Raw genomic sequence first — 57,671 nt, 5'->3', positions numbered from 1 at the left:
GTGCGTGCGGCACCCGTCGAGCTCCTCTTGCACGCTGGTCGGGACAATGGGTAGGGCGATCAGCTGAGAATGGCTGTGGTCCAATGTGGCCCCGGCCGACGCGCCATGGTTCTTGAAGATGAGGATGTAGCGGAACCGAAGGTCCTTTCTGAGATCAATCATACGGTCTCGATAGGCCCACAACATGTCCTCAATCTTCTTGGCCGGGAGGTCGGCAAGGCCTTCGACATGGTTGGGAGTTTCGATGATGACTTCATGGGCGCCCACGCCATTCATGCGATCATAGAGGCCGATGCCCTCGCGGCCCATGTCCCCTTCGACTTGCAGCGCGGGAAACTTATTCGGGACGACACGTACCGTCCAGTTTGGAGAGTTGGCGGCTCCTGGCTGCGGTCGATAGGCCATGATTTCTTTGGGCGTCAACCGTTCCTGTCCCGGGCAAAACGGACACAGCGCCGTCGAAACCGGTCGAGCCGGTTGGAGTGTAATAAAGTCATGCGGGCGGCCTCTCCGTTCGGTGGAGATGATCACCCAGCGACCCACAATGGGATCGCGACGTAAGTCAGGCATTCTTCCCTCCTGAAGTTCACGGATCTGTCGGGCTGTTGATCCGACGCGTGAAGAAACAATTTCCGTTTTCCGGTCAACGGATCATGATCAACAGATATGTTTCACACTCTCCATAATTCGGCCTCAAAAGTCGGCCCTGGTACGGTGAGGACGGCAGGATGATGGCCGGGATAGCGAGCCACTTCGAGGCCGTGTTCACGCACTATGACCGACATCTGGACGGTCTGTCCTTGTTCCAGGTGCAGGTCTTTCCAAGGGACGGCCAACTCTAGAACGGTCTGAGAACCGATCGACCGATAGGTCCCGATCTCGTGCCAACCGTCCTGGCTCTGGCGAGACAGGAGAAATGCCTTCGGTCCTGGCGTGGAAAATGGAAACGTCAGCCGAAACGTGCCGCCAGGCCCTTGCAAGGTCACATCGACCTCAAGCGCTTGCCGTGCGGCGCTTGCGTCGTCGGGATCGAATCTCAGCACGAGTTGCTCAAGGTTCCAGCCGAATCGAATCGCGGTGAAGAGTCCGTCGGCTTTCCACATGGCACCGAGCGGAGGGCGGGTCGTGATGTTCCCCGCGCCGCGCCATTCGAAAAAGTCGGTGACCAGGCCGTCGATCGTGGGCTGCAACAGGACGAGCGGCTGTTGGACCGATTCGGATTCAGAGACGGTTGCCTTGGTGCAGATGGGGTAGTTCAGCTGATCGGGAGGAGGGACGCCCATATGCATCCACACATTGCGCAGATGCGTCCGAAAGAGCCGGTCGAATTCCGGTTTGAAATCGGTGTCGAAATCATCGCCGTACCACCAGAACCAATCACTGCCTTCCGCGGCGTACAGTTCTTGCCAGGCTGCTCTCGCGCAGTCGGATGGAAGGCTCGGCGAAAGGTCCGTCAGCCGGGTCCGGGTATGACCAAGGAGATCCCACCCGCGATTGTCTTCTTGGTGTCCGATCCAGATTTTATAGTCGGAATTGATCCAGGAGCCTGAATGGAGACAGGGCAGCTGCTGTGCGGGAGGCGCGACGGAGAGCACCTCGGAAACAGTCGACGCTCGGACGAGTATCTGGCCTGTTTGATCCAGATCGTGGTTCGTCAACGCTTCATACAAAAGGGAGAGGAATCGTTCGCCGCCGTCGTGATAGTGTTCCCAGGGATTTTCACCGTCCAGAATGATGGGGAGGACGATCGTATCCTGCGGCGCATCGTGGATGATCCCCCGCACCCGCCGGAGGACATCCTCGGCGGCGGCTTCGGGCGTCGTCTTGTGGTAGACGAATCCGAATGCATCGGAGATCTCACGGTCGCGGAACAGGACGGTCAACGAACGCTCGGGGTCACCGATGCGATAGGGTTGATAGAGCGCGGATTGTCGATGCCATGGGCGGCCGCACATTCCCAGAGAGCGTGAGAGGATGCCTTCGTCCGTGGCAAACCAGCGAAGGCCCGCCTGATAGACAAGGGGAAGCATCTCGGGGCATACCGATCCCTCCGATGGCCACAATCCGGTCGGAGGCCGGCCGAATGTCCGCGCATGATACTCGACGGCCTGCTCCAGTTGGACCGCGGCGTCATCCGGAGCATGAAAGCGGGCGGGTAATGGAAGGTCGGGCCTGGCCCGCCGGTTGATCTCGGTGTCGATGACCAGCGGCAGAATCGGATGATAGAACGGCGTCGTGGTTAATTCGATGTGCCCCCGTTCCATGAGCCGTCGGTACAAGGGGATAATCTCTCCCATGACTATCCGTTGCAGGTCCAATACTTCCCGTTTGTCCTCCTCGGAGAAGCCCCGATTTTTCTGGCGCAGTGCGGCCAGGCGAGGATATTGTTGGACGGGGCCGTATCCGAACCACGCGAGATTGTGCCACACTTGCAGATCCAGCAGCTCCTGTGTGGAAAATTGACGGGCTATCCGGTGGAGATCATGCTCCGCGATATCCAATCCCCGTTTGACGAGCAACTCATGGTATCGTGGATAGGGCCGTACCATCGTGGCCCAGTTGGCGGAAAAGAAATGACGGACCAGAAAAGCTTTTTCCTCAAGGGTGAGGGTGGCTGCCGGGCGTTGGGCATGTTCGAAAAACAGATCGAGGACCTTGCCGGAGAGGATCTCCTGTAACTGCAACAGGAGAGACGGCGTAAAATTGAAGGTGGCGCGAACGTCAGGAAATTTTTCCAGCAGAGAGGCCATGTCATAATAGGCCTTGGTCGCATGCAGGCGCACCCATGGCATGCTGGCCGATCCAACCACGGGATCGGTGTAATAGGGCTGGTGCATGTGCCATAGGAAACACAGGTGGACGGACTTCATCGATGCCGGATTCCCTTTCTGTCGGCGAGTATGTCATAGGGGGTATGGGCATGCAATCAGCGGTCGGATTTATGATGGAACGTCGAATGAGGAGTTGAAATGATGACATTTCTTCGGTACTGGGGGCCGGTGTGGGGATATGCCGGACTCATTTTCTATGTATCCTCGCAACCTCATCCTGAAACCCATTTACCGTTCGTCACTCATTTCAGCGATAAGGTCTTGCATGCCGTCGAATATGCCGTGTTGGGCGCGCTCTGCTATCGAGCGCTTCGGGGAGGCCGAAGTGATGTGTGGAGGCAGTACGCAGTTCCCGCCGCGATTCTCCTGACCTCGTTGTACGGCATGAGCGACGAGGTACATCAGGCGTTCGTTCCTTTTCGAGACTCGAGTTGGCTCGATTGGGTGGCGGACACGGTCGGTGCGACCGTCGGTGTGGTCGGGGTCAGGCGGTTTTTACCGTGGGGTCCTCAAGAAAACAGCGAAAGGGCCATCATGCGAGTGAGCTGAAGATCATAATGATGTCTTCGGCGGGAGCGCCAAACGAATGAGAGTATCACGGGACGACAACGAGGGTATTATGTCAGCGGGAGCCATGAAGTCACGGCCTATGCTCAGACCATCGGATACCAAGAATACGACGGCCTCGGTTGGTATGGGGTCATTGTGAGAAAGCTTCGGTAACCGGGAAGCTTCCGTAAGAGGTATGGGGGTCCAGCAGGGAGCCTTTTCTTCTCCAGCCCAGCAGTCAGGCCTGGCATGGTTGGCCGACTCTCCAATCCTGCCCAACCAGGTGAGCAGACAGCGGGCCGTGCAGGGCCTGGAACAATATGAAGCGCATCCGGGCCCATTCGTCTTATGCTGTTTTCCAGAATTCATACGCAGTTACCGGACTGCAGGGTTGCGGCGATTCTGTCAGCCAGTGATCCTTGGTTTGCGAGCAAAGCAGCGAAGTAACTCTCGGTAGAAGATCAGCGGTCTTCGTGACAAGTCATGAGGGGCTCGCTATAATTTGCCGGGTATGGTCCAGGCCAACACGACTCCTTCGAAGGCTCCACTGTCTCCTCCCGATCAAACACTCATCGCGCAGACCGTCGAGACTCGTCTACCGCCGGGCCTGGTCCTGAAAACACTGACGCCACTGGCGGGAGATGCCTCCAATCGGCGCTATTATCGAGCGGCCTTGGCCGGCGGGCCACCCGATTCCGTCATCGTCATGCAGTTGGCTGAACCGGAAGGCTTCAAACAATCGGAAGAGGCGGTGAGCGGAGGACTTCATCAAGTTTCTGAGCTGCCGTTCGTGAACGTCATGTCGCACCTCGTCAACGTGAACGTGCCGGTGCCCCGACTCCACTACCATGATCAATCGGCCGGCCTGCTGTATCTGGAAGATTTCGGAGATGTGACCTTGGCCGATGCCGTCCGCCAAGCGGATGCGCCGAGCATAGAGGTGCGCTACAAGCAAGCCATCGATGTGTTGGTACAGATGCAAGTCGGCGCCACGACGCCCGCGGACCCCGGATGCGTGGCATTTCACCGGAGTTTCGATGTGCCGTTGCTGATGTGGGAGTTCGATCACTTCGTGGAGTATGGAATCGTGGCCCGCCGGGGCACACCATTGCCCGACGAGGATGCCGCGGCGATCACGCGCGAGTTCGAATGGATCGCGGAGTTGCTGGCGGGACAGCCGCGTGTCTTCACGCATCGTGATTACCATTCGCGCAATCTGATGGTCGACGGGCTGCGGCTCGGCGTGATCGACTTTCAGGATGCCTTGATGGGACCGGCGACCTACGATCTTGCCTCACTCCTGCGGGATGCCTACATTCGCCTCGATGAAGCGCTCGTGGATGATTTGTTGGAGTACTTTCTCGACCAGTTGGCCCAACGGCGCTTTGTCTGGACCAATCGAGCCGCATTCCGGCGGCTGTTCGATTTGACGAGCATTCAACGCAATCTGAAGGCGGCCGGCCGATTCGTCTACATCGATCGGGTCAAAGGCAACCCAAAATTCCTGGCCGATATCCCCCGCGTCTTGAGCTATGTCAGACGCAATCTCGAAAAATATCCGGAACTCGAGACGCTCCGGACGCACCTCGTCCGGCATGTGCCGGAATTGCAATAGCCGGGTACGAATTCTGAGTTGTAAACTGTGAGTGTTGAGTCGAATACCGTGGTTCGTTTCTCGCTTCCAACTCAAAACTCAGCGCTCAACGCTTCATTATGAAGGCCATGATTCTTGCGGCCGGTCTTGGTACCCGCCTGAGGCCGCTGACAAACACCATTCCGAAACCGCTGTTGCCGGTCGGGGGAACGCCGCTCATCGTCTGGAATCTTTTGCTGTTGAAACGGCATGGATTTCACCACGTGATCATCAACCTGCATCATCTGGGGCCGATGATCGAACAGGCGTTGGGTAACGGCTCGAAGTTCGGGCTGCGGATCATCTACTCGCATGAGCCGGTCATCCTGGGAACCGGAGGCGGGATCAAGCAGGCCGAGCCGCACTTCTCAGGAGAGCCGGTTCTGATTCTCAACGGGGATACGCTGGTGGAATTGGACCTTGAGGCGCTCCGCGATTTTCACCGCACGCGGAACGCGGCCGCCACCTTGGTGCTTCGCGAAGATCCGGACGCGGCCCGTTGGGGGTTGGTCGAGGTCGGAGACGGAGGGCAAATCCTGCGCATCAACGGAAAAGGGCTTGTGGAATCCGTTCCAACGACGCCGCGCATGTTCGCCGGGATTCACATCCTCCACCCTCGGTTGCTTCGGCAGGTGCCGAAAGGAGTGGCTTCCTCGATCATCGAGCCCTATGTGAACGCGATCGAGCGCGGAGAACCGGTTCTCGGGTACGACGTACGGGGCTATTGGTCGGACATCGGCACGGCCGAGCGTTATGCGGAGACCGAACGGGATGTCCGAGCGGGATTGATCCGTTTGCAAGACCGGCGGCCGAAGAAGCCGCCTGTTCCCCTCACGTAAGAAAAGAAACGGTCGATCGGGGTTGCGATGCTTCACCAATTGCCGCCATCCGTATCATCCCTATTCTTTTTGCTGTTTGAGTAACCGAGCCAGATAGGTTCGCTGGAGCTTGAGCGAGTCGGCCGCCTTCGTCTGATTGCCTTCGGCCCGCTCCATCGCGCGCGCGATGATGTAACGGCTGTGTTGTTCCATCGATTCATGGTAGGGGAGGTTCAGATACGGCAGAGCAGCGTCCCCGCTTTGGCGGAGCGTGGAGTCTTCCGCTCGGAGTGCCAACGTCTCCGGTTCGATGGTGTCCTTCAGGCTCAAGACGACGGCGCGCGCGATCACATTATCCAATTCCCGAATATTGCCCGGCCACGGATAGTGGGTCAAGGCGTCGATCGCAGGAGGACTCAACACCATGCCCGGTCGTTTGGCGTCTCTCGTATGGCGATCCAAAAAGAATTGGGCGAGGGCCGGAATGTCTCCCGATCGTTCGCGAAGCGGCGGCAGGGTGAGCGTCACGACGTTGAGCCGGAAATAGAGGTCTTCGCGAAACTGACCGGCTCTCACGGCTTGCCGAAGGTCCTTGTTCGTGGCCGCGATGATGCGAATGTTCACCGAGACGGTCTTGGACCCGCCCACGCGGTGAAATTCCCGGTCCTGCAAGACACGTAACAACTTCGCTTGCAACGGAAGGGACATATCTCCGATCTCGTCGAGGAAGACCGTCCCACCGTCGGCCATTTCCAGCTTGCCTTTCTGCTGTCGGTCCGCTCCGGTGAACGCGCCTCGCTCGTGTCCGAACAATTCATTCTCCAGCAACGTTTCCGTCAACGCGACGCAGTTGATGACGATGAGCGGCATCGCGCAACGATGGCTCCACTGATGGATGGAGCGGGCGAACAGTTCCTTGCCGGTTCCGCTTTCGCCCAGGAGCAACACGCTCGCGTCGGATTTGGCGGCCCGTTGTGCCGCTTCCACGACGGACCTCACGGAGGGGCTGTTGCCGACGATGGAGGCGTAGCGGCCGTCGACTTCGGAACGCAGATACGCGACTTGCCGTCGCAGCGCATCCCGCTCCAGGGCTTTGCGGATCACGATCAAGAGATGGTCCTTGTCGAGCGGTTTGGTGAGGAAGTCGTACGCGCCTTCCTTCATGGCCTCCACCGCGGCTTCAATGGACGCATGCGCGGTCATGACAATGACGGGAGGACTTTCCGACGGCTTCATCTGGGATAGACGCTTGAGGACATCGAGCCCCGATACTTTGGGGAGCGTGAGGTCCAAGAGGATCAGCTGAGGCGATTCGAGAACGATTTGGTCCAGTGCTTGTTGTCCCTCGGTGGCCACGACGGTTTCGTATCCGGACGCGTGTAGCCGGTCCTCGAGCATCATGACGATGTCGGGGTCATCATCGACGATCAGAATTTTGGCGTTCATCGGAATAGCTTTCTGTCTCCGGCCATCGGCAGTCCGTTATGGGCGAATCGGCCGGAGGGGTCGGTGCGCCATGTGGCGAGCGGCGATAGGCTGGACATCTCCGCCTCAATCGTGCATCACGTTGATGACAAGCCCCGTCAACGGCTTCGGATAAAAATACGTTGACTTGTGCGGCATCCGCTCGCCCGCGGCCGCCACGGCTTGCACTTCGCTGACCTTCGTGGCGTTGAGCAGGAATGCGCCCGTCCCGGTCCCATTAGCTGCCCAGTCCAGGGCTTCATGGTCATCCTTGGTATACACGATGGCCTCTTGTTCCTGCTGCGTGGGGCAAAGCTTCGTCACGATCAGCTGTTGCAGCAGGGAGACGTCGAGTCTGGCCCGAGGAGAGGCCTGAGAAGAAGGTCGATGGGCCGGCTTCAGCGTGAGGGTGACGTAGCGGTCGTCGCCTTGTCGGGTCAGCCCGAATACCGGGGCATTCTTTCCCTCAGTCCGCAAGCTGGTCAGGAACTGTGCGCGCGCTTGGCGTTCGGTGGATGCGTTGAATGGGAATTCTCGAAACTCGAACAGGTCGCTCAGCGCGGTCTTGATCTGGTTCCAAGGAGGCAAGGGGGTCGTTGTCACTCGATGCGTCGGCAACACCGTCAACCCCGGATCTTCAAGCGGTGCCAGCAGCATCAAGACCGAGTCGTAGGGTTGCAGCCCGGTCCGAGGACCTGTCTGCTGTCTTCGGAGTTTTTGATAGTTCAAGGCGGTTTCATAGCGATGGTGGCCGTCCGCGATGAACAGCGGTTTGCTCTGCATCGCATCGGTGATTTGTTTCAGCACGGCCTCCTCCGTCACGGCCCAGAGGCGTTCGCGACAGCCGGCATCGTCTTGGAAATCGTAGCGCGCGGGCGTGCCTTTGACCGCCGTTTCCAGAAATTGAATGACGGCACCGAGCGGGTCCGAATAGAGGGACCAGATCGGGCTGAAGTTGGAACGACAGGCTTCGATCAGATTCAGGCGATCCGTCTTTGCCGCGGCGCGCGTATTCTCATGGGGATAGATATGTCCGGAGTCGAGCGCTTCCAACTTTGCCAGGGCCAAGAATCCCCGGAGTATTTTCTTCGGGGCATCGGGCGGCGAGTAGGGAGGCGTGTATTCAATCGTGTGGTAGTAGACGGCAGGCCGCGTGTCCCGCTTGAGGATTCCGTCGTTGAGCCAGGTTTGCAGCGTCGCGGCTGCACGGGTGTACCGATTGTGGGCCCGATCGTCCCCGGGCTGATCGAGTCCTAATTCCATTCGGATAATATTGTGGGGATGACGGTCGTGCAGCTGTTTCTGCCCATGTGCGTCGATGATGTCGTACGGGGGGGCGACCACATTCTCAATGGCGCCCACGAGCGTCTGGTCGTACAGTATGCCCTGAAACGGAAAAATCTGTGACATGAGCAACCTCTTGGCAATGTCGTGACAGCGACGACGGTTTGATGGTTACAGGAGAGAGCGGAATTCTTTAGTCCTACGCCGTGCCGCTCCGAGGGCCCGGCGTCCTTCCTGCTGGCGGGACGACGGCTACCGGTCGCGGGTAATCATATAATCAGCGGCGACCAACAGCGCGCGCCGTGCGGTACTATCCTCGAATCGTTCGAGCTCATGCTTGGCGGCGGTAATATACGCGCTCGCGCGGTCCATGGCATACGCGATCGAGCCGAAATCGGCCATCAACAGTAAGATTCGTTCAAGATCGGCCGTGCTCAGAGTTCGGGTTTCCATCCGATCCTTAATCATCTGGCGGTCTTGCTCCGAGCAATGGTGCAACAGATGCAGAAGGGGCAGCGTCGCCTTTCCCTGCCGGAGATCCTGTCCGATCGTCTTCCCGAGCGATTCGCCGTTGGCGGTGTAGTCCAAGGTATCGTCGGCGACTTGAAAGGCGATGCCGAGGTATTGACCGAAGCGGAACAGCGCTTCCTGGTGCGTGTCCGACGCTTCCGCCAGAATGGCGCCCATGCGGCAGGCCGCGGCGATCAGGCCGGCGGTCTTGTGCTCCACGATCTTGATATAGTCGCTCTCCGGCATCGAAGGATTGCCGTTGTAGTACAGCTGAAGGACTTCGCCTTCCGCCATTTTCTTGCACGCCTCGGCCAGGACTTCATTGATGCCTTGACTCTGGAACTCGACGACCTTGCACATGGCCTTCGTATAGAGGTAATCGCCGACCAGAATGCTGATCTGGTTTCCCCACACCCTGCGTGCGGTTCGCCTGCCTCTCCGAAGATCGGCATCGTCCACGACGTCGTCGTGGAGCAGCGTGGCGGTATGGATGAACTCCACGATACTGCCGAGTTGATGGTGCTCGGTGCCGAGATAGCCGCAGAGACGGGCCGATAAGAGGAGGAGCAGGGGACGGATGCGCTTGCCCCCGCCGCTCAGGATGTGGGCGGCAACGGTATTGACCAGCGTCACGCTGGAGTCGAGATTTTTTCTGACCCGGTCCTCTACGCCGTCCAGTTCATCACGGTAGGCGTCCCACACGTCCGACATGCTGTGGAGAATGGCGATGACTGGACCTTGTGTCATGCGGCGGATGGTATGGCAGCCGAGGAAATAAAGTCAAGCAAATGAAAGCGGTATAGGTCTATCGTAATCTTGACACAGGAATGACCCATCCAGTAAGGTCCCACCGTAACGATCGGGTGAGGTTCACCCTGAGCGGTAAGGGGGCAGATTCACCCATGGTTTCTCGCGTGCTCTATTCCCCATACCATAAAGAAACTCTCACTCTTTGAACGAGATAGGCGCATGAATATTCCTGGGTTTCCCCGCCAGCAAGGACTCTATGATCCTCAGCACGAGAAGGATTCCTGTGGGATCGGCTTTGTCGTCAACATCAAAGGGAGGAAATCCCACGACATCGTCCGCAAAGGACTTCAGGTATTGGAGAATCTGACCCATCGCGGAGCACAGGGGAGTGATCCCTCCACCGGGGATGGAGCAGGAATTCTTTTGCAAGTCCCTCACGCCTTTCTGAAGCGGGTCGCAGGCGATGCCGGTGTGTCGTTGCCGGACGTGGGCGAGTACGGAGTAGGCCAGCTGTTTCTTCCTCCCAATTCGGATTCCCGACGGCTGTGCGAAAAACTGTTCACCGAGATCATTCAGGAGGAGGGCCTTCGCTTACTTGGATGGCGTGATGTACCGGTGAAGAGCGACCAGATTGGTGCTCAAGCGAGAACCACCGAGCCCTTCATGCGGCAGATCTTCATCGCCCGCGATGCCCTGAATGAAGCGCAGTTCGAGCGAAAGTTGTATGTGGTCCGCAAACGAGTTGAAACGGCCGTGGCCGAGTCGGCCATTCAGGGTCGAGAGCATTTCTACGTGGTCAGCTTGTCGGCGAACACGATCGTCTATAAAGGGCTCTTGTTGCCGCATCAAATGGCGGCCTACTACCAGGACCTCACCGATGAACGGATGGTGAGCGCGCTGGCCTTGGTGCATTCCCGCTTCAGCACGAATACGTTTCCTACGTGGCCGCGGGCCCATCCCTATCGGTATGTATGTCATAACGGGGAAATCAATACGCTGAAGGGGAACGTCAATTGGATGAAGGCTCGCCAAGGTCGTCTTCATTCCGAGCTGTTCGGGAAGGACATGGAGAAGCTTTTCCCGATCGTCTCGGAGAATCAAAGCGACTCGGCCTGTCTGGACAATGCCCTGGAATTTCTGCTGCTCGGGGGTCGCTCGCTGCCGCATGCCATGATGATGTTGATTCCCGAGCCGTGGGTGGCGAATCCACAGATGGATTTGGATCGCCGTGGGTTCTATCAGTACCACGCGGCGATGATGGAGCCCTGGGACGGACCGGCGGCCGTCTGTTTTACCGACGGCAAGATGATCGGCGCGACGTTGGACCGGAATGGGCTGCGTCCCTGCCGCTACCAAGTGACGACCGACGGTCTCGTGGTGCTGGCCTCCGAGGCCGGGGTTTTGCCGGCCGACGCGAAGGAGATTCGCATGAAGGGTCGGCTCCAACCTGGTCGCATGTTCCTTGTCGACACCGTACAGGGCCGCATCATCGATGACGAGGAGATCAAGGCCGATATCGTCGGCCGCAAGCCCTATCGTAGTTGGGTGACGCAGTACGGCGTCTCGCTGGACGAGTTGCCGGATCCGTTGAATGTTCCGCAGCCGGACCATCCGACCATCCGCCAGCGGCAGCAAGCCTTCGGTTACACGGTCGAGGAACTGAAGATGGTCATCACGCCGATGATCGTGACGGGCGAAGAAGCCGTCTCCTCGATGGGCACCGATACGCCGTTGGCGGTACTATCTGATCGGCCGCAACTCCTGTTCAAGTATTTCAAGCAGCTCTTCGCGCAGGTGACGAATCCCCCCATCGATCCGATCCGCGAGCAACTCGTGATGTCGCTCGTGACGAATATCGGTCCGAAGCCCAACTTGATGGACGAATCGCCGGAGTCGTGTCGCCGCATCAAGGTGCAGCAGCCGATTCTCACGAACGCCGATTTGCAAAAGATCCGCGGGATTTCCGATCCCCACTTCAAGAGCAAGACGCTCCGGATGTTGTTCCGCGTCGCCGAAGGGCCGGATGGGCTGGGCGAGGCGGTCGACGAACTGTGCCGGCAGGCCTCGCAGGCGATCAAGGAAGGTTACAAGTTCCTGATCCTGAGCGATCGTGGTGTCAATGAAGAGTGGGCGCCGATCCCGAGTCTGCTCGGTATCTCCGCCGTTCACCACCACCTGGTTCGTGAGTGTACGAGAACGGAAGTGGGCCTGATCCTGGAAACCGGCGAGCCGCGCGACGTCCATCAGTTCGCCTGTTTGCTCGGCTATGGTGCCGGGACGATCAATCCGTATCTGGTCTTTGAATCGCTCGTCGACATGGAACGCGACAATTATCTGCCGGAAGGGCTCGACGCGCAGACCGCGGAGGGAAAATTCATCAAGGCCATCAACAAGGGGTTGCTCAAGATTTTCTCGAAAATGGGAATCTCCACCGTACAGTCCTACTGCGGTGCGCAGATCTTCGAGGCGATCGGGTTGAATCATGAACTCATCGACCGCTACTTTACCGGGACACCATCGCGCGTGGAAGGAGTCGGTATCGGCGAAATCGGCGAAGAGACGTTGCGCCGCCACCGTGTAGCCTATGAGCCGGCCGCGATTCGACAACTCGATTTCGGCGGCGAGATCCACTACCGCATCCAGGGCGAGCACCATAACTGGAATCCGGAGACGATCTCCAAGCTGCAGCACGCCAGCCGTTCGAACGACCCGAAGACCTATGCCGAATTCGCGCAGATCGTGAACGATGAAAGCAAGCGGCGGTCGAACTTGCGCGGCCTGCTCGACTTCAAGTTCGATCCTCAACCGATACCGATCGACGAAGTGGAGCCGGCCAAAGACATCGTCAAGCGCTTCAACACCGGCGCGATGTCGTTCGGGTCGATCAGCAAGGAAGCGCACGAAACGCTGGCGATCGCGATGAACCGGCTCGGCGGCAAGAGCAATACGGGTGAAGGCGGTGAAGATCCCGAGCGGTTCAAGCCCTTGCCGAACGGCGATTCGAAGAACAGCTACATCAAGCAGGTGGCGTCGGCCCGATTCGGGGTCACGGCGCATTACCTCGTGAACGCGCGGGAATTGCAGATCAAGATGGCACAAGGGGCCAAGCCCGGAGAAGGCGGCCAACTGCCGGGGCACAAGGTGGACGAACACATCGCGCGCTTCCGCTATGCCACGCCTGGCGTACAACTGATTTCGCCGCCGCCGCACCACGACATCTATTCGATCGAGGATTTGGCGCAGCTGATTTTCGACCTGAAGAATTCCAATCCCGATGCCGGTGTGTCCGTGAAATTGGTGTCGGAGGTGGGGGTTGGGACGGTCGCGGCCGGAGTCGCCAAGGCTCATGCGGACAAAGTGCTCATCAGCGGCGACTCGGGAGGCACAGGGGCGTCACCGTTGTCGTCGATCAAGTATGCCGGGATTCCCTGGGAACTGGGGTTGGCGGAAACGCACCAGACGCTAGTCCTGAACGATTTGCGCGGGCGCATCCGTGTGGAAACGGACGGTCAGATGAAGACCGGACGAGATGTGGTGATTGCGACGTTGCTTGGTGCGGAGGAATACGGCTTTGCGACGGCGCCGTTGATCGTCGAAGGCTGCATCATGATGCGCAAGTGTCATCTGAACACCTGTCCGGTCGGGATCGCGACGCAAGATCCTGAATTGCGCAAGAAGTTCAACGGCAAGCCGGAACACATCGTCAACTACCTGTTCTTCGTAGCCGAAGAAGCGCGGCAACTCATGGCGAAGCTCGGCTTCCGGACGATCAACGAGATGGTCGGCCGTGTCGACAAACTCAAGATCACCAAAGCGGTCGACCATTGGAAGGCCAAAGGACTGGATCTGACCCCGCTCCTCACGGCTCCGGATGTACCATCGGATGTGCCCCGCTACTGTGTGCGGAGGCAGGATCACGGACTCGCCGACATTCTCGACAACAAGCTCGTCGAGCTCTGCAAGGATGCGATCGAAAAGGGTGAGAAGATCTCATTCGATCTTCCGATCAGAAACATCAATCGAACGACCGGCACAGTGCTCTCGAGCAAGATCGCGAAGAAGTATGGGCTTGACGGATTGCCCGAAGACACGATTTCGATCAAGTTCACGGGCTCAGCCGGGCAATCCTTCGGCGCCTTTTTGGCGAAAGGTATCACGTTGACGCTGGAAGGGGAGTCCAACGACTATATCGGCAAGGGACTCTCCGGCGGCAAGATCATCGTTTTTCCGCCGAAGAACATCCTGTATAACCCGGAAGAGACGATTTTGATCGGCAATACGTCGCTCTACGGAGCCACGCAAGGTGAAGCCTATTTCTACGGCATGGCGGGTGAGCGGTTCGCGGTGCGGAACAGCGGGGCACAGGCCGTCGTCGAGGGAACAGGCGATCACGGTTGTGAATACATGACCGGAGGCGTCGTCGTGGTGCTTGGGAAGACGGGCCGCAATTTCGCGGCCGGCATGTCCGGGGGAGTGGCCTTCGTCCTGGACGATGCCGGGACATTCCAGAGCCGCTGCAACACGGGGATGGTCGAACTGGAGCCGGTCACGACTAAGGAAGACAAGCAGCTGCTCCATGGATTGATCACGAAACACTTCATGTATACCGGCAGTCGAAAAGCCAAACAGGTGCTCGACGCATTCGACGCCACCTTGCCGAAGTTTGTGAAGGTGATGCCGGTGGATTACAAGCGTGTCATCGAGGAACGGAAGCGGAAAGCAAGTGCAGTCCATTAGCGGAAAGATTAAGGTCAAGGTTAAGGCTAAGGGCGGGAAGGATTCTTCCTCCACCTTAACCTCAGCATCAATCGAGAGTCGTAAGCATGGGTGACCCAAAAGGTTTCCTGAAATACGCCCGCGAGGGCCCGAAGCGCAAGCCGATCGAACTGCGCGTACTCGATTGGAAGGAGATGTACGAACCGATCTCCGAGGACAAGCTGAAGGTCCAGGGTGCACGCTGCATGGACTGTGGCGTGCCGTTTTGCCAAGGCCACACCGGTTGCCCGGTCGTGAATTTGATTCCCGAGTGGAACGATCTCGTTTATCGCGGCCGGTGGAAAGATGCCCTGAAAGCCCTGCACACGACGAACAACTTTCCTGAGTTCACCGGCCGCCTCTGCCCGGCGCCCTGCGAAGGGGCCTGCGTGCTGGGGATCAACGAAGATCCGGTGTCCATCCGCATCATCGAGTGGAACATCGTCGACCGCGGGTTCAACGAAGGTTTTGTCACGCCGATTTTACCGGTCGTGAAAACCGGCAAGACCGTGGCAATCGTCGGGTCCGGTCCGGCTGGATTGGCCGCGGCACAGCAACTGGCTCGAGCCGGTCACGAGGTAACGGTCTTCGAAAAATCCGATCGGATCGGTGGCTTGCTCCGCTATGGCATTCCCGACTTCAAGATGGAAAAGTGGGTCATCGACCGCCGCCTCGAACAGATGAAAGCCGAGGGGGTGAAATTCCAACCCGGTGTCGCCGTCGGCAAGGACGTGACCGGCGAAGAGTTACGCCGACAGTTCGATGCCGTGGGATTGACCATGGGCGCCGAGCAGGCACGCGAGCTGCCGATTCCCGGACGGGATCTGAAGGGCGTGCATCTGGCGATGGAATACCTCACCCAACAGAATAAACGTACCGCCGGGATTCCCATGACCGACGAACCGATTACCGCCAAGGGGAAGCGCGTGGTCATCATCGGCGGCGGCGACACGGGATCGGACTGTCTCGGCACCGCGCACCGCCAAGGCTGTGTCGAGGCGCACCAATTTGAATTGCTGCCGGAACCGCCGCCGCAACGGGCCGAGTCCACGCCCTGGCCGCTCTGGCCGATGCAACTTCGTACGTCGCACGCCCATGAAGAGGGTTGTGACCGGCAGTGGAGTGTGTCCACGACCAAATTCTCCGGCCACGACGGCCATGTGACCAAACTGCATGCCCATCGCGTACAGTTTGAAAACGGCAAGTTCGTTCCTGTTCCCAACACTGAGTTTGAAATGAATGCCGATTTGGTCTTGCTGGCCATGGGCTTCACCGGTCCCGTCAAGAGTGGTCTGCTCGACAGCCTCGGCGTGAAGTATGACGCGCGCGGGGCCGTGGCGGTTGATGAGCACTTCATGACCAACCTCGACGGCGTCTTCGCGGGCGGCGACACCAAACGCGGCGCCTCCCTCATCGTCTGGGCCATCGCCGAAGGGCGAAAAATGGCGGCGGGGATCAATCAGTATCTGCTAGCCGGCAAGTCGGCGAAGAACGGTCGATCATAATCGCTGAGTAGTCCGTGTAAACGCTCCAACTTGCAGTACTACTCCTCCCGATATCCGAACAGCTGGTATTTCTATGCGTATCCGCTAGAATAGCCGAGTGCCCATCTACGAACCCATATTCAAAATCCTGAATGCAGCGGGTGTGCGGTATGTGGTTGTGGGCTACCCTGTTGCATAGGTATGCTCGATTGACGGCTGATGTCGATCTGGTCGTCGATCTTGCACCACAAGAAGTCCTCAAATCGATTCGGACGCTTGTCGGAAACGGGTTTCGGCCGCAAGTTCCCGTATCGGCGGAAATGTTTACTGATCCAGCGGTCCGTGAAGAGTGGCTTCAGGAAAAGCACCTGCGCGCCTTTTCGCTCGTCGATCCGGCGAATCCCATGCGTGTAGTTGATTTGTTGCTAAAACCAGAAGTTCCGTTTTAAGTACTCTGGGCTCGATCCCAGGAAGTCTTGGTAGGTAGCACATCTGTCAGAGTTGCATCTCTTGATGACCTCATTACATTGAAACGGCACGCCGGCAGGCCGCAGGATTTGGCAGACATTGTTGAGCTAGAGGCAGTTCGTAGACGAAAGCGAGATCGTTGACATGGCAGAGGAACATAAAGTTGCTTCAGGAGAGACGCAACCAAAGCAGTGGGACGCCAGTGATCAAAGTCTGCTTTCGGCTACGTTGATGGCGACGCCGACGCAGCGGATAGCTTGGTTGGAAGAGGCGCTCCAGCTGGCCTATGCCACCGGCGCTTTGAAGCCGAGACGGATGATGACCCAGGAAGAATGGGACGCGATGGGGTCATCACGTCTGTGATCGTCTGGGCGATTTCCGAAGAGCATAAAATGGCCGTAAGGATCGATAAGGATCTTCAGCGGACGATTGGAACCACCTGACGACTTCTAACTGCGTTCTCTGCACACTTTCCCAGTCGAGGTGAATAAAGGTATCCGGCCTTTTAAAATGCTCACGGAACCCCATGCCCGTGGCAAAGCCTGGTATTCTGGTGCACTACCTATAATAGTGGGTTCGAACGCTCGCCTGCCACTTCTGGAACACAGCCTGCAGTGCCTTCTTGGAACCGGAGCCCATGCTCTGCGTCGGCATTTTGTGAACGAACACATCGGAAACACCCGGGTCGAAGACGCCGCCTGAAATTCCATCCTCTGCGAAGACTAGCAGGGGTAAGCCGAGGCTATAGAGAAGCCCTGCCTCAAGATGATTCCATGCTGTCGGGAAGTAGACCGATGTTGTCTGCTTGCGCTGCTCAGACGAGCCCCGCTTCCATATGCCTGCTGGTGCAGAAAACTGTTCAAATCCGAGAATCACGCCGCCTGAGCAGTGTTTTGCAAGTAAGAACACTTCACGCAAGGGTAGTTCAGTTGGGTAGTCTGACCTCCCCAGTGCACGCGGTTCGAGATTGTGCCGAGATAGTTCACGAAGAACCATACTTCGCTTCGCATCCTGTGCAGGACTGAGCGAGGTGGGGCTGGACAAGAAGACCGGTATTTTCATGGCGTTAAAAGGCTCGAAGAATTTTGTCTATCTACTATAGAGTCGCCCGAAATCATATTGATTTCTCCGATACTTAGCAAGACAGCTCTGACATGCGCACTTGTTCACCTGGGTTAAACGTGTAGCTTGGAGAGCGAAAGTGGAACTGAGACTGAAATTTAAGCTAAACCATTTGTCTTGCCCTGACGGGGATCATTGCGACGGGAGCCAAATTACTATATATACGGGCGTAATAAGAGCGATTCTTGAGTCGCTACCAGTCCATTTACCTGATTGGTAATCAGAGCCTGTAACTTCCGTAAGCAGTGTTCTCAAGGTTGGAGGAAACATGGCAGACAAGAAAGTCATTTTTGTAGCATTCGCCATTGAGGATGAGCGACAACGGGATTTGCTAAAGGGAAATAAGAAAGGGGTCGGGAATCATTTTAGTGAACAGATTCTGAATCTATAGTGTAAAAGCCTCCCAAAACCATCATTTTCAACGGCCACAACCTGCCTCATTGACAGCGTTCCGTCCAAGAACGTAGCCTGTCTGCCGTCTTACATATTCAGGAGTTCATAGGAGGGCTATCTCATGGCGGCTGTGGATTACTTCCTCAAGATCGACGGGATCGAGGGCGAGAGCAATGATCTGAAACACAGAGGGGACATCCCCCTGGACTCGTGGTCATTTGGGGGCACGCAAACAGGGGGCGAGCATTTCGCCGGCGGAGGGGGCGGGGGCAAGTTCTCCGCGCAAGATTTTCATTTCACCACGAAGATCAGCAAGGCCTCTCCGCGGCTCTTTCAAGCCTGTGCGACCGGTCAACACGTCAAAGACGCCATACTCGTTGCCAGAAAGACGGGAGAGGGACGGCAGGAGTACTACAAAATTACGTTCAGCGATTGTCTGGTGTCCTCCTATCAGCAGGCTGGTACTGCCGGGTCGGATATTCTTCCGACGGATCAGGCATCATTGAATTTTGGGAAGATCCAGATCGAGTACCTCGAGCAAAAGCCGGACGGGTCTTTCGGCGCAGTTGTGAAGGGAGGCTATGACTTGAAGCTCCATAAACCCGTGTAGGGAAAGCTCGCCATCCGATGGTTCCAGATTACTGCAAATTGGCTTTGAGAGGAGAGGGTTAGCCGGAGGTCTATTCGAGCAAGTTGATCCAAAATCTTTCCAACCCTGGAACAACTGGAGTGAGGTGCTGTCAACGAGGTGTTGCGGGTGAAGGAAGCTTATGCGAAAGCAGCGCTGAGCACCAGCTCTTCTTCCTCGACATCATTGGAAAGAATAGTGACTTTTGGACCTTCAACCAAATCCGTAATTCGATCGCGATCGCCCTGGGCGTATCGCAGAAACTCAATGCCGAACTGATTGTCTTTGTGCCAGCGCACGACCGAGACCTCAACGGCGAGCGGAGACTCTGCTTCAGGCGCGGCGAAGTGCAGGGCAAGGTAGCTTCCGCGAGTCAGAGCGGCGTTGCTTTGCATGCGGCAACCTGTCGCGGAAAAATCGAAGAGGATCCCTTCTGCAACGCCGTTGTCGGTCTGGACGCTGGCGGAATACCGCACATACTTTCTTGGGCTACTCCGTAGCCGCATACGTGCCTCCGTGCTACTGGCTGTATCGGCCAGGTCGAGAAAAACTTAATGCCCTGGTCCGCCGTCTCACTCGCTTTTCGGATATGCAAGCTGGTTTCTAGCGTGCTTGCTTCCGCTCATGTGCGTGCGTAGTATTTCGCAAGCACGGTGGTTTCCGATCCAGGGAATGATGCGGAGGCGATGAAGGCGATGGGCTTTCGATCTAGAAGCAGTGATCGAGGAAGCGCTTCGCTTGCTTGTCTTTATAAAATGATAAGGGGGGTCGTTTATGAGGAAGGATCGGCCTTGAGGAGAAGGTGCGCGAGCGGGAGGAAAGAATGGAGTATTGATTACAATGTCTAAATTTCCCCGAAGTCCCAAAGCTCTTCTCGGTGATATCGCGCATCTTGGGCGGTTTATCGACAAGATTCGTTTGCGCCATGCCGGGCAGATCCAGGACTACAACTACATGACGGTTGGGTTCGATAAGTACTTGATTGACTTCCTCGGTATCAACGCGACATCGTTCGAACAGCGGGTCTTGGCCGGGGGGACGGATGAGGAACTGCTTGCCTGGGTGAAGGCCAACGGCCGCAGGACTTCTGACGATGAGATCGCGCAATGGTCGCAAGGGCTGCTTGCTTCCGGTCCGAAAGATGAGGCGGCTCGCCAGCGGTTCCAAGGTCGTCTACATGAGATTGCGGCTAAGAGAGGTATGTCCGCCAGTTCATTACCTCCTGTTACGACATGGGCGGATGTGATCGAATTGGATGAGGGGAGACTGTAAGGCGCAAGAGATGAGCCGGGCTGGTCTCATCAGCGCCTTCCTTGCGCTGGTCGTCGGATTTCCGCTTCTCGGCGTGCTGTGGGCCGGTGAGCCGCTCTGGCGCTACCTCGAATTTCCTCCCCGCACCAGGTATGTACAGCATGAGCCCTTCTCCTGGCCGGTGTTCCTCGCGTTGTCACTTTTGATCGTGCTGACAGTTGGACCGATGCTTCTGCGTGTGGTAAATGCAAATCTTCGCCCATCATTTTCATCAACTCAGCACTCGGCACTCAACGCTCAGCACCGTCGTTCATCGTTCCCCTGGTGGGGCTGGGTCGGAATCGGATGGACCGGCCTGTGGTGGGTGGTGGCCTGGACTCGGTTGCCCTTGTTGGCGCCAGTGCAGGAACAGACGTTCACGCCGCTGTGGCTCGGCTACATCACGATTGTGAATGCCTTCACGTTCGCCCGTATCGGCCGATGCATGATGCTCCATCGCCCCCGCTACTTCCTATCGCTGTTTCCGCTGAGCGCCGCCTTCTGGTGGCTGTTCGAGTATCTGAATCGCTTCGTGCAGAACTGGCATTACGTTGGAGTGGCTGAGCTATCGTCCATCGAGTATTTCCTGAAAGCCACGATTCCATTTTCCACGGTGCTGCCGGCCGTCATCGGCACAGCCGAGTTGCTGACTTCGTGTCCTGCCATCGGTGCCGGCCTGCATCGGTTCAAACCCGTTCGGCTCTTACAAAAGAAGTGGACAGGCTGGTTCCTATTGGTGTTGTCCTGTTGTGGACTCTTCGGCATTGGACTGTGGCCCAATTATCTCTTCCCACTGGTCTGGGTAGGACCTCTGTTGCTGGTGGTTTCGCTGCAGGAGTTGGCCGGGAGGCCGACCGTTCTGTCGGCACATGCCCGTGGCGATTGGCGGCGTGTATGGATTCCGGCATTGGCGGGGCTGATCTGCGGAGTGTTTTGGGAACTTTGGAATTGGAAGAGTCTGGCCCATTGGGAGTACGCCATCCCGTTTGTGCATCGGTTCGAGCTGTTTGAGATGCCATTTTTGGGCTATGCAGGGTATTTGCCGTTTGGTGTTGAATGTGTTGCAATGGCCGATTTCTGTTTGAGCCGTGAGGTTTCGGCAAAGTCCAATCCTTCCGTCATGAATAACGGCCATTGTTGAGAACTGGACTCACTCGATGCCGGATCAGCGTCTCATCCGACTACTGGCGGTCATTGCTTTTCTGAACGTGCTGCATCTGCTCGATCATGTCTTCCGCGGGGATTTTCACTGGTCGATTGATGAACAGTCGGTGGGATTTCTCGTCGTGGCAACCGTCATCCTCGGCGGGATGGGGCTGGTGTGCGGCTCTATCGTGCAGGCCTCGTTGGACCGCGGTTCTGGATGATTGTCGGAGTGCTTGGATTGGGACTCGGCTGGCTTTCGCACTTCAGCTCGATGACCGATCAGCCGGTCTCAGTCATCTACCACGGGTATACGGTTCCCTGGGCAGGACTGTTCGCGGTCGGCTGTTTCTCTGCTCATGGCGTCTGTGCTCGGGGCGACTCTTTTTGCCGGATATTTGTGGCGGCGAGGGGGGTCGCGTGATTCGTGACATCGAATCGGTTCTACTTCAATTCCGTCCACCCGCCTGCGTGCGAGCGAAAGGCCAGTTGACGCGCTGAGGTGCGGATCACGGTCACGTCGTTGGTCTGGTCGATGGATTGCATCTGTTCCTGGGCCGACCAGCGCACGGCAAAGAAACCCCCGGTGAACGCGGAAAACGCCAAGGCTCGTTCCGAGGTGACCACGACGATCACATGGCCGTGCCCCTGCAGTTGTTTGACGGATTCATTCGGCCCCAACGCATCGCTGAACCAATGGCCGCGACTTTCCTGAAACCCATGGACTCGCCGGTTCGTTTGAACCATCAGGAGCCGCGGCAACACGTGGTGCCGTTCGACATGTTCCTCGATCCCCAACGGCACTTCCGTCCATCGGCGTAAGCCGGACGAAAAACCCAACAGTCGGCGGGAGGTCTGGGCAAAGCCGGCCGGTCCCTGAGCCGTCGTCGTGACGATCGTTTCATCGACTCCCAATGGCTCCTCAACCGGGCTCCCGCTTCCTGGCAGCGCAACGACGCGATCCTTTACGACTGTAACGAGGACATCGACCTGGCGAACCTGCGCGAGTGCAGGACTTGAGCCTAGAGAGACCAGGATCAGCCATGGAAGCATGGAGCACGAGGTGGAGGGAGGCATCGATATCTCGCTCGTAGGGCTGATTCAGCCGGGCTTCGTCCCGCCACATCATACAAGGAATCGAGCCCGGGCGTCTTCGGACAACGTTCTTCGTGACGACCCCCGTTCTATCGAGCGATGGCGACCTGGCAGGGTTTCTTATCGAAGCGACAAAGCCGTCGGCCCGGAGGGGCCGACGGCTTTTCTTCGTCACAAGTCTGAACTGGAAGGCGCTACACCGAGGGCAACGTCAGCAGCTTTTTCATCTCGCAGTGGGCCAGCACGACGTCCGGGGCTCGCTGCAGGGCTTCATAATAGCTCCGCTCATACCCATCGCCCAGTTCTGAGGGACGAATGAGCGCTCGGATCTCGGTCAACAGCATCGCCACGTCGTCGACGGTCAATTGGTCGTGGCCATCGAGCATTTCGTCGATGCGGACGACCATGTTGGAAAGGGGATGCAGCCAGGTAAACCAGGGGTCGTTCATCACCAACTGTAAGAGTTGGCCCGTGGAATCCACTCGACCGTAAATCCGCTCGTACGTCAGCTGTTCAGCGACGATCAGGGCCTTGTGCAAGCCCAAGAGTCCGTGCCGGACATCCGTCAAGGTTCTTCTCAATGGATTGGTTTCTCGAACGTGCGTCTGTCTCGATGAGATAGCCATAGGGTAATTCTACCAGGTCAATAGGAAAATGGGGATTTGGGGGCCTTCATTAGTCAATCTCACGATATGCCCTTATCGGACACCTGGTGTTGGTTCTGTAGCGGCAACCGGTGTCATTGCGTTGGTAAGAATCACGCGCCATGGTCATCTCCCTGCATTGAATTGAATAGCTCGGTTCCGTACGGAAAGTCTGCGTCATTGTTCGGATACCCCTGAGGACAAGGAAAGGGAAGTCCGCTCCAGGTCCGAGGGTTCTGCCAAGGTTTCCTTTGTGGAAACGTGTTGTTGAGGATCGAGCAAGTTCCCATAGAAGGAAAATAGCTCACCGGTCAAACGGGCCGTGCGGCCAGGGTCGGTCGAAAGTTTCCGTCGTATGTAGTCGTTGAGCACCCGGCCTTGTGCCGTTTTATGGACATGAGGCTGGGTCAAGTTCATACGGTACCGCTCGACGGCATGGGCGACGCGACTGATGAAGATGACGGTACCATCCGGTTCCAGCCGCTCGACGACTCCCACGTGGGTCAGTGGATCGTTCAATTTGCCGTCGCCGTTGAAGTCCCACGTGTTGTCAAAAAATACGAGATCACCCGGACCGACGTTCGGTCCTTGATGAACGGTGCCGTGCCGACGCACGTAGTTGTGGATGAGCCGGACTCCGTTCCCCTTCGGGTCATGGAACGCCCCACGATATACATCGATGCCGTGTTCCAGGAAGATGGCGCGAGTCACTCCCGCACAATCGTAAGCGATACGTTTCCCCTGACTTGTAATAGTCCGCGCGCCGATCAGTTTTGCCGCCGACTCGACGATTGCCGATCGGCTGGGAAGAGATGTCATGAAGGAAGTCGACTGCTCAACGGTGACCGATGAAGGAGAAGGTCCCGGTAATACGGGGGAGTCGCGTAGCGCGGCCGTATCAGCCGCCGGTGACGGTGTAACGGGCACCCTGTTCAGTTTCTTGGCCGGCGTGGTGCAACCAGCGAAACTCGCCGTCACAAGAAGGGCCATGATTATGGGAAATGGCATCGGAGGTTACCGCACGTTCACAAATCGACCATCGGCTGTCTGTCGAAGTGCATCGATGTCTTCCCGCCGAGTGACGGAGAGCGGCACCGTCTGGGTCAATTCTTCGATGATCAGGTCGGTCGTGAGGGAAACTTTTTGGTGCAGCGCCCGGTAGAGGGCCGCCACCACCGCCTGTTCGATCTCCGCACCGCTGAAGCCGTCGCTCGCGCTGACGATCTTGCCGAGGTCGAACTGTTTGCTGTCTTGTTTCCGAAGGCCCAAGTGAATCTTCCAGATGGATTCCCGTTCGATATCGTCCGGCAAATCGACAAAAAAGATTTCGTCGAATCGTCCTTTGCGGAGGAGTTCGGGCGGCAACGACGACAGATCGTTGGCGGTGGCCACCACGAACACGTCCTGTTGTTTTTCCTGCAGCCAGGTGAGAAAGGCCCCAAAGAGTCTGCGGCTCAACCCCGCGTCCGCCTCGCCGCTTCCCCCGCCGGCGACCATCGCTTTCTCGATTTCATCGATCCAGAGGACGATGGGTGACAAGGACTCCGCCGTCTCGATCGCCTTGCGGAAATTCTTTTCCGATTCGCCGACGAACTTGTCGAAGAGCCGGCCGGCATCGAGCTTCAGGAGAGGGAGTCTCCATTCCCGAGCGATGGCCTTTGCGGCCAGTGACTTGCCGCAGCCCGGCACGCCCACCAACATGATGCCGCGAGGCGGGGCAAGATTGAGCGATTTGGCTTCGGCGGTAAATCCCACTTGGGCGCGTTCCAACCAGGACTTCAGATTGGTGAAGCCGCCCAACTCAAAGCGATTGTCCTCTAAGGGGTAGTACTCCAGGAGGCCGCCTTCCTTGAGCGCCTGCACTTTGCGCTTCAAAATCGTCTGTACGTCGTCGGGGGAGAGGGTGCCGCGTTCCACGAGACATTGAGCGATGACCTGACGGGCTTGATGGAGCGTCAAGCCCTGTAGCGCGCGAAGGATTGCGTCGCATGCCTGGACCGAGGGACCCTTTTGGGCCGATGGGGTCTCATTCATCGAAGCGAGCATGCTTTGCACAAGCGTCGTGGACCGGGGACGGGAGATCGTTCGAGGTCGCAACGATTGGAGTAATCCACGCAGCATCGACCGGAGCTCGTCCTGATCCGGTAGTTTCAGCTCAAGCCTTACGGCGAGTTTGTCGAGCTCCGGCGGAAGGGCGATCGGATGGCCGGTGAGGATGCAGGTGGCCCGGGATCGGCTGTAGATCGCAGCGACCTCCCGAAGTTGTCGGCACACTGCGGGATCTTGCAGATGGGGTCCAAGGTCCTTGAGCCAAAACACCGCCTCGACGGTCAACCCATGGAGATGCTGAAGGACTGCCAGGGGGGTCGCGGTCATTTTGCTCAGGGTTGATCCCTCGTCGGCGCGGGTGAGTCCCCTGGTGATAGACCACTCGAAGAGCGGCATGCGCTCCTGTGCCGTCACGGATTGCAGGAGCGCCAAAACCCGCTCCTCCTCCACCGTTTCGATCACGACGAGAGGATGGGATGAGCGGATCAGGGTGCGGAGATCATGCACGCTGGTCGACAGAGCCATCGGAGGGAAATGCTAGCACGAGGCTCGGACCCGGCCAAGAAAACCGATGATTGTGGCTGAGGACCTGCCAGCACCGTCACGTCCTCCTATGAGCCGTCCTGCTACTCCCATCGGAGAGTCGGATCAGGATTAGGACATAACGGGAGACGTCTGCAGACGACTCCCAAAATCCATACTTCGTCTTTGGCAAACGGCATCTGCACCTCCGGTGTCGGAGGTGGCGGCGGCGGTAGTGTGACGGATTCTACCGGCAATATATGGAAGTCTTTCCCGCGCATCCGTTGAAGGGCGACGCCTCGACGTGTGGCAGCGCCGGCTGGCAATGGATCCGGCTCGGCATCCATGGTCATTCTTGAAAATTGAGCCGATCTCGCCGGTTGCGTCTTCTCAAGCGTTCCCGTGGCCATGGAGGTAGTGCCAGGTTTCTTCAGCATCATGAGGGGAGGTGCTTGAACGGCGCTCTTGAGCATGACGGTATGGCCAGGCGAAGGCGCGGTCGGCGATGCAGCCAGCTTAAACGTCGCGAAAGAAAGTGCCGGAGAAGTCTTTAGAATGGTCATGGCTTGCTGATTTTTGGATGATTGCGGTTTGAGTGTAATCACAAGATTCCGTGCGAACACGACGGCTACGGCATAGGCAGGACAGTCGCCGGAAGCCGGGACTTGTCCATTTGAGAGGACTTTCCCGGCATCGTGGAATTTCCAGAACCGTGCCCTAAACACTTCGGGAGCGAACCAGGCGCGAGTGATCACGGCTGAGCTGATTTCGAGTGAGAGCGATTGAATGTCCAAATCCATTTGATCGGCGCCCAGCAGTTGTCGGATTTCGTGAGGCGCAGCGTGGGCGAGTCCTTCCACCTCGCTTTCGGTCAGCGTCAAGGTCGTCCACACAGGAGAGTCGAGAACGTTCGATGGAGCGAATCCGCAGGGGAAAAATTCTTGTGCCGATACGGCATCAGTAAGTTTATCCAAACTAGGTATGCATTGCTTGGTCCATTCGTCCCAGATGATAGCCGGGGAACTACCGACGAATTGTTCATAGGTGCGTCTGGCGCCATCGTATTCATGGCGGTGACCTTTACTGACCCAGTCATGCTCTAATTCGGCAACCTTGCTTCTCAGAATGGGTTCCTCGAGAGTCTTCCACCGCTCTTTCATGGCGGCGTCCGTCGTATAAGTGGCTTCGATTTCTTTGTTTTTATACGCTTCTTGTGCGGCAAACCAAGCGTCTCGATATTGCTTGTACGCGATGGCCGACAGGGAGTCGGCCCAAGAGCCGTCCGGTGCGACGGTGTAGAGAAACTGAAACGCTTTCTGATAGGCCGCTTCTTCGTCCGACGTGCGCACCCGTGTGGCCACAGCGAATTTGATCCCACTCGTTGTGCCGCGGAGCACTCCCTGATAGATGGTTGAAAGGGTGTCCGGACGCGTGAGATCCAGTGCGATGCCGCTTGGAATGGAATCCATGATACGTGAAAATTCGGCGAGCTTGAGCAGGCGCTCAGCCGTCCATGTGCCCGTCATGAAGGTCAAATCCTCTTTCTTGTAGGAGAGGCTTGAACTGGGGAAGGCGAGGTAGGTGTCCTCTCCTTGGAACATCAACTTGGCTTTTGTCATCAAGGCCAGTGAAACGATCGGATCCATGGGGCCCTCCAATTGGGCCCACCACGCGCTCGTGCGTGGTGGGCCGTCCATCTAAGGTTGCGCAAGTTGCTCGACGAGCGGCTCCTACACCCATTGAGTGATGGTTTGGAGCGGATCCGGACACTTCGGGAGGACATGGCACTTGAATCCGATGACTTGCATTCCCTCCACCTTCATCGTTTGCCCGTCCCAGTGATAATTCGATTTGCCCGCCGTCTTCCCCTTCTGGTAGCTGCCACCGATTGCGAATGGTCCGTATCCGACGAATCCCCCGCCGCCGATGCTGCTCTTGGTGAACTCATGCATGCCACTGGAATTGCTCATGCTGAGTTCCAGGTCTTTGACGCAGATCATGGCGGTCGGGTACGCCGGGATCATTCCCTTCGGCGGCTTTCCACCATCGCTGATCATCTGGCTTTTGGCTTCAGGATTGTTCTGATCGAAGCGCCAGGCCTTGCTGGAGAGAAACGCCGACTTGAGCCATGGACGAACGATCGGGACCTGAGTGATGGCGAAGGACAATCGGAAACTCGAGTTGTCGAATCCGCCTTGGTAGTGGCTCTTGCTGCCTCCCCCACTCCCGCCGATCGAAAAGAGCCCGATGCTGAAGCCTCCACCGGCCGACCACTTGCTGTGGGACGATGAGGAATAACGGGAGATATCCGTGGAGCCGAAGGAGAACTGAGTCCATCCTGAGGCTTTTACGAAGTTTCCCGGGACGACCGATGTGTAGTAAAAGTCCGATCCGGACGCCAACCCGGTCAGTTTGGCCTTCTCCAAGGCATCCCGGTATTCTGCTTTCAGCAAGGTCATGTCGCGTTGCATCACCTGGTCAATAAACGCGGCAATGGCTTCATAATCGTTCTTGTAGCCGTTCGTGACCCAATCGCTCATGGCGGCTTTGACCCGATTGCGCAGTGTGTTGGCGTTCACGGCCCAATAGTGGACCGCCTTTGGATTATCCCCTGCAAGAGCATCGATCCGACGGGCGTTATATTCCAAGGCTGCATCCTCGTATGCTTTAAGCTTCTCGTTGTACGCCACCACCAGGGGGCTGGACTCGATCACTTCGGTTTCGCTGTCGTCGATGAGATTCTTCTTGATTTTTTTGATGCTCAAGAGTGCTCGGAATTTCTCGATCTTTTTCTTCGTCTCCTCGGGAAGCTCCGTGTGCATCACCTGACTCATCCGAAGCGCGTACTCATACCGATCCGAAAGCGACCCCTCATTGTTCATGACGTTGAGTTTCGCAAACCGATCGTCGATGCCCGACACGTCGGGCACGAAATCCACGAGGCGCGAGAAATTCTCGGCCTGCATGTACAGCTTGCCGACATCTTGCGCGAGGAGTTTGTCCATGAGCTCTGGAGTCAAGGCGGGAGCAGTCGGAGCTGGTTGTCCTTCACCGCTAGGTTGAGTGGAACCACCCGGTGTAACGAGTTCCGACAGGGCGGATTGTTTCACCACTCCGGTCAGGCCCTGAGATAAAAACTCAAAATCGCCTGCTTCGAACGGGATGCCGGGAGTGCACCAGGTGAAAAAGTTGTCCTCGGACTTGGGGACCGTCTCGTCTCCATTGGTCAACACGTCGTACAGCTTCCCCATGATCGAATTTGCCAGTTGGCTCGGCAATACGTCTCCCATGATGATTCCTCCTTCGTATAGGTTGAGTGAGGCCAGATGATTCTGGCTCGAACAGTCGTGCGACGAGTACTCCGCAAACATCATGCCGAAATTGCACCGACTGTTGGGAAGTGAGTGGGAGGAAAGCCCGTTCCCTGGATTGCATCGACGACAGGAATAGGTAGGAATTCATGAAATGGATGTATAAGCAGGGCGATACGTAGGCTGATACGTGATGGCTCTCAATACATCGAGAGCAAATGAGTCTTGCTGCTGGGCAATGCACATAAGCTTGGCGAAGGAAATATACGTATCTCTTTCGATACAAGTTGTATCGGATTGGATGCGAGTGATCTGCTTGGCGCCTAGATGGAAAGGTCACGGGATATAGTGGGGTGCAGGATTTTGAGCCATCCATCACATGCTGACTGAGTACTGTGTCGCTGGGAAGGTTTGAAATGGGAATGAGTTTTGCCTGTGATCGGTGATTAACGCCGACTCTCATGACGGTGAGGGTTCGAGCGGAATGTTCACGATGGATGACCGGAAAATAAAAAGGAGCGGGCCATGAGGAAAACACTCGGTACATGGGAAGCAACCCTCTGTGGGTTGTTCGTCGTCATGAGTCTTTCTGCAACGCACAACGTCTGGGCTCAGTTATCCGGTTCAGACAAACTGGTTCCAGTGGCATGGAACAACGGCAAGATATACTTCTTCCACGGAGGAGCGTATGCCCGATACGACATCGCCCACGATAGAGCCGACAGTGACGATGGAAGCGGCAATTCGTATCCTCGTTCTATTCGAGAGAGCTGGCCTGGACTCTTCGCGGAGACGATCGATGCCGCGGTGTTCTGGCCTGCACCCCCTCCGGGAGGAGCGGAGATCAAGACCGTCGCCTATTTTTTTAAGGGCAACCAGTTCATGCGATACGACGTGGCAGCGGATCGCGCTGATGCGGCGGATGGCGCGGGAAGGCCGTATCCTCAACCGATCTCGATGAAATGGCCCGGAATCTGGACGGACCGGATCGATGCGGTACTTGTATGGCCTGTGCCGCGGAATGGGCGGACGGTCGCCTATTTTTTCAGAAACAATGAATACATTCGGTTTGACATCAAACATCATCGGGCCGACCCCGGCTATCCGAAGCCGATTGCAGGCAACTGGCCGAATTTCAAGTTCGTGGATGGAATCGACGGGGCCATAGCGTGGCCGACCAAGGTCGACGGCAAGTCGGTCGTCTATTTCTTTAAAGGTGATCAGTATATGCGGTATGACGTCGATGCGGATCGTGCCGACGATCATAATGAAGGGGGACTCAGCTATCCTGCGTCGGTTGCAGAGAATTGGTCGGGGCTACTCACGGCGAATTCAACGGGGCCCATTGACGCCTTAGCCGCCTATGCAAAACAGTGCGACGACGCCATCGGCGCCACGGTCCCCGATTTCGACGTCGATAGTCCTTTGGGCACAACGGTTCCCACCGACCATCTGATTCCGGCTAACGCGATCTACCCGGATGGTGCCTGTGATCGTCCGAACGTGCTCAACGGAGTCTGTGATCGCGGCAGCCGCTTTCGAGTTCTCGTGAATACGGATCATGCGTATGTGGTCGCGCACGCGAGAAAAATGGGGCTGTCGCAAGGGCAGTACGGCGATGTCGCCATCATCCAGCACAATAAGGCGAATGGTGCGACCTGCTTTTACCAAGGGGCGCTGGCGGACTTCAATTTGAACCATAGCGGCAAGGTCAGGGCGCCCTCCAAGGGCGTAGGCAACCCCGCCTTCTGGATGACGCCGTCACAAATTGCCGGCAGCAAATTTCCATGTGTCAGTTGCCATGACAACGGACCGATCATCCGATCTCCATATCTCGCACAGATCACCGGCCCTAATCAGCTGCCCGGGTCGGGCGATGTCACATTTAACGGCGATGGTCAGCCGTATTCGTTTGTCGGCGCTGATTTCGCTTCATGGAAGGCGTACAAGGTCGAGGTGCCTGACAACCAATGCAACGGCTGCCATCGGATGGGTGTCAACAACCTGAGCAACACCGGCAACGTTCCGAACCATGGCACCGCGATTGATTTGGGCATCAAGGCGACCGATGTTTCGCAGAAGAGCAAGAACCCACACTCAACAGACTCGCCGATTTGGATGTTGCCGGGGCAGACGACGTTTCAGCAATCGACCGCCGATGCCGCACGAGCGATCAAGGACTGTGCTGATCAGTTTCGTCCAGGTGCGCCGTTACCGAATTCGGCCGGTTGCAAGATCACCCAGTTCACGAGACCGTAGGCGCGAGCTCGTGCACGAGGGGCAGATTACGTCTTGGCGGGGTTTTCGAGGGCCTTGGTGATTTCATTGATCAGGCGGTGCTCGATTTCGCTCGTTTCTTCGTGGCTGACGCTCAAGATGCGGCCCCCCTGGGCGACTCGTTCGAATTCGGCTTTCACCCCGAGTTTCGTCAGATTGTCGGGAAGGGCCTGAAGGGAAATGAGGTATTGATTTCGCGAGCCCGTCATTTCAAGCGAAGTAGGATTGGAGATCTTGCGCTCCGTCACATAGACGGCACGCTGATCCGTCTTGACGCTGACCTTGAGGTGATAACCGTTGCGGGCCAGTGCGTCCTCCACGATCTTGGCCACAGTCGGCATCGGGCGAGGCAGTGTATCGGACTGGGCGCCTTTTTCTTCGACTTTGAGCGATTCGGTCATTTGGGTGGCGATCATGCGTTTCGTCTCGGCCAGCTGCAGCTCCAGTTGCTCGATCTGGTGTTTGGCTTCCGCTTTCGTGGCATCCGTGGTGCTCTTTGCGTCCCGCAGTTCTTGATTGAGGAGATCGATTTGTTGCTGCATGACCTTATTGCCGTCCAGCAGGGAGCTGAGGAGGGATTCTTGCTTGGTGACTTGTTTTTTGAGTGATTCATTCTCGGCACGAACCGGATTGTCGTCCGGGATACAGCCGGCGGTCATCACCAACAACAGAGCCCAGATGCCGAGTCCCCATGGATCACCGATCATTTCATTGCGCACGCGATAGTCCTCCCGGTAGAGTTACGTGGGATTATCTACAGTTCAGCTCAACTTGTCCATGTGGTATTCGGCCGTATCTTGTTGCCCTGTTCAGTTGAGAACTAGGGCCGGTACGGTCCGTCGTAAAGGCGGACTCCTCCTCTCCAAGACCTGAGAAGGCGTGCCGAAATGGATTGTTCCAGCCAGGGCCCGGTCTGAATCGAAAGAATTGCCGGTGCTCCCGTATGGGTGGGGAGGATTCGGCAGAGCGGATCGGCGTGGGACTCGGTATACGTATAATGGCTCATCGACAACGACATGAAAAGACGGAGTTTGCCGGACGGAGATTGCCTGGATCGTTCACGGTAGCGCAGAGGGAGGAGGACCGTCCCCGGCTTGCGCTTTCAGCTCGCTGGGCGGTAGCATGCCTCTATTGTGACGGCCTTGATCCGGAAGACCTTCTCGGTTCCACCCCTCGGCTGTAACTGCTCGATCATCGGGGATCCGGCTACGAAACAGGCGGTCGTGATCGATCCCGGCGGCGCACCGGAGCGGATACTCCATGAAGTGCGCCAACTGGGCTTCACGGTCAGCCACATCCTGCATACGCATGCCCATCTCGACCATTTTCTCGCGTCCAGCGAGATCAAAAAGGCGACCGGAGCGGCGATTTGCCTGCATCAGGACGATTTCCAACTCTGGGACAACCTCGAGTTGCAATGCCGGGTCTTCGGGGTCTCCTATGTGCCGGCCCTGCCGCCGGACTATTGGCTGGCGGATGAGGAAAAGTTGATGATCGGGCAGGTGCCGGTCGTGGCGCTTCATACGCCCGGCCACACGCCTGGGTCGATGAGTTTTCATGTGCCGAACGATCAACTTCTGTTGGCCGGAGACACGCTCTTCCGAGGGAGTATCGGTCGGACCGACTTATGGGGAGGGAACTTCGAAGCCATCGAGGAATCGATTCGCGAGCGGCTCTATACCCTGGATGAGGCTACTACGGTTGTCACCGGTCATGGGCCTGACACCGCCATCGGTATAGAAAAAGAATCGAATCAGTTTATCCGTGTGTGACCGCATGGGGAGGGACCATGGCTCCATACAAGCTGGTAGTGCTCGTTGCGCTGCTCGGGTTTGTGCCGGTTCAATTCATTGCCCCGGCCGAAGGGTTCCCTCGGTCCAACTCTGATTCCGTGAAAATCGCCGAGGTGAAGGTCCGTATGTCGGACCATGGTCCCGTTGTATTACTGCAAGCTGAAGGCAAAACCATCTCCATCTTCGTCGATCTCACGGTGGCCCTCTCAATACAGAGTGCCCTGAACGGGGAAAAGCTGCCTCGGCCGATGTCGCACGATCTGATGCACACGATCCTGGATGCCTATGGAGGGAAGGTGACGCAGACGGTCATTACGCTGAAGGGCGGCACATACCATGGAGCGTTGACCGTGGCATTTAAAGATCAGACGAAGGTGTTCGACAGCCGATCGTCGGACTCCATCGCGCTGGCCATGCATTTCAAGGCGCCGATTCTTGTGGGGCGCGATTTGCTGGAATCGGCCGGAAAAGTGCCGGAGAAAGAAAAGGGCACGGAATTATAAGGGAGCTCATTCCTTGATCATGCGCTCTCTGAGACGCTCGATCCGCTTTTCAGTGGATTGTTTGATGAAGCTCATGTTCTCGGCGAGATGTTGCTGGGCGTTGATCTTTCCTTCATCGCGCCGTTTTTGTTGATCGAGTCCGAACTGTGCGATGATCGGTCCGTCTTCCTTGTTGAGCTCTTTCCAGATCTCGGCACAGCGTGATTGCTTCACGGATGGATACTTGTCACAGGGCGGGCCGACGCCCGACCACGCAGAAGATGTGACGAATAGGCTGATCATTAGCGCCACCAGATGGTACCAGGTCTGAGTCATGTCTTGTTCCCATAGAAAGACGGTTTGCAGAGCACGACACCATAACATAAGTAGCGATATCGCGCAGACCCCTCGGACCTATGGGAAGGATGCCGAGATCTTTCTCAAACATTGAGGGGAAGATACAAGCGGTCGCAGCTGCTCGCTCAGTGGCTGAAGCTCCTCCTCGAACGAGCGGTGGTAGGGTCTTGAAAAGTTTCATGTCATGACCGTCTGCTCGATCACAGGAATGGCGCACTACATCTACTTGTGCGATCGCGGTTGAGTATCAGAAGTACACCGGAGGGAGCTGTAAATTCCTGTGCGCTAATTTGACGGAGCAGTGGCGTCAGCTGATGTCTGTTTTAATGTTACGTAGATCTTATCGTCGAAGGAGTAATAGCCGCCGTTGTCTTTATCGGTTGAGATGCAGGCTGGTGCAAAGATAACCGCGCAGCCGAAGATGTCGCCGACCACCCACCAGGACCAGGTTCGTGTGAGGGGCATGGTCTTTGGCTCATACCCCTCTTTGGTGATGACGGCCTGGTGGTCTTCTTTTCGGTTGAGAGAGACGGTCCCCGGCGCCAGCAACTGGACGCGGTCGTCGACCACGACCTGAGCATCGAGTGGTGTCGTGAAAATTGTGACGGACTGATGGTCGCCATGCCACCAAGTGCCGCAGCCAGCCAGCGACACCAGTCCAAAAAGAAGCGCCATACGCTCTAGCCGTAACCGAACCATTCCATGCGCCATAACGATCTCCCTCGCCGATAGGTCTCCTGCGAGGCATTCTTCCATTGAGCGGCTGGTTCTTCTAGCGGATTCGCAAATCCTGCAGAGGAGGACGGAAGAGGAGGAGTCGGGTTAGATTTTCATGGCCTCGTTCACTTCGCGGAGCGTCGCACCGGCGACCGTAGCCGCTCGTTTGCTGCCGAACTCCACGATCTCGTCGACGCGGGACGGCTCTTGCGTGAGCTTGGCGCGCTTGTCCCAGATCGGTGCCAACTGCTCCACCATACGATCCGCGACGAGCTTCTTGCAGTCGATACAGCCGATCGCGGCGGTCCGGCAGTCGGTATTGACCTGATCCTGAATCGCCGGAGAAGAATAGATCTTATGGAATTCGTAGACGGGACAGAGGTCCGGATTGCCGGGATCGGTGCGCCTCACACGCGCCGGATCAGTCACCATGGTCTTGAGTTTCTGGCGGACGACCGGCTCGGTGTCCGAGAGGTTGATCGTATTGTTGTAACTTTTGCTCATTTTCCGGCCGTCGGTTCCGACCACCTTGGGAAATTTGGTCAGGTGTTCCTTGGGTTCCGGAAATACGGTGGTTCTATAGATGTCGTTGAATCGCCGGGCGAGTTCTCTCGTCAGTTCCAGATGGGGCAATTGATCTTTTCCCACCGGCACAAAATCCGGCTTGTACAACAGAATGTCGGCGGCCTGCAGAACCGGGTACCCCAGAAACCCATAGGTGGTGAGATCTTTCTCTTTGATCTCTTCTTGTTTTTCCTTGTACGTCGGGTTGCGTTCCAGCCATGAGACGGGTGTCATCATCGAGAGCAGGAGGTGTAGGATGGCGTGTTCGGGAATACGAGATTGGATGAAGATGGTAGAACGTTCCGGGTCGATACCGCCGGCGAGCCAATCAATCAGCATCTCGCGTACGAACGTCCGAATGCGGCTGGTATCGGCGTAATTCGTCGACAAGGCGTGCCAATCGGCGACGAAGAAAAAGCAATCATACTGTTCCTGCAAGACCTTCCAATTTTCCAAGGCGCCGAGATAGTTGCCGAGATGCATGAGACCGCTAGGCTGCATGCCGCTGAGTACGCGCCTGCGTGATGGAATCATTCTGAGACTCCAGGACGAAGGCTGAGCGCCGTGGACAGGATTGTGCCGGACAGACCCCTGGCAAAGGTTCCGGTAATCATGTGGATAACCCCCAGTTCTTTATCGAACACGATGAGACCCACCAAGATGAACATGCCATAGGGCTCCAGTCGTGCCAACGCCATGGCCGGTTTGGGCGGCAGGATTGCCGTCAGGATCCGGCCGCCGTCAAGCGGTGGGATCGGAAGCAGGTTGAACAAAGCGAGAAACACATTGATCATCACGGAATACAGCGCCATCACGGCGATCGGACGTAAAAACATGGTTGCAAAGAGGCCTGATGAAGCGTCTGCGTCGGCGGCCTGACGGAGCGTCAAGGTCGGTTCGATCGTGAGGAGCGTCGCCAAGAGCAAGGCGCTCATGACGGCGAGCAGCAGATTCATCCCCGGGCCGGCCGCAGCCGTCAGCGCCATGTCTCGCCGAGGCTGATGCATGTTCCGAGGGTCGATCGGAACCGGCTTGGCCCAGCCCAACAGAAAGCTTCCGGGCAGCATCAAACAGATCAGCGGGAGTATGACGGTGCCGAATGGATCGATATGGGCGAGTGGATTGAGGGTGAGCCGTCCTTCGCGTTTTGCGGTCGAATCGCCGCATTTTTCCGCCATCCAACCATGGGCATATTCATGAAGCACCATTGCGAACAACAGCGGAAGCCCCATGTAGGAGATGGTGTGCAGAATCTGTGAAAGGGAGTTCATGCGCGATCAGTCCAACTGCACAAACTTACCCTGTTTCACCTGCAGAAGAAAGAGTGGCCGGTGCAGGGTGCCGTCAGGGCCGAAAGCGCCCGGTCCGGCCAGCGTCGGCAAGTTGCGCTGTGTCATGAGGAATTCGTGGAGCGCCTCGCCGGATGTCGCTCCGTGACGGACCCCTTCAAGGACGACTCGGGCTGCGTCATAGCCCTGCATGGTGAAGAGCGATGGGGTCGATTGAAAACGCTTGTGGTATCGCTGCACGAATTCCTGCACGGCGGGATGCGGGCTGTCGGCGAAGAAACCGTCGACGAACGTCGCGCCGTCGACGGTTCGATCGGCGGTGCGGGCGAAGTCCTGTGAGTTCCAGCCGTTGGTGCCCAGCAACGGAACTTTGACGTCATGATACGCGAGCTGCGCGGCGAGAAGGCCGATCTCGTGCGAACGACTGGGAATGAAGATCGCGTCAAACCCCGGAGTATAGAGCACGCGCTTTTCGTTTCGGCCGAGCGGTTTGCCGGAGGAGCGTGGTATGTCAACCGGAACCGCCAGCCCATACTTCTTCAAGTCTTCGGCCTTGAGCCGTTGGATCTGCGGCCCAAAATCGGTTTCCCCTTCCTTGAACGATTCGGTGGCAATGATTTCACCCTCCAGTCGACGCACCTCCTGCGCGAAGAGCCGAGCCAGTTCCCGACCATAGACGGTGTCCGGATGGAGAATGCAAAATCGCCGATAGCCCTGTTCTTTCGCCGCGTAGGCCGCGATGCGCTCGGCCTGCATGGCATAAGTCAGCGATGTACTGAAGAGATAGGTGCCCAACCGGCGAACGTTGGGAAGTGTTGCCGCGGGTGTGATGAGCGGGACTCTTGTCTTTTGGGCCATTTCGGCCATGGCCGGCAGGTTCTTTGATAACATGGGACCGATGACGACGAGCGGTCGGTCATCACGGAGTAGCGTCGAAAGATCATCTAAGAAACTCGGTCGGTCGGCATCTTGATCCTTCACGATCAGCCCTACAGAAGGCGTGCCGGGCTGCTCGCGCGCGCGCTCCACCGCCAATTGAATTCCTTCCAAGACGTCGTTGGCGAAGGCGGACAAGTGCCCCGACAACGGAAGGACGGCGGCGATAAAATATTGGTTGGCCTTCAACCTCGACTTGATGAGTTCCAGCGATTCGGTGGCCTTCGGGACGGAGGGATGAGCGGGAAACGCCGCGAGAAAATGCCGAGTTTCTCGTTCGGCCAAATGATCTTCGCCTCGTCCGACGTAGTAGTCGATCAGTCGAAGAGACGCGAGGTCGCCGGGATAGGAACGCGGATAGGCATCCCGTACTCGGGTCAATCCTTTTTTGTCCAGCTTTTCTGTGATGAATTGGCGAATCTGTTCCCGGGTCTCCGTCATCTGAGCGTCGGAGCTGCCGGCCATGCCCTCCAGCAGGATGTGGATGGCTCGGACATAGTCCTTCTTTTGAGCCAACGCTTCCGCGGTGAGCTGCTGGGCTTCGCGTTTGGTGGTGTCGTCGGTTGCCGTCGTCCGTACCTGGGTCAGCAAGGGTAAGGCCAGGTCGATGTTGCCCATCGCGACATGGGTGCGGGCCGACATGAGTTTGCCGCGGTCCACGAGGTCGGATTCGGGAAAATCGGTCTGAAGCTGGTTGAGATAGCGGAGCGCTTCTCCGTACTCTTTCGTGCCGTAGAGGGCCGCACCAAGCAGCAGATACGTATCATCGAGGTGTTCAGCCGGGGGCGTCGTGGTCAAGAATCGACGCAGGACCGTGGCTGCGGATTCCGGGTCGCCTTTCTCGATCAGGTGCTTGGCCTGGTTCAGAACCGGCGGATTGGGAGGAAGGACTTTTACGGGATCCGCCGCTTCCGCCCGGCTCGATTGAGTCGGCAGAAGACCGAGGACGATCATCAGTGCAAGCGCCATCGCGACCATCAAGGACGACCGTACGGAGCTGGAAGAAGAATGTTGCGAGTAGGGGAGCATTACATTCGATCGGCGGGTAGGCCGTACGCAGACTAGTATCGGAAAGAGTGCGGCCTGTCAAGGAGAACCACGGTGACATCATTGTGCCGATGAAGAGAGTCGGCTATAGTGCGCCATCCCACGGCCATGGCTGAACCGAGATCACCATCGCTGGATCCACTTCTTGAACGGTATCTCAGCGAGTTGCGGATCGAAGGCGGGCTGTCGACCAATACGCTGGAATCGTACCGGCGCGATCTGCTCCGCCTGCAGCGCTACTTAGGCCGGCATCGACTCGCTATCAGCGACTCCGTTCCCTCCCACACGATACGGTCGTTTCTCGCGTCACTCAAGCAAGAAGCTCTCGCAACTTCGTCCATTGCCCGTCTCCTCTCGGCAATTCGAGGGTGGTATCGCTTTCTGGTTCGGGAAAACCACGTGGAGACCAATCCTCTCCGTGACCTGTCGACGGCACGTCGACCGGTTCGGCTCCCGAAGACGCTGACGGTACGGGAAGTGACGGCGTTGCTGGAGTTGCCGATTCGCGATCGTGCCGAGGATCAACGTGACCGCGTGATGCTGGAACTGCTGTATGCGGCGGGGCTTCGTGTATCCGAGCTCGTGGGACTCAGCCTCGCGCAGATTGACCTGAACGTGGGTTGTGTCAGAGTCGTGGGAAAAGGGGCCAAGGAGCGAGTCGTCCCGATCGGACAGACGGCGGTCGCGATGCTGGTCGATTACGTGGCACAGGTGAGGCCGGTTCTTCTCAAAGGACGATCGTCCCGAGTCTTATTCATCACCCGGCGAGGACGAGGGCTCACGCGGCAGGCATTTTGGAAGCTCCTTCTACAGCGAGCACGCCGCGCCGGTATTGCCAAGCCGATCTCACCGCACATGCTCCGGCATTCGTTCGCCACCCATCTGCTGGAGGGGGGAGCCGACCTGCGAGTCGTTCAATCCATGTTGGGTCATGCGGATATTGCGACGACTCAAATCTATACACATGTGGAAGGCACCCGGCTAAAGCATATCCATCGCCGATATTTTCCAAGACAGCTGGGGCGACGACAGGCCCGCGCGGAACATTCGATGAAGCGTTTGCGATGAAGCGTTTGAAATAGGTCGAGATCACGATGTTGCGACACCGTACGAATGGACGCGAACCCGTTGACAAGGAAGTATGGACTTGATACCCTCCGCGGGGTTGCCAAGAAAAACGGGCGGATAGCTCAGTTGGAAGAGCGCTGCCCTTACAAGGCAGAGGTCACAGGTTCAATCCCTGTTCCGCCTACCATCCAGAAGCATGTGGTACGCAGAGACAGGAAGTGTGCTTGCCGTGCGGAGGATCTGTTCCTACACGCAGGAATTGATCGGCGACCAACGATTTCGTCTTGTCGTGCTGCTGTTCCGCCATCATTAGTTTTGCGGGGCCGTCGTTCAGCCTGGTTAGGACGCCAGATTGTCAATCTGGAGGTCGCGGGTTCAAATCCCGTCGGCCCCGCCATTTTCTTCAGAGTTTGGTACAATCCATTTTGCCAAGACGCCATGTGCGCTGAGGAGAGGGAGTAGAGACTCGTATGTTTCAAGCCGGCCCACTGGGAGTCATTCTGTCGCTCGGGATCGTGTCCAAGGTGGTCCTCTTGCTCCTGGTCTGCTTTTCGATCACCTCGTGGGCCATCATTTTCTACAAATTGGCTTCGTTTCGCACCGCGGATAAAAAGGATCGGCATTTTATGAACGTATTGCTGCGTGCCCGGGATGTGGAAGAAGTCGCGCGGCATGCGCAACTGACCTTGGGAAGTCCCTGCGCCAAGATTTTTCACACCGTTATCCAACGGATCGGCTACATCCCCACCGAAGTGAATGAAAACGGGTCCGTCGCATATGATCGGCATGTGATGGAGAAGACGGCGGCCCATCTTGCGCAAGGGCAAATTGCCAAACTGGAATCATTTCTCCCGTTCCTCGCGACGACCGGAAATATCTGTCCGTTCGTAGGCCTCTTGGGAACGGTCATGGGAATCATCGACTCGTTCCGAGAGATTGGCACCCAAGGCACGGCCAGCATTGCGGCGGTGGCTCCCGGTGTTTCCGAAGCGCTGATCGCGACCGCCGCCGGATTATTCGCGGCGATTCCTGCTGTCATCGCCTATAATTATTTTCTCGTCCGGATCAGACGCGCCGCGATGCACATGGATTCGGTCGTGGTAGAGCTTCTGGCCTTGGTTCCTACTCAAACCAAACCTGTCGCTCCGGTTCCCGTGGGAGCGAAGGCATGATCTTCGAGACGAGACAACGCCGATTTTTGGCGGAGATCAACGTCATCCCGCTCGTGGACGTCGTACTCGTGCTGCTGGTGATCTTTATGGTTACGGCGCCGATGCTCTATCGAGGCATGGATATCAAGTTGCCGACTTCGGCGTCGAATACGATCAAGCCGGAGATCCGAGCCGTGTTGACGATCGAAAAGGATCAACGCTTGTATCTCGACAAAGATCAGGTGAGCGTCGCTCAACTGGAACGGAAGCTACGTATGATGAAAGACGAGCATGCGGATGTCTCGTTGTATTTGCGCGCCGACCGTGACGTGCCATATGGAATTGTGGTTCAGGTGATGGACGGAGTCAAAAAAGCCGGAATCGAGAAACTCGGCATGGTGACCGATCCTACCACCGGACCCGAACGCATCAGCGAGGGAACGCCATCTCAACACAACCAGTAGGATGATAAGGTCCACGGTGCAGGCTTGGGCATCAGCCGACATGGGCTCGGATGATGAATGGCAGGCGACACTGGCTCGTCGCTTGGGCTTTGCCGTCATCGTTTCTCTCATCCTCCATGTCGGCATACTGGCGATGGTGGCCTGGGTGCGACTGCCGCGGCAGGGCGAACGGCCGCTGGCATCCATTGAAATTTCACTCGCAAATTTGTCGACTCTCCCGGAGAAGTCCGTTGAACCCCAAAAAAGTCAGCCGATCAAGAAAGAGATAGAACGACCCAAGCCGGTGCAGCCGACCAAGCCTATCGAGCCATCCAAAGCAATCGAGCCGCCCAAACCCGTTGCGTCTCCCAAGTCAGTTGAGCAAGCCAAACCCAGTGAATCGCCTAAATCTGCTCCTGCTGTGGCCGCTCCTGTGAAAGCGGCGCCTGTGTCCCTTCCTCCGGTGACGGCCGCGCCTCCTCCTACTCCCGTGGCTCCGGCAAAATCGTCGAATGATCTCATGCACGACATCATGAAGGATATTGAGTTGCCTCCGGATGCTCCAAAGCGAGGCGACATCAGCCCGGAGGACAAGCCACGAAAATCACCCGTGATGATGAAGCTTCCCGATGTGCCGGTTGTCGCGGACACCAAGGACGCCCCGCAAAAAAAGCTGATGGCTTCTGCTCAGTCTTCATCGTTGGCGGACGACGTGACGAGGGAATTGGACGAAGAGCTGAAGCGAATCAAAAAGCTTGAGGTGCCCAAAGCCGTGCCTCCTGTGGACGTCCCGTCAAAACCCGCCCCTCAGATTGAGGCGAAGGTACCGAGCGTCAAGGCGGTCGACACCACATTGAAGGTTCCCGGGATCGCTCCGGGATCCAATGCGTACCTTGCGCTCGTGCGGCAGCGAATCAGCAATGCGTGGAACGCTCCGCCACTGGATCTGACCGGCCAAGCCTATGTCGTTGTCGTTCAGTTCAGACTCCATAAGAACGGATCGGTCACCGGCGTCGCGATCGAGCAATCTTCAGGAAACGAGTACTATGATTTAGCTGGGAAACGAGCGGTGCTCAGCGCCAACCCATTACCTGTGTTTCCTTCAGAGATCACGGATCCGTATTTTGACGCCCATTTCACTTTTACCGTCGGAGAGCCGCAAGGATAAACCCATGACGTTTCGAGCCGTTGTGTTCGTCAGTGTCTGTGTATCAATCGGTGTCGCGTGGATCATCGAATCCGGTGCCGCCGACGTGTTTCTCGAGGCGACCAGACAGGATTTTCAAAAGATTCCACTCGGGATCGTCGGGATCGAAAATGTGGGTGGAGCGGAGTCACCCGAAGGACGTGTGAAACTAGGCACGCGCATCGAGGAGGTGCTCAAGGCGGACGTGCGGCGCTCATTGGTGTTTACGCTCGTCGATTTGCCGAGCATCGGAATCAAAGTCGGCTCACTCGGAACAGAGGCTGATCCCTCCTTCAAGCAAGCCGCGGAGAATGGGGTGTCGGTCATCGTGTGGGGGAAAGCGGGAATCAAGAGTGGAGGTAAGGACGCCGATCTCAACATGGATGGGTACGTGTATGATGCGGGCAGCAATGAAGTCGTGGGCGGGAAACGATATGTCGGCTCGACATCGGTCGCCCGCCTCATGGCTCATCGGTTTGCGGATGAGTTGGTGTTTCGTTATACGGGGGAGCCGGGAATCGCACGAACGAAGATCGCCTATGTCTCCGAGTTGGGTTCCGCTCGCGAATTGTTCGTGATGGACTATGATGGGTACGATCCTCGTCAGTTGACGGCCGACGGATTCTTGAACCTGATGCCTCGGTGGTCGCCGGATCGCCGGTTTTTGGTCTTCACCACCTATCGCAATCGAAACACCCAGGATATCGACATGATTGAGCTGGCCACGGGCAAGCGCTGGACGCTCGTTGCCCAAGGAGGATTGAATATCACTCCGACGCTCTCTCCAGACGGAAGTTCACTGGCCTACGCGTCGAGTCATGAAGGCAACTCCGAATTGTATCGTTTGGACACCAAGACGAAAGCCGTTCAACGACTGACCACGCATGCGGCCGGCGACTTGTCGCCCTCGTGGTCTCCATCGGGCCGGGAGCTCGCCTTTACATCCGATCGGAGCGGTGGACCTCAAATCTTCCTCATGAGTGCGGATGGCTCCAATGTGCGTCGATTGACCTTCGATGGAGACTACAATGCGGCGCCCGCTTGGTCTCCTCGAGGCAATTTGATCGCCTATGTGTGTCGGACTCCCAAAAAAGAATACAAGCTCTGCGTGATCACCCCCGATGGTCAGAAGCGTCTGCAGATCACGACAGGATTGGGAGTGGACGATTCTCCGTCCTGGTCCCCGGACGGACGGCATCTTGTCTTCAGCTCGACGGTGGAAGGCAAGAGTCAGATCTACATGATCAACGCGGACGGGAAAGATCTGGAGCGCATTACGTTCACCGGTACGCACAATAGCGCACCGTCCTGGTCCCCGGCACTGTAAATTTCCAGGAAGGCATTGACGGCAATCGTCCTAGGCTGTAAGAAAAAGGGATGACATTCTGAAGGAGGGAAGGAACCCAATGAAAAAGTTACCAGCCGGCTACTTGCCGTTGATTCTTGGTCTCATTGTACTGGGAATTCCAGCGTGCTCGAAGAAGGCGGTTCGATCCGGAGGCGATATCCAAGCGTTACAAGAAGAAATGGCTCGGGGAGGAGGGAGCGCCAAAGAAGGCACGAGCTCCAACTTTCCCGATACGTCGTTCTCCGGGCGTGACGAGTCAAGCGGCCTGCGAGGGTTGGATCGTAATCCTTCTGAAGAACGGCTCGGTGGGAATGCCGGCAATTCGGGTGGTCCCGGCGGTGCCGGCCACTCCAACGCGATGATTGCCAAGGCCGATTCCGGCGCGGCGTCCCGGCAGTTGGCGGAAATTCGTGCGGAACAGGTGGCGTCGGTGAGGGCCGGACTGCGGGATGTGTTTTTCGCCTACGACAGTTTTTCGATCACCGATGAAGGGAGGCACGCCCTGGCCGGCAATGCGGAATGGGCCAGATCGAACCCGAATTCACAGCTGAAAATCGAAGGACATTGTGACGAACGGGGCACGTCGGCCTATAATTTGGTGCTGGGTGAAAAGCGTGCGAAGGCCGTGCGGAATTATCTCGTCGAACTGGGAGTGTCTCCTGCCCACTTGTCGGTCGTCTCGTACGGGAAAGAGCGTCCTTTTTGCACGGAACATTCGGAATCCTGTTACTCACAGAATCGCCGTGGACATCTCGTCGTGAAGACGGGGAAATAACGCGCTTACCTGAACGGGCCCGATTATAGGCGATCGTTTGGATCTCAGAACATGATGTCTCAACTACGAACCAGCACGGGTGTGCTCTTGGGTATCGCCATGGGCGGGCTCCTGTTGCCGGGATGTGTCGCGCAGCAGTCTGATCTGAAAAAAGCTGAAAAGGATCTTCAGCAGCAGTTGTCCCAGACCAGAGCCAGGCAGAGCCAAGAAATTTCAACTTTACGCGAACATGAACTCCCGCAACTGCGAGGAGAATTGGAAAAGGCCCTGCACCAGGCCCGGGAACTCCAAAACAAACAGGAAGATTTCAAACATCGATCGGCCCAGTTGGAGCAGCAGACAAAGAGACTGGAGCAGTTGGCCGCCAAGCTCGAGACCGACAGCAGTACACGGTACCTGTGGATGCAGAAGAGCTTTGAGACGCAGGACGCAAAGGTGTCGGCCCGGCTCGACGAGCTGTCGAAGGCCATGGAGACGTTGAAGAAGGAGGTCATCGACGTGGTCCAACGCACGAACGAGGGGTTGGCCAAACGCGTCGATCTCAAGCTGGAGGCACACCAAAAGGAGTTGGCGGAACACCAGAATAAGATCGAACAGATCTCCCAGAAGTTCGCGCAATACAATCAAGCACTGACCGGGTTTCGGGAGGCGTTGACGGGGCTGCATGATCGGGTCGGTGAGCAGGAGCAGACCGCGAAGCATCTCTCCGCCAGGATTGACACTGATTCCAAAACCACCGCGACTCATGCCGAGGATGTCAACCGAAGCGTGGTGTCGATTACGAAGGCCCTCGAAGCGGTCGGAAAAAAAGTCACGGCTCGCCTGGACGAGCAGGACAGCCGAATCGAGACTCTGGCGAAAACTCTCGAACAGGTGTCCAATAGGTCTGCGACCCTGCAACAGGCTCACAAGCCGACGCAACACTCCGCGCCCGGGCCCAACGAGTCCATGTCGGATGGGGGAGCGGAAGGGCCTTCAACCATCGTTCCACCTCAAGACGCATTGAAATCGGAACCGGCTCAGGCGAGCCCTGATCCGCCTGATCGAATTCGCTACGAACGGGTATTAGGCTTGTTTCGGGACGGAGACTTGGAAGGTGCTCGGCAAGGATTCGCCGGATTTCTCGAGGAATATCCGAACTCCAACCTTGCACCGAACGCACGCTTTTGGCTGGGAGAATCGTACTTTGGGAAGAAAGAGTTTCAGCGAGCGATCGATGCGTATGATAAGGTGGAAATCGACTATCCCGGTAGCGAAAAGGTACCTGCGGCAATCTTAAAGAAGGGGTACGCGTATTTGGCGCTCAAAGATCGAAAACGAGCATCGTCTGCCTTTAAGCAGGTAGTCACACTCTATCCGAAAAGCCCCGAAGCGGGAAAGGCCTCGGACAAACTGGCTCAACTCAAGGAGGTGAGGTAAAAACATGTGTGTCCGTACACTCGTCTCCGGTTCTGCCTTGTTGGCGTCGACGGTCATGCTTGCCGGCTGTGCCAAACATGCCGATTTCATGGAAATGCGCAATCAGCTCTCGACCATCTCGAAAACGCAGGACCAAGATCATCAGCGGGTGGACGCCGTGATGCGCCGATTGGATGCCGTTGAAAGGACCAAAGACTCGGATCCGGTGAAATCTCGATTCGACGACTTGGCGGCTCGCTTTCAAAAACTTGAAAATCGATTGGCGAAGCTGGAAGAGACCGCCAGTCAGGCTGCGGCCAAGTCGGAGTCTTTGACCGAGCCGCGCGTATCCAAAACAGTCAAACAGACACCGTCAATGGAACCGACAGTGGCGGTGTCCGGCATCACGCCCACGTCCGCCTTCAATCTGGCGTACAATGATTACCTCAGCGGAAAATACGAGCTGGCGGTCGCAGGGTTTCAACGGTTCATCAAAGATTTTCCCGGTACGTCGCTCACGCCGAACGCCCAATATTGGTTGGGAGAATCCTATTATAACCTGAGAGAATACGGGCGGGCCATCCAAACATTCGACTATCTTGTGGCGGAATATCCGGGAAACGAAAAGGTTCCCGCAGCGCTCTATAAGCTTGGTTTGGCGACGGCCGAGACCGGTGATCTCGGCAAGTCGAGAAAGAATCTGAAGCGTGTGCTCGAAGAATTCCCTTCATCGGACGAATCGAAGCTGGCGAAGCATAAGTTGGCCGAGATCCGATGATCCTCGCCGTGTGGCGACGTCCCGCCTCGTCACCGTCTCCTTGCTTCTTATGAGGAGCATCGTGCCGTGCTGAGAGCCGACGGCAGTGGCAAGATCTGTGTTCTTCCGGACGAGGTCATCGGTCGCATTGCTGCGGGAGAGGTCGTTGAACGGCCGGCGGCGGTCGTCAAAGAGCTCTTGGAGAACAGCATTGATGCGGGAAGTCGATCCATCACGATCGACGTGAAGGAAGGAGGTCTCGCCTTCATTCGGGTGAGCGATGACGGGGAGGGCATGAGTCGGGACGATGCCCCGCGTGCTTTTCAGCGGCATGCCACGAGCAAGCTTCGGACCGATCAAGATCTCTGGTCCATCCGAACAATGGGTTTTCGAGGAGAGGCGTTGCCGAGCATCGCCGCCGTGGCCCATGTTCGGCTGATGACGGCCACTCGTCTTGACGAAGTCGGGACCGAGTTGGAGGTGGTCGCGGGAAGGATCGGGAGGGTTGCGGAAGCTCCTCCGATAGGGGGAACACGCATCGAAGTGGCCGAGTTGTTCCATAATCAGCCGGCCCGGAAAAAGTTTCTGAAGTCGACGCTTACGGAATTTCTGCACATCAGCCGCGTCGTACAACAAGCCTCGCTCGCCTGGCCGTCCATCCATTTCCGCTTGACGCACAACGCCCAAGAGATCCTCAATTACCCGTCCGTCCCGTCGGATGACGATCGGATCGTCCAGGTTTATCGGCGTGCCTTTTTCGATCACTGCCTTCGGGTCAAGGCTTCGATCCCCGGGGCTCATCTCAGCGGGTTCATTGTGGATGCCGTCCATGCCAAACCCAGTCGCATCCCACAAGAGTTGTTTGTGAACCGCCGTTCTGTGCGCAACGTCGCCGTATCCCATGCCGTCGGGGAAGGCTATGGGGCTTTCCTTGCCAAAGGAACCCAGCCGCGATTCGTGTTGTTTTTGGACATTGACCCGGATCGTCTCGATGTGAATGTCCATCCGACCAAACGGGAAGTGAGATTTTCGGACAACGAGATGATTCACCAGCTTGTCCGGCGAGCGGTTCGCGAGGCTTTGAGCGGCGGAAAATGGGATGAGCGGGAGAACAGTCCATATACAGGAGCCTCCGTGCCGCGGACGACGGATTTTAGCGTGACAACGCTCCATTCGACCGAATCCGCGAACGCGGAATCAATGGTCCCCCGGCCGAACGCCGAAACCCAATTGCCGTTGGTGAACGAGGCGGGAGAGTCCTATGCCCAAACACCGTCCACGGAGGTGGTCGCACTGGGGCAGATCAACCGGACATTCCTCATCGTGCAAGTCGGAGGCGATTTGACGGTGATTGATCAACACACGGCCCATGAGCGGGTCCTATTTGAACGACTGTATCGGGCCTGGACGACCCGAGGCATTCAGGCCCAACCCTTGCTGATTCCGGATCCGATCGAACTGCCGCCGCCTCAAGCGGCGTTGCTTCAACGCTACCAGAAGGATCTTCAGCAACTGGGGTTGGAAATCGAGCCCTTTGGTTCCTGCACCGCCTTGGTCAGAGCGCTTCCGATCGGACTTGGCAAAATCGATCCGACGACGTTTCTTCAGGACCTCATGGATGATCTCGATCAGTGGGACAGTACCCCTGGTCTTGAGGCGAGAGTGCGGCCGGTCTTGGCATCATTGGCGTGCCATGGCGCGGTTCGAGCCGGACGTTCGATGAAATCGGAAGAAATCAAGGCGCTGGTCGAGGACTGGCGTGCCGAAGGGGGGATCACGACCTGCCCACACGGGCGGAGAACGTCGTTCCGACTCAGCATCACCGACCTGGAGAAAATGTTCGGACGAGCCGGTTGGTAAAAGCCTTGCGCGACGCGACCACGCCGATAAAGGGGCGAGTACCGCGTTCTGTATGGATGCAGGGGAGAGACTCGATTCCGGCGGACGGGTGGATCGTCGGCTCGGAACCGTTCACGTCAACATGCACCCAGACCTGTTGCGCCACTACCGTCCCTTAATCGTACTCCTCGGTCCGACCGCCGTCGGTAAAAGCCGGATTGCGATACACGTGGCCAAGCACTTCGAGACCGAGGTGCTGACGGCGGATTCCCGCCAAGTGTATCGTGGGATGGACATCGGAACCGATAAGCCCACCGCCGAGGAACGTCAGGAAGTGCCGCACCGACTGGTCGATTTGGTTGACCCCAGCGAAGCGTTCAATACCGGCTGGTATCGGCGAGTCGCGATGGTTGAAATCGAACGCTTGTACGGTGCGGGGAGATTGCCTCTCGTGGTGGGCGGGACCGGGTTGTACATTCGCACCTTGGTGAGAGGGCTATGCCCCGCCCCTGAGGCGGACTCGTCTGTCAGGGCGGATCTCAAAAAATTGAGAAACGAACAGGGACGACAAGGACTCTATGCGGAGCTGATGCGCGTCGACCCAGAAACAGCGGCACGGTTGCATCAGAACGATGAATCGAAGATCCTGCGGGCGTTGGAAGTCTATCGGCTGTCGGGACGTCCACTGTCCGCCGTGCAAGCGGAACACGGGTTTCAGGAGACACCGTTTTCCACGCTCCTGATAGGTCTTGATCGGAGGAAGGAGATTCTCTATCGAAGGATTGAAGAACGAATCGATTGGCAGCTGGCTCACGGCATGGTAGAAGAGACCCGCCGATTGCTCGGTCAGGGATACGGACGCGAACTCGGTTCAATGAAAGGTCTCGGCTATCGCCAGGTCGGCGCCTATCTGGCGCAGGAATGCGATTACGCTGAAATGGTGCGTCGGTTCAAGCGTGACACGAGACGTTTTGCGAAACGGCAGATGACCTGGTTTCGCAGTGAAGCGGGAGTCATCTGGCTGTCGATCGAGGATCACGAGCCGTGTGAGCGGACAGCGGGGCGAGTGATTGCATGCATCGATCATTTTGCGAGTACTCTTGGACGACAGAACCCGCTTGCGGCGGTGCAGCACGTCTCTTAGCAGGATGTTGAACACGCCCGCCTCACCTGTTCTTGCAGGACGTTGCCGCCCCACCCGCTCGGCGGTGTTGACGCGTCTCCTGCTCCCTATACATTGCGGCGTGAATCTCAGAGGCTCCATAGTACGGCAGAGGGTATGTCGAAGGCACGGAAGGCGCCGACTCGCGCCCTGTCCGCCACATGACGCTGCGTGGGGGCAAGCACCTTGGGAGACGCCTCTCGCCATCGGGGAACGGAGTGAGCGGTGACGTCGGCGCCCTCTTGATCGTAATACATTCAGTCGCAACGTAGTTGTGGGCATCAACCACTTCCCCTTAATTCTTTAGGAAAAGGATTGGTATGAAGAGAAGCAAACAGAATGAGCGAGTGACCGTCGGGGTGATCGGAGGAAGCGGGCTGTATGATATCGAAGGTCTTACTTCCGCTCGATCTATCCGACTGCGTACGCCCTTCGGGCCTCCTTCCGATGCGATTACCGTGGGGTCGCTGGAAGGGATTCGAGTCGCCTTTCTCTCACGGCACGGGCGCGGACACCTGTTGAATCCGAGCGGAATCAACTATCGTGCGAACATTTTCGCGCTCAAGTCTCTCGGGGTGTCTCATGTGATCTCGGTCAGCGCGGTCGGCAGCATGAAAGAATCGATCCAGCCGGGACACGTCGTGGTGCCGGACCAGTTCATCGATCTGACGAAACGGCGTGTCTCGACATTTTTTGACAATGGAATCGTGGCACATGTGGCCTTCGGTGAGCCGATCTGCGCGGAACTGCAGCAGGCGCTTCTATCGGCAGGAGAACGAATCGGTGCCACATTACACCGCAGTGGCACCTACGTCTGCATGGAGGGCCCCCAGTTTTCGACCAAAGCGGAATCGCGGCTCTATCGGCAATGGGGCGTCGATGTGATCGGGATGACCAACATGCCGGAAGCCAAACTGGCCCGTGAGGCGGAGCTCTGTTACGCAACGTTGGCCCTGGTCACCGACTATGACTGCTGGCATGAGACGGAAGAAGCGGTCACCGTGGAGGCGGTGTTGGCGACGCTGCATCGTAACGTGGCGCTGGCTAAACAGATCCTCCGTGCGGTGATGCCTTTTTTCGCCCACCCGATAGACTGCGCCTGTCATCGGGCATTGGACAATGCCATTTTAACGGCGCCCAACCGAATTCCCACCGCGGTTCGGAAGAAGCTGGGCCCGCTCATCGACCGTGCCCTGATGCCAAAGAAGAAAGGAGTTCGTTAACCATGGGGAAACTGTTGGTCGTGGGATCGGTCGCACTTGATACGGTCAAAACGCCGTTCGGCGAGGGAACCGAGATTCTGGGAGGGTCGGCCACCTATTTCTCCACGGCGGCCAGCTTTTTCACCTCGGTTGCGCTCATCGCCGTGGTGGGAGAGGATTTTCCCCAACAGCACGTCGTGTTTCTCAAAAGCCGGGGGATTGATCTCGTCGGGCTTGAGCGGCGCCCCGGAGCGACCTTTCGATGGAAGGGAGAATACACGCATCAGCTCAATGAAGCTCATACCTTGGATACGCAGCTGAACGTGTTTGAAACGTTTCGTCCTCAAATTCCGGAGGCCTATCGAGCGCCGGAGGTGCTGTTCCTGGGGAACATCCATCCGGAACTCCAGCTCGACGTCCTGAACAAGGTGAAACGTCCCGCGTTGGTGGCCTGCGATACGATGAACTTCTGGATCAGCGGCCAACGTGACGCGCTGTGGAAGGTGTTGGAGAAGGTGGACATTCTGATCATCAACGACGGCGAGGCGCGCGCGCTGGGTCAGGATTCCAACTTGGTGAAGGTGGCGAAGCTCATCCTGTCACGAGGCCCCAAGCATCTCATCGTCAAGCGCGGCGAGTATGGCGTGCTGATGTTCAACGGCAAGCAGGTGTTCGGCGCGCCGGCGTTTCCGCTCGAAGACGTCCGCGATCCGACGGGCGCCGGAGACACCTTTGCAGGAGGATTTCTCGGCTACTTGGCCGCCACCGGAAACCGGTCTCCGGAAGCCATGAGGCAGGCCATTATCTTTGGGAGCGTCATGGCGTCATTTACCGTAGAATCCTTTAGTCTTGACCGATTGCGCATCCTGGATTACAAAGAGATTCAAGCTCGGTTCGCCGAGTTCAAGCGGCTCACGCATTTTGAGGATGTGCCATGACCGGACGCGACTCATTCCAGAGAAGGCGGACATCTTGTCCGCTGATCTGCTTAGGATTCGTCGGTATGGTGATGGGGTGTGCGACGGACAAAGCGGTGATGCAAAAATCGCAAGGCTACTATCAAGAGGGCGTCGCCAGTCTTCCGGGGGATCGCCAAAAGGCGTTCGTCTCGTTTCAGCAGTCGGTTCAGTTGAATCCGAACAATAAAGAGGCGCGATACGCACTGGGACATGTGTACGCCCTGCAGGGCAAGTTGTCCCACGCAGAAGAGCAGTTTCGCGCGGCGATCAAGATTGATGAAACCTACTCCGAAGCGCACACGTATCTGGGGCAAGTGTTGGCCAATCAGGATCGGTGGGACGAGGCGGTTCTCTCCTATCGGCAGGCTCTGGCAAACCCGCTTTATCTGACGCCGGATCTGGCTCGATTTCATCTCGGACGCGCATTGGCCCACCAGGGCGATCTTCAGGGCTCGATGGAGGCACTGGAAGACGCGGCGTCTGCCAGCCCTCCCACTGTTCCACCCGCTATGACGCATCTCGAGCTCGGCCGGGTATACGTGAAATTGGGCTATGCGACGAGAGCCCGAGAGACGTTGAAGAAAGTGGCCACCTTGGACAAGGGCGGTGAGCTGGCGACGGCAGCGGCGGAACTCTTGACACGACTAAAGTAGGAGATCTATGGAGTCGGTTGGCGAATTCTTCAAACAAGTCCGAGAAACCAAAGGGTTGACCGTTGACGAAGTGGCGTCCAAGACCCGTATTCGCACGGATTTCGTCAGGGCGCTTGAGGACGGCAATTTCGCCAAGTTGCCGGACCAAGTCTTCGCCAAGGGGTTTGTGCGCTCCTATGCCCGATCGCTGGGCTTGGATGAAGAAGATGCGATTCACCGCTTTATTCAATCAGCCGGTTCTTTTTACGAGAAACAGGATGAGCGTGAACGTCTCAAGGTCCGGCAGATCGAAGAGGATCGGAAGCGTCAGTCCAATCGGAAAGCGGTGACCATCGCCATCGGGATTTCCGTGCTGACGCTGATCTTCCTGCTGAGCCGAGAGCAATCGACCGTGTTTCGGCGCGGGGCTTCGGAGTCAGGCCCGACGACGAAACGCACGGCTCAAACGGCGAAAGAGGCGCCGGCCTCAACGACCCGTGAGCCAGAACGGACGGCAGAGGTCCCGAAGCCGACCGAGCCTCCAGCCGTCGCGACACCCAAGGCGGCTGTCGAAGCTCCATCACGACAAGAACCTCCCGCACCGGTCGGCACTGCGTCCAGATCGGAATCTGAAACAATCTCTACTGCGCCGGCGTCTTCCGGTAGCGATGGCCCTTTGGCGGGAATTTCGATGGGCGCCATGGAGAATCGTGGCGACGGTCAGCTCGTCCTGGATTTGGAGGCCACGGAGTTGAGCTGGGTCGTCGTGCAGATCGACAACGGGAGTCCCCAGGAGTCGCTCCTACGTCCGGGCGAAAGGGCCCATTGGACGGGGCAGGACCAATTCATCTTGACTCTTGGGAACGCCGGGGGCGTCAAGGCCGAATTAAACGGCAAGCCTCAAAAGCCCTTCGGTCCAAGCGGAAAAGTCGCCCGCGACATTGTGTTGAAACGGTAGTATAGCACCTTGCCTATCTCGCCTCTTGTGTCCAGTCCTATTTAGTCGATAAAACTCCCTTATTTGGCGTCAGTCGCTCTTCTTATGAGGCGTGGAGGCCGTCGGTGAGGCGCAAAGGTGTCACGAAATCGCCGAACGGATGGAATGCGTGTACCGTAAACTACATAAGTGCCGACGTTTTCATGCCTCCTTGTGAGTTAAAGTTGGCATGAGGTTTGATCCTTCGTCGGGCGAGGAAGGAAATGAGAACGAGCAAGGGAAGCGGGACGGTTTCTTGACAGGCATTTGAGGCGTTGGTATAGTTCGGCCGTTTGACCTGACTCTTGAGAAGCATGCAGACGAGTCTGCGTTCTGGACTCATAGCCAGACTCGATGGGTTCAACACAAAGGAGGACGTGTGATGGGGTATCTGTCCAAGTTTTTGGGAATCACCGCAGCGGTTATGTTCCTCTCGGTCTCGGTCGTCGGGGCTGAGGAAAAAGATCCATTGAAGCCCCGCGTGCCGCCCGATCAGGCTGCGGATGCCAAGGCTCTGAAGAATCCGGTCGCTTCCACTCCGGAGAGCATCGCCAAAGGCAAGGCGCTCTACGAGGGGAAGGGGACCTGCTTCAATTGCCATGGCAAGGCCGGGGATGGTCAGGGTGAAGCCGGAAAGATCCTGAACCCAAGTCCGCGGGATTTCACCAACTGCAAGTTCCACAAGAAGCGGAAAGACGGCGAACTTTTCTGGGTCATCAAGAACGGCAGCCCAGGAACCGGGATGGTGTCCTTGATTCCCGCCGCGATCACGGAAGAAGAAGCCTGGGCGATCATCAACTATGAACGGAGCTTCTGCAAGGCCGAGTAATCGTTGGGAACGTCTGGTGAGTTGTATGACGGGGGTGGAGGAGCAACTCTCCACCCTCTTTTTTTGCGATCATCCCATATATCAGTACCCTGTCCACTTAGATGCCGCCTTGTGTATTTGGCTAACCTCTAAAATTTCCTCCACATCTCTCTGAAAGATACGGCCCCAGCCCGTCATGGCGCGCATCCCCCAGTTGGGGGGGATAGCCGCGATAACCTTGAAAGGCCGTTTGGGGGATTGCGCCACGGACACAAAAAAGGGTAGAGTCCGCGCGTTAGCCACAGTATCACGGATAAAACTCGAAAGAGGTGACAACCACTAAGAGCCGTCGGTTTTTATTAAAGAGGAGGGCGACTATGCACAGCCTATGGCCGTGGGTGAAGTGCCGAGTACGAGTGGCAACAGTCACGCTTGTGCTTGGGTCAGTGGGAATCCTTTCCAGTACTGCCGCCGACATGACGTATGCCGGATCGAGTGCCCCACCACCCGGTGTCGCGGCGGCGGACATCGAATACAATGGTCGCATCGCTCTAAATGGAGATTCCGTTACCGCGACGATCTCCACGCCAGGTAAAAAAGGCCTGATGACCTTCGAAGGCACGGCCGGCCAGCGGATCAATCTCGGTTTCAGTGGCGTCACCCTCACCCAATTCAGAGTCGTCGTCTATGGGCCGGATGGCGCAGCGGTGGCCACACAGCCCTCTGCGGTGAGGAATTATTATGCGACGATGGGCACCCGGCCCCTCTCCACACAGACGCAGGTCCATACATCCACAACCTCTTACCAGTTGACCGGTGATACATCCGCCTGGATCTCATCCAGCGAGATCAACGGCAGCAGCGTCGATCTCAAGGAACTGCCGGCGACCGGCACGTATACGATTCTCCTTGATCCGATCAGTACGTACACGGGGAGAGTCACGGTCACCGTGTCCAACGAGTTGGGAGGCGAAATCGTTCCTCAAGGCTCGGCGGTGCCGGTGACCATCAATCGCGCCGGGCAGAACGCACGCTATACATTTTCGGGTACCGGCGGGCAGGCGGTGAGTTTGCAATTGAGCGATGTGACCATCCGAAGCGGGTATGTTTCCATCCTTAAACCAGACGGCAGTCTCTTGGGGCAGCCGGTCTCTTTTGCCTATGCAGGCGCTGTGCTCGATGCTCAAGTTCTTCCGACATCGGGGACCTATGCCGTCCTGATCGATCCGGAGCTGAGTTACACGGGCAACGTGAAGCTCGCACTCTACAATGCGCCGGACCTCACCGGAACCATTATGATGGATCAAGTGGCGGTGACGCCGACCTTGACCGTGCCAGGCCAACGGGCGCTCTACACATTCAATGGGACGGCGGGGCAGTGGGTGAATCTCGGCCTCACCGGAGTGTCGATTGCCTCGAGCACTGTGTCCATGTTGAAGCCGGACGGCACCAAGTTGGCGTCCACGACGATCGGACCCAGCGGCGGCAGTCTCGATCCGGATACGGCCTTGCCTGAAACGGGCACCTACACCATCGTGGTGGATCCGGTCGGCAACCACACCGGCAGCGTGACGCTGGCCCTCTCATCTCCGGTCTCCGGCACGATCGCGCTCGATGGAGCGCCGGTGACGGTCAGTCTCAACAAGCCGGGCAAGACGGCACGGTATACTTTCAATGGCCATGCCGGACAATGGGTGACCTTGGGGCTCACTTCTGTGGGGGTCACGTCGAGCAGCATTTCACTTCTGAATCAGGACGGCATCGCGCTCGCTTCCACTGCCGTCGGGACGGCGGGGGGGGCGCTCGAAGTTCCCAATCCCTTGCCGGCCACCGGGGCCTACACCATCCTCATTCGTCCAGGTGCAACCTACACCGGCAACATGACGCTGACACTCTCCACGGAGGTGTCGGATGCGTTGAAGGTGAATGCCGCTCCAAGACAGATCGTGATCAGCCGAGCCGGCCAAAACGGACGCTATACGTTTGCCGGCACTGCGAACCAACAGGCCACGATCAAGGTGACCAATAATACGATCGGGAATGTAACCGTGAACCTGTACACGCCGAGCGGCGTCTTGCAAGCCGGGGCGACGAGCTCCGCGGCGAGCTTTAGTCTCAATCCAGTGATGCTTGCGACGACGGATACCTACACCGTTACGATCAACCCTGCGATGACGGAAACGGGGAGCATTCACCTGCAAGTCACCAGCCCATAGGAGTGGAGTTTCAGCGGAAGCAGGAACGCTTCCGCTGAAACTGACTCAAATCAAAGGAGGGTGGGAAGGCAACTTCTCACCCTCCTTTTTTATCTTTGTCGCGACGCGACGGCGGGTTTACATGAACGACGATCACGTTGGTCAATACGGAAGCCCGCCGACAACCTTTATTCCGCTCACGGTACTTTTTTGAGAAACGTCAACCCGCAATCAAAGTTCTTGCCGGCTTGCAAGTACTGCAAGGCGACGAGACAGCGGGGTTCTCTGTTCCTGTTTCTTCCGGACGGGCACCAGTTGTTCTTGGAGCGGCATGTGAAACATGATTGTCACGAATTGCCGGTACATCGCCTCCAATTCACGACACCGATCGATGAATCGACTCATGGCTAGCCGCGGGAAATAGTCTCGATGCCGCTCGTAGAACATGGCCCGCCGTTTCCACCGTTCTGCCTTGAACATGAACAATCTCCTGGCCAATTCCCATGGATTGGTCGATGATAACTTCTTCACAGGATTGGTCGCGACGGTTGACGAGATGATCGTTGTTTTCATGCGGTCCCCTCCTTGTGTGCTCGGTCCGGTTGGACCATCCAAGGCTCTGCTCGCCATACTCTTATAGTTCGGCAACATGAAAGGGCGATTAGTGCAAGATGAAAAAGACCTCATGAAGGAAAGTGTGAGGGCGGGGGCGTGTATCCGCATGATGATGGACGGATCGTTCTGGCCATGGCTGTCTGAACATAGGTGGTAACGATCGTCTGCCGGGCATGGGAGCAGAAACGGAGGATGCTGCTGTCCAAGTGCCGATATGTGGAGTAACCGTGCCTGTACGGAATAGGGGATGCGAAGTACAATACTATCCAGGAGAAACATAAAGGCTCCAACCATCTTGAATTCAATGGTGAAGGGCGGTATCCCAGTGTTCGGGAGCAGCCGGCTTGATTTCAAGACGGTTGCAGACCCCCCCAACGAATTCTTGCCCTTCCTACTGACCGGGACGGACGTATAAGGCTTCGTCTCCCCAGGCTTTCTTGATCTGCGCGGCGTGCATCGCCTCATCATGGGTCATCGGAGCCGTACAGTAGGCTTCGCCGCGGCAGATCACATACGGTCGCTTGGCACAGCCCAAGAATCCGATACCGAACATCACTACGCAGCCGACTAAGAAGAGCCTCATACCGCACCTCCTTGGTAAGGAGCCCGCGTCAATGACCGTCCGCATCACAAGGTAGCTCCCAGGTGCTGTGGCGCAGTATCCTACATTGGAGTCAAGAACCCAGACCTATTGGGCAGGACACTCGCGATCCAGGGCGGTGAACATGCACCGCTTTGCTTCCTGCCCCCGGTGCTGCCATGGTGTTCGATTGCAAGACCTGACCCTCCCCCCTGGGTTCTGACCCTCCCCCCTGGGTTTGGTTTGGATTCCCCTCGACAAATATGGATGAAGAATATGCTTATGATTAGCGGATTTCAGCAATACTAAGTGGTTAATGGAAAAGGTAATGGGACTTAATGTGATGCCCCCACTTTCGTGGACACTTCAAAA

51 protein-coding genes, 2 tRNA genes and 1 pseudogene (1 of these 54 running past the window's edge) are annotated in these 57,671 nt (G+C 57.2%); 32 read left to right on the top strand and 22 right to left on the bottom strand.

All coding sequences use genetic code 11. The features are described from left to right. A protein-coding gene (locus A4E19_19630; protein OQW32247.1) for a galactose-1-phosphate uridylyltransferase crosses the window boundary here: on the bottom strand, window positions 1-570 show its 5' portion. The gene continues 435 nt to the left of window position 1, outside the view; the window shows 570 of its 1,005 coding nt (coding positions 1-570); its start codon is at window positions 568-570; the stop codon falls past the left edge of the window. A 101-nt stretch (window positions 571-671) separates the two neighbouring features. After that, window positions 672-2,837: a hypothetical protein gene (locus A4E19_19625; protein ID OQW32246.1), complete on the bottom strand. Its 2,166-nt coding sequence runs from the start codon at window positions 2,835-2,837 to the stop codon at window positions 672-674. Between the two features lie 135 nt (window positions 2,838-2,972). On the opposite strand from A4E19_19625, the pseudogene A4E19_19620 reads away from it, so the two are divergent. The 3 genes and pseudogenes from A4E19_19620 (at window position 2,973) to A4E19_19610 (ending at window position 5,852) form a co-directional block, all read left to right on the top strand. Continuing rightward, window positions 2,973-3,296 (top strand): annotated as a pseudogene (locus tag A4E19_19620) (hypothetical protein). Window positions 3,297-3,891: 595 nt separating this feature from the next. Then, entirely contained in the window at window positions 3,892-4,995 is a 1,104-nt protein-coding gene (locus A4E19_19615; GenBank protein ID OQW32245.1) for a hypothetical protein, read from the top strand. Window positions 4,996-5,102: 107 nt separating this feature from the next. Continuing rightward, window positions 5,103-5,852, top strand: coding sequence for a hypothetical protein (locus A4E19_19610; GenBank protein ID OQW32244.1), 750 nt, complete (start codon window positions 5,103-5,105; stop codon window positions 5,850-5,852). A gap of 60 nt (window positions 5,853-5,912) precedes the next feature. Here A4E19_19610 and A4E19_19605 read toward each other — a convergent pair whose 3' ends face one another. From A4E19_19605 to A4E19_19595, 3 genes are all read right to left on the bottom strand, one after another. Further along, window positions 5,913-7,277, bottom strand: a complete 1,365-nt coding sequence (locus A4E19_19605; protein ID OQW32243.1) for a Fis family transcriptional regulator — start codon at window positions 7,275-7,277, stop codon at window positions 5,913-5,915. Between the two features lie 105 nt (window positions 7,278-7,382). Beyond that, window positions 7,383-8,705: a hypothetical protein gene (locus A4E19_19600; protein ID OQW32242.1), complete on the bottom strand. Its 1,323-nt coding sequence runs from the start codon at window positions 8,703-8,705 to the stop codon at window positions 7,383-7,385. 126 nt (window positions 8,706-8,831) lie between these two features. Then, window positions 8,832-9,836, bottom strand: a complete 1,005-nt coding sequence (locus A4E19_19595; protein OQW32241.1) for a hypothetical protein — start codon at window positions 9,834-9,836, stop codon at window positions 8,832-8,834. 222 nt (window positions 9,837-10,058) lie between these two features. Between A4E19_19595 and A4E19_19590 the strand changes: the two genes are divergently transcribed. The 4 genes from A4E19_19590 to A4E19_19575 all read left to right on the top strand — a co-directional run bounded on the left by A4E19_19590 (window position 10,059) and on the right by A4E19_19575 (window position 16,909). Then, window positions 10,059-14,576: a glutamate synthase subunit alpha gene (locus A4E19_19590; protein OQW32240.1), complete on the top strand. Its 4,518-nt coding sequence runs from the start codon at window positions 10,059-10,061 to the stop codon at window positions 14,574-14,576. An 86-nt stretch (window positions 14,577-14,662) separates the two neighbouring features. Then, window positions 14,663-16,099 (top strand): glutamate synthase, encoded by a 1,437-nt coding sequence (gltD, locus tag A4E19_19585; GenBank protein OQW32239.1) that lies wholly within the window; start codon window positions 14,663-14,665, stop codon window positions 16,097-16,099. Window positions 16,100-16,248: 149 nt separating this feature from the next. Next, window positions 16,249-16,527: a hypothetical protein gene (locus A4E19_19580; protein OQW32238.1), complete on the top strand. Its 279-nt coding sequence runs from the start codon at window positions 16,249-16,251 to the stop codon at window positions 16,525-16,527. Between the two features lie 163 nt (window positions 16,528-16,690). Beyond that, complete coding sequence (locus A4E19_19575; GenBank protein OQW32237.1) at window positions 16,691-16,909, top strand: hypothetical protein; 219 nt, start codon at window positions 16,691-16,693, stop codon at window positions 16,907-16,909. Window positions 16,910-17,104: 195 nt separating this feature from the next. Here the strand turns inward: A4E19_19575 and A4E19_19570 are convergent, their stop codons facing one another. Further along, window positions 17,105-17,542 (bottom strand): hypothetical protein, encoded by a 438-nt coding sequence (locus A4E19_19570; protein ID OQW32236.1) that lies wholly within the window; start codon window positions 17,540-17,542, stop codon window positions 17,105-17,107. Window positions 17,543-18,182: 640 nt separating this feature from the next. On the opposite strand from A4E19_19570, the gene A4E19_19565 reads away from it, so the two are divergent. Further along, window positions 18,183-18,671: a type VI secretion protein gene (locus A4E19_19565; GenBank protein OQW32235.1), complete on the top strand. Its 489-nt coding sequence runs from the start codon at window positions 18,183-18,185 to the stop codon at window positions 18,669-18,671. 158 nt (window positions 18,672-18,829) lie between these two features. On the opposite strand, the gene A4E19_19560 is transcribed toward A4E19_19565, so the two are convergent. Then, window positions 18,830-19,165 (bottom strand): hypothetical protein, encoded by a 336-nt coding sequence (locus A4E19_19560; GenBank protein ID OQW32234.1) that lies wholly within the window; start codon window positions 19,163-19,165, stop codon window positions 18,830-18,832. A 364-nt stretch (window positions 19,166-19,529) separates the two neighbouring features. On the opposite strand from A4E19_19560, the gene A4E19_19555 reads away from it, so the two are divergent. Genes A4E19_19555 through A4E19_19545 form a run of 3 tightly spaced genes read left to right on the top strand, consistent with a single transcriptional unit; the run spans window position 19,530 to window position 21,346 of the window. Next, entirely contained in the window at window positions 19,530-19,961 is a 432-nt protein-coding gene (locus tag A4E19_19555; GenBank protein ID OQW32233.1) for a hypothetical protein, read from the top strand. Window positions 19,962-19,971: 10 nt separating this feature from the next. Then, entirely contained in the window at window positions 19,972-21,120 is a 1,149-nt protein-coding gene (locus A4E19_19550) for a hypothetical protein (GenBank protein ID OQW32232.1), read from the top strand. A 16-nt stretch (window positions 21,121-21,136) separates the two neighbouring features. Next, window positions 21,137-21,346: a hypothetical protein gene (locus A4E19_19545; protein OQW32231.1), complete on the top strand. Its 210-nt coding sequence runs from the start codon at window positions 21,137-21,139 to the stop codon at window positions 21,344-21,346. Between the two features lie 220 nt (window positions 21,347-21,566). Here the strand turns inward: A4E19_19545 and A4E19_19540 are convergent, their stop codons facing one another. The 6 genes from A4E19_19540 to A4E19_19515 form a co-directional block, all read right to left on the bottom strand. Next, on the bottom strand, window positions 21,567-22,175 hold the full coding sequence (locus tag A4E19_19540) for a hypothetical protein (GenBank protein ID OQW32230.1): 609 nt from the start codon (window positions 22,173-22,175) through the stop codon (window positions 21,567-21,569). 236 nt (window positions 22,176-22,411) lie between these two features. Then, a complete protein-coding gene (locus A4E19_19535; protein ID OQW32229.1) occupies window positions 22,412-22,843 on the bottom strand; it encodes a hypothetical protein in 432 nt (143 codons plus the stop codon). A 195-nt stretch (window positions 22,844-23,038) separates the two neighbouring features. After that, on the bottom strand, window positions 23,039-23,680 hold the full coding sequence (locus A4E19_19530) for a hypothetical protein (GenBank protein ID OQW32228.1): 642 nt from the start codon (window positions 23,678-23,680) through the stop codon (window positions 23,039-23,041). 195 nt (window positions 23,681-23,875) lie between these two features. Further along, the gene (locus A4E19_19525) at window positions 23,876-25,435 is read right to left on the bottom strand and encodes an AAA family ATPase (GenBank protein OQW32227.1); all 1,560 of its coding nucleotides are present in this window, start codon (window positions 25,433-25,435) and stop codon (window positions 23,876-23,878) included. Window positions 25,436-25,536: 101 nt separating this feature from the next. Next, window positions 25,537-27,078 carry a hypothetical protein gene (locus tag A4E19_19520; GenBank protein ID OQW32226.1) on the bottom strand — a complete coding sequence of 514 codons (1,542 nt, stop codon included), beginning with the start codon at window positions 27,076-27,078 and terminating at the stop codon, window positions 25,537-25,539. A gap of 84 nt (window positions 27,079-27,162) precedes the next feature. After that, window positions 27,163-28,722 (bottom strand): hypothetical protein, encoded by a 1,560-nt coding sequence (locus tag A4E19_19515; GenBank protein OQW32225.1) that lies wholly within the window; start codon window positions 28,720-28,722, stop codon window positions 27,163-27,165. Between the two features lie 546 nt (window positions 28,723-29,268). On the opposite strand from A4E19_19515, the gene A4E19_19510 reads away from it, so the two are divergent. After that, a complete protein-coding gene (locus tag A4E19_19510; GenBank protein OQW32224.1) occupies window positions 29,269-31,002 on the top strand; it encodes a hypothetical protein in 1,734 nt (577 codons plus the stop codon). A 26-nt stretch (window positions 31,003-31,028) separates the two neighbouring features. On the opposite strand, the gene A4E19_19505 is transcribed toward A4E19_19510, so the two are convergent. Then, window positions 31,029-31,727, bottom strand: coding sequence for a hypothetical protein (locus A4E19_19505; GenBank protein OQW32223.1), 699 nt, complete (start codon window positions 31,725-31,727; stop codon window positions 31,029-31,031). Window positions 31,728-32,150: 423 nt separating this feature from the next. Here A4E19_19505 and A4E19_19500 point away from each other — a divergent pair, with 423 nt between their 5' ends. After that, the gene (locus A4E19_19500) at window positions 32,151-32,792 is read left to right on the top strand and encodes an MBL fold metallo-hydrolase (protein OQW32222.1); all 642 of its coding nucleotides are present in this window, start codon (window positions 32,151-32,153) and stop codon (window positions 32,790-32,792) included. Between the two features lie 17 nt (window positions 32,793-32,809). Beyond that, window positions 32,810-33,316, top strand: a complete 507-nt coding sequence (locus A4E19_19495; protein OQW32221.1) for a hypothetical protein — start codon at window positions 32,810-32,812, stop codon at window positions 33,314-33,316. A 6-nt stretch (window positions 33,317-33,322) separates the two neighbouring features. Here A4E19_19495 and A4E19_19490 read toward each other — a convergent pair whose 3' ends face one another. The 5 genes from A4E19_19490 to A4E19_19470 all read right to left on the bottom strand — a co-directional run bounded on the left by A4E19_19490 (window position 33,323) and on the right by A4E19_19470 (window position 38,127). Then, window positions 33,323-33,631, bottom strand: coding sequence for a hypothetical protein (locus tag A4E19_19490; protein ID OQW32220.1), 309 nt, complete (start codon window positions 33,629-33,631; stop codon window positions 33,323-33,325). Window positions 33,632-33,937: 306 nt separating this feature from the next. Further along, entirely contained in the window at window positions 33,938-34,408 is a 471-nt protein-coding gene (locus A4E19_19485; protein OQW32219.1) for a hypothetical protein, read from the bottom strand. A 66-nt stretch (window positions 34,409-34,474) separates the two neighbouring features. Continuing rightward, a complete protein-coding gene (locus tag A4E19_19480; protein ID OQW32218.1) occupies window positions 34,475-35,467 on the bottom strand; it encodes a tryptophan--tRNA ligase in 993 nt (330 codons plus the stop codon). Next, window positions 35,464-36,204 carry a hypothetical protein gene (locus A4E19_19475; protein OQW32217.1) on the bottom strand — a complete coding sequence of 247 codons (741 nt, stop codon included), beginning with the start codon at window positions 36,202-36,204 and terminating at the stop codon, window positions 35,464-35,466. The genes A4E19_19480 and A4E19_19475 overlap by 4 nt, the downstream gene beginning before the upstream one ends. Before the next feature lie 6 nt (window positions 36,205-36,210). After that, window positions 36,211-38,127 carry a hypothetical protein gene (locus A4E19_19470; GenBank protein OQW32216.1) on the bottom strand — a complete coding sequence of 639 codons (1,917 nt, stop codon included), beginning with the start codon at window positions 38,125-38,127 and terminating at the stop codon, window positions 36,211-36,213. A 186-nt stretch (window positions 38,128-38,313) separates the two neighbouring features. On the opposite strand from A4E19_19470, the gene A4E19_19465 reads away from it, so the two are divergent. The 16 genes from A4E19_19465 to A4E19_19390 all read left to right on the top strand — a co-directional run bounded on the left by A4E19_19465 (window position 38,314) and on the right by A4E19_19390 (window position 53,083). Next, complete coding sequence (locus A4E19_19465) at window positions 38,314-39,273, top strand: hypothetical protein (protein OQW32215.1); 960 nt, start codon at window positions 38,314-38,316, stop codon at window positions 39,271-39,273. A gap of 111 nt (window positions 39,274-39,384) precedes the next feature. Beyond that, a tRNA-Val gene (locus A4E19_19460) sits at window positions 39,385-39,460 on the top strand. A gap of 132 nt (window positions 39,461-39,592) precedes the next feature. Beyond that, window positions 39,593-39,670, top strand: a tRNA-Asp gene (locus tag A4E19_19455). A gap of 73 nt (window positions 39,671-39,743) precedes the next feature. After that, window positions 39,744-40,445, top strand: coding sequence for a hypothetical protein (locus A4E19_19450; protein ID OQW32214.1), 702 nt, complete (start codon window positions 39,744-39,746; stop codon window positions 40,443-40,445). Next, window positions 40,442-40,888, top strand: a complete 447-nt coding sequence (locus tag A4E19_19445; protein OQW32213.1) for a protein TolR — start codon at window positions 40,442-40,444, stop codon at window positions 40,886-40,888. The genes A4E19_19450 and A4E19_19445 overlap by 4 nt, the downstream gene beginning before the upstream one ends. Window positions 40,889-40,928: 40 nt before the next feature. After that, the gene (locus A4E19_19440) at window positions 40,929-42,035 is read left to right on the top strand and encodes a hypothetical protein (GenBank protein OQW32212.1); all 1,107 of its coding nucleotides are present in this window, start codon (window positions 40,929-40,931) and stop codon (window positions 42,033-42,035) included. Window positions 42,036-42,039: 4 nt separating this feature from the next. Then, window positions 42,040-43,380, top strand: coding sequence for a hypothetical protein (locus A4E19_19435; GenBank protein ID OQW32211.1), 1,341 nt, complete (start codon window positions 42,040-42,042; stop codon window positions 43,378-43,380). 79 nt (window positions 43,381-43,459) lie between these two features. Continuing rightward, on the top strand, window positions 43,460-44,176 hold the full coding sequence (locus A4E19_19430) for a hypothetical protein (GenBank protein OQW32210.1): 717 nt from the start codon (window positions 43,460-43,462) through the stop codon (window positions 44,174-44,176). Window positions 44,177-44,227: 51 nt separating this feature from the next. Next, a complete protein-coding gene (locus A4E19_19425; protein ID OQW32209.1) occupies window positions 44,228-45,595 on the top strand; it encodes a hypothetical protein in 1,368 nt (455 codons plus the stop codon). Window positions 45,596-45,599: 4 nt separating this feature from the next. Further along, a complete protein-coding gene (locus A4E19_19420) occupies window positions 45,600-46,352 on the top strand; it encodes a hypothetical protein (GenBank protein ID OQW32208.1) in 753 nt (250 codons plus the stop codon). A gap of 66 nt (window positions 46,353-46,418) precedes the next feature. Beyond that, window positions 46,419-48,191, top strand: a complete 1,773-nt coding sequence (locus A4E19_19415) for a hypothetical protein (GenBank protein ID OQW32207.1) — start codon at window positions 46,419-46,421, stop codon at window positions 48,189-48,191. A gap of 52 nt (window positions 48,192-48,243) precedes the next feature. Next, on the top strand, window positions 48,244-49,314 hold the full coding sequence (locus A4E19_19410) for a tRNA (adenosine(37)-N6)-dimethylallyltransferase MiaA (GenBank protein ID OQW32206.1): 1,071 nt from the start codon (window positions 48,244-48,246) through the stop codon (window positions 49,312-49,314). 338 nt (window positions 49,315-49,652) lie between these two features. After that, window positions 49,653-50,555 carry an S-methyl-5'-thioadenosine phosphorylase gene (locus tag A4E19_19405; protein ID OQW32205.1) on the top strand — a complete coding sequence of 301 codons (903 nt, stop codon included), beginning with the start codon at window positions 49,653-49,655 and terminating at the stop codon, window positions 50,553-50,555. Between the two features lie 2 nt (window positions 50,556-50,557). Beyond that, window positions 50,558-51,472 (top strand): sugar kinase, encoded by a 915-nt coding sequence (locus A4E19_19400; GenBank protein OQW32204.1) that lies wholly within the window; start codon window positions 50,558-50,560, stop codon window positions 51,470-51,472. 65 nt (window positions 51,473-51,537) lie between these two features. Then, complete coding sequence (locus tag A4E19_19395) at window positions 51,538-52,146, top strand: hypothetical protein (protein ID OQW32203.1); 609 nt, start codon at window positions 51,538-51,540, stop codon at window positions 52,144-52,146. A gap of 7 nt (window positions 52,147-52,153) precedes the next feature. Next, on the top strand, window positions 52,154-53,083 hold the full coding sequence (locus tag A4E19_19390) for a hypothetical protein (GenBank protein ID OQW32202.1): 930 nt from the start codon (window positions 52,154-52,156) through the stop codon (window positions 53,081-53,083). 160 nt (window positions 53,084-53,243) lie between these two features. Here A4E19_19390 and A4E19_19385 read toward each other — a convergent pair whose 3' ends face one another. Further along, window positions 53,244-53,444 (bottom strand): hypothetical protein, encoded by a 201-nt coding sequence (locus A4E19_19385; protein OQW32201.1) that lies wholly within the window; start codon window positions 53,442-53,444, stop codon window positions 53,244-53,246. A 39-nt stretch (window positions 53,445-53,483) separates the two neighbouring features. On the opposite strand from A4E19_19385, the gene A4E19_19380 reads away from it, so the two are divergent. Both A4E19_19380 and A4E19_19375 read left to right on the top strand, forming a co-directional pair. Then, window positions 53,484-53,930: a hypothetical protein gene (locus A4E19_19380; protein ID OQW32200.1), complete on the top strand. Its 447-nt coding sequence runs from the start codon at window positions 53,484-53,486 to the stop codon at window positions 53,928-53,930. Between the two features lie 356 nt (window positions 53,931-54,286). Continuing rightward, on the top strand, window positions 54,287-56,125 hold the full coding sequence (locus A4E19_19375; GenBank protein OQW32199.1) for a hypothetical protein: 1,839 nt from the start codon (window positions 54,287-54,289) through the stop codon (window positions 56,123-56,125). A gap of 210 nt (window positions 56,126-56,335) precedes the next feature. On the opposite strand, the gene A4E19_19370 is transcribed toward A4E19_19375, so the two are convergent. Next, window positions 56,336-56,677: a hypothetical protein gene (locus tag A4E19_19370; GenBank protein OQW32198.1), complete on the bottom strand. Its 342-nt coding sequence runs from the start codon at window positions 56,675-56,677 to the stop codon at window positions 56,336-56,338. Window positions 56,678-57,110: 433 nt separating this feature from the next. Beyond that, complete coding sequence (locus A4E19_19365) at window positions 57,111-57,302, bottom strand: hypothetical protein (protein OQW32197.1); 192 nt, start codon at window positions 57,300-57,302, stop codon at window positions 57,111-57,113. Between the last annotated feature and the right edge of the window lie 369 nt (window positions 57,303-57,671).

The sequence above is a fragment of the Nitrospira sp. SG-bin1 genome (assembly GCA_002083365.1).
Classification (GTDB): Bacteria; Nitrospirota; Nitrospiria; order Nitrospirales; family Nitrospiraceae; genus Nitrospira_D.
Note: the sequence above shows the minus strand (reverse complement) of the source record. Positions and strands in the feature narration are given on the sequence as shown.

What these genes read in the sequence shown, in the direction of transcription:
- A4E19_19495 (OQW32221.1), top strand. Translation starts at nt 32,810, where the DNA reads ATGGCTCCATACAAGCTGGTAGTGCTCGTTGCGCTGCTCGGGTTTGTG.
- A4E19_19425 (OQW32209.1), top strand. Translation starts at nt 44,228, where the DNA reads ATGATGTCTCAACTACGAACCAGCACGGGTGTGCTCTTGGGTATCGCC.
- A4E19_19420 (OQW32208.1), top strand. Translation starts at nt 45,600, where the DNA reads ATGTGTGTCCGTACACTCGTCTCCGGTTCTGCCTTGTTGGCGTCGACG.
- A4E19_19385 (OQW32201.1), bottom strand. Translation starts at nt 53,444, where the DNA reads ATGAGTCCAGAACGCAGACTCGTCTGCATGCTTCTCAAGAGTCAGGTC.
- A4E19_19570 (OQW32236.1), bottom strand. Translation starts at nt 17,542, where the DNA reads ATGGTTCTTCGTGAACTATCTCGGCACAATCTCGAACCGCGTGCACTG.
- A4E19_19380 (OQW32200.1), top strand. Translation starts at nt 53,484, where the DNA reads ATGGGGTATCTGTCCAAGTTTTTGGGAATCACCGCAGCGGTTATGTTC.
- A4E19_19625 (OQW32246.1), bottom strand. Translation starts at nt 2,837, where the DNA reads ATGCACCAGCCCTATTACACCGATCCCGTGGTTGGATCGGCCAGCATG.
- A4E19_19600 (OQW32242.1), bottom strand. Translation starts at nt 8,705, where the DNA reads ATGTCACAGATTTTTCCGTTTCAGGGCATACTGTACGACCAGACGCTC.
- A4E19_19390 (OQW32202.1), top strand. Translation starts at nt 52,154, where the DNA reads ATGGAGTCGGTTGGCGAATTCTTCAAACAAGTCCGAGAAACCAAAGGG.
- A4E19_19470 (OQW32216.1), bottom strand. Translation starts at nt 38,127, where the DNA reads ATGGCGCTTGCACTGATGATCGTCCTCGGTCTTCTGCCGACTCAATCG.
- A4E19_19400 (OQW32204.1), top strand. Translation starts at nt 50,558, where the DNA reads ATGGGGAAACTGTTGGTCGTGGGATCGGTCGCACTTGATACGGTCAAA.
- A4E19_19405 (OQW32205.1), top strand. Translation starts at nt 49,653, where the DNA reads ATGAAGAGAAGCAAACAGAATGAGCGAGTGACCGTCGGGGTGATCGGA.
- A4E19_19545 (OQW32231.1), top strand. Translation starts at nt 21,137, where the DNA reads ATGCCGGATCAGCGTCTCATCCGACTACTGGCGGTCATTGCTTTTCTG.
- A4E19_19540 (OQW32230.1), bottom strand. Translation starts at nt 22,175, where the DNA reads ATGCTTCCATGGCTGATCCTGGTCTCTCTAGGCTCAAGTCCTGCACTC.
- A4E19_19510 (OQW32224.1), top strand. Translation starts at nt 29,269, where the DNA reads ATGAGGAAAACACTCGGTACATGGGAAGCAACCCTCTGTGGGTTGTTC.
- A4E19_19505 (OQW32223.1), bottom strand. Translation starts at nt 31,727, where the DNA reads ATGATCGGTGATCCATGGGGACTCGGCATCTGGGCTCTGTTGTTGGTG.
- A4E19_19490 (OQW32220.1), bottom strand. Translation starts at nt 33,631, where the DNA reads ATGACTCAGACCTGGTACCATCTGGTGGCGCTAATGATCAGCCTATTC.
- A4E19_19615 (OQW32245.1), top strand. Translation starts at nt 3,892, where the DNA reads ATGGTCCAGGCCAACACGACTCCTTCGAAGGCTCCACTGTCTCCTCCC.
- A4E19_19610 (OQW32244.1), top strand. Translation starts at nt 5,103, where the DNA reads ATGATTCTTGCGGCCGGTCTTGGTACCCGCCTGAGGCCGCTGACAAAC.
- A4E19_19430 (OQW32210.1), top strand. Translation starts at nt 43,460, where the DNA reads ATGAAAAAGTTACCAGCCGGCTACTTGCCGTTGATTCTTGGTCTCATT.
- A4E19_19575 (OQW32237.1), top strand. Translation starts at nt 16,691, where the DNA reads ATGGCAGAGGAACATAAAGTTGCTTCAGGAGAGACGCAACCAAAGCAG.
- A4E19_19485 (OQW32219.1), bottom strand. Translation starts at nt 34,408, where the DNA reads ATGGAAGAATGCCTCGCAGGAGACCTATCGGCGAGGGAGATCGTTATG.
- A4E19_19435 (OQW32211.1), top strand. Translation starts at nt 42,040, where the DNA reads ATGACGTTTCGAGCCGTTGTGTTCGTCAGTGTCTGTGTATCAATCGGT.
- A4E19_19580 (OQW32238.1), top strand. Translation starts at nt 16,249, where the DNA reads ATGTGGTTGTGGGCTACCCTGTTGCATAGGTATGCTCGATTGACGGCT.
- A4E19_19465 (OQW32215.1), top strand. Translation starts at nt 38,314, where the DNA reads ATGGCTGAACCGAGATCACCATCGCTGGATCCACTTCTTGAACGGTAT.
- A4E19_19555 (OQW32233.1), top strand. Translation starts at nt 19,530, where the DNA reads ATGTCTAAATTTCCCCGAAGTCCCAAAGCTCTTCTCGGTGATATCGCG.
- A4E19_19595 (OQW32241.1), bottom strand. Translation starts at nt 9,836, where the DNA reads ATGACACAAGGTCCAGTCATCGCCATTCTCCACAGCATGTCGGACGTG.
- A4E19_19565 (OQW32235.1), top strand. Translation starts at nt 18,183, where the DNA reads ATGGCGGCTGTGGATTACTTCCTCAAGATCGACGGGATCGAGGGCGAG.
- A4E19_19450 (OQW32214.1), top strand. Translation starts at nt 39,744, where the DNA reads ATGTTTCAAGCCGGCCCACTGGGAGTCATTCTGTCGCTCGGGATCGTG.
- A4E19_19590 (OQW32240.1), top strand. Translation starts at nt 10,059, where the DNA reads ATGAATATTCCTGGGTTTCCCCGCCAGCAAGGACTCTATGATCCTCAG.
- A4E19_19365 (OQW32197.1), bottom strand. Translation starts at nt 57,302, where the DNA reads ATGAGGCTCTTCTTAGTCGGCTGCGTAGTGATGTTCGGTATCGGATTC.
- A4E19_19550 (OQW32232.1), top strand. Translation starts at nt 19,972, where the DNA reads ATGAGCCGGGCTGGTCTCATCAGCGCCTTCCTTGCGCTGGTCGTCGGA.
- A4E19_19605 (OQW32243.1), bottom strand. Translation starts at nt 7,277, where the DNA reads ATGAACGCCAAAATTCTGATCGTCGATGATGACCCCGACATCGTCATG.
- A4E19_19530 (OQW32228.1), bottom strand. Translation starts at nt 23,680, where the DNA reads ATGACATCTCTTCCCAGCCGATCGGCAATCGTCGAGTCGGCGGCAAAA.
- A4E19_19475 (OQW32217.1), bottom strand. Translation starts at nt 36,204, where the DNA reads ATGAACTCCCTTTCACAGATTCTGCACACCATCTCCTACATGGGGCTT.
- A4E19_19520 (OQW32226.1), bottom strand. Translation starts at nt 27,078, where the DNA reads ATGGATCCGATCGTTTCACTGGCCTTGATGACAAAAGCCAAGTTGATG.
- A4E19_19375 (OQW32199.1), top strand. Translation starts at nt 54,287, where the DNA reads ATGCACAGCCTATGGCCGTGGGTGAAGTGCCGAGTACGAGTGGCAACA.
- A4E19_19525 (OQW32227.1), bottom strand. Translation starts at nt 25,435, where the DNA reads ATGGCTCTGTCGACCAGCGTGCATGATCTCCGCACCCTGATCCGCTCA.
- A4E19_19395 (OQW32203.1), top strand. Translation starts at nt 51,538, where the DNA reads ATGGTGATGGGGTGTGCGACGGACAAAGCGGTGATGCAAAAATCGCAA.
- A4E19_19515 (OQW32225.1), bottom strand. Translation starts at nt 28,722, where the DNA reads ATGGGAGACGTATTGCCGAGCCAACTGGCAAATTCGATCATGGGGAAG.
- A4E19_19535 (OQW32229.1), bottom strand. Translation starts at nt 22,843, where the DNA reads ATGGCTATCTCATCGAGACAGACGCACGTTCGAGAAACCAATCCATTG.
- A4E19_19440 (OQW32212.1), top strand. Translation starts at nt 40,929, where the DNA reads ATGGGCTCGGATGATGAATGGCAGGCGACACTGGCTCGTCGCTTGGGC.
- A4E19_19480 (OQW32218.1), bottom strand. Translation starts at nt 35,467, where the DNA reads ATGATTCCATCACGCAGGCGCGTACTCAGCGGCATGCAGCCTAGCGGT.
- gltD (OQW32239.1), top strand. Translation starts at nt 14,663, where the DNA reads ATGGGTGACCCAAAAGGTTTCCTGAAATACGCCCGCGAGGGCCCGAAG.
- A4E19_19445 (OQW32213.1), top strand. Translation starts at nt 40,442, where the DNA reads ATGATCTTCGAGACGAGACAACGCCGATTTTTGGCGGAGATCAACGTC.
- A4E19_19370 (OQW32198.1), bottom strand. Translation starts at nt 56,677, where the DNA reads ATGAAAACAACGATCATCTCGTCAACCGTCGCGACCAATCCTGTGAAG.
- A4E19_19410 (OQW32206.1), top strand. Translation starts at nt 48,244, where the DNA reads ATGGATGCAGGGGAGAGACTCGATTCCGGCGGACGGGTGGATCGTCGG.